General features: G+C 71.1%; 52 protein-coding genes and 3 pseudogenes (1 of these 55 cut by a window edge). 28 read left to right on the top strand and 27 right to left on the bottom strand.

Features of this window, described 5'->3' with window-relative positions; translation table 11 throughout:
- A pseudogene (locus ACZ55A_RS32865) lies at positions 1–490 on the top strand (hypothetical protein); the annotation flags it as partial.
- A 2-nt stretch (positions 491–492) separates the two neighbouring features.
- Here ACZ55A_RS32865 and ACZ55A_RS32870 read toward each other — a convergent pair.
- From ACZ55A_RS32870 to ACZ55A_RS32880, 3 genes are all read right to left on the bottom strand, one after another.
- The gene (locus tag ACZ55A_RS32870; RefSeq protein WP_468847971.1) at positions 493–2,001 is read right to left on the bottom strand and encodes an SDR family oxidoreductase; all 1,509 of its coding nucleotides are present in this window, start codon (positions 1,999–2,001) and stop codon (positions 493–495) included.
- A 149-nt stretch (positions 2,002–2,150) separates the two neighbouring features.
- On the bottom strand, positions 2,151–2,732 hold the full coding sequence (locus tag ACZ55A_RS32875) for a hypothetical protein (protein ID WP_468847975.1): 582 nt from the start codon (positions 2,730–2,732) through the stop codon (positions 2,151–2,153).
- 127 nt (positions 2,733–2,859) lie between these two features.
- Entirely contained in the window at positions 2,860–3,984 is a 1,125-nt protein-coding gene (locus ACZ55A_RS32880) for a LacI family DNA-binding transcriptional regulator (protein WP_468847978.1), read from the bottom strand.
- 406 nt (positions 3,985–4,390) lie between these two features.
- Between ACZ55A_RS32880 and ACZ55A_RS32885 the strand changes: the two genes are divergently transcribed.
- From ACZ55A_RS32885 to ACZ55A_RS32910, 6 genes are all read left to right on the top strand, one after another.
- Complete coding sequence (locus ACZ55A_RS32885; RefSeq protein WP_468847981.1) at positions 4,391–5,683, top strand: ABC transporter substrate-binding protein; 1,293 nt, start codon at positions 4,391–4,393, stop codon at positions 5,681–5,683.
- Between the two features lie 13 nt (positions 5,684–5,696).
- Positions 5,697–6,566 carry a carbohydrate ABC transporter permease gene (locus tag ACZ55A_RS32890; protein ID WP_468847983.1) on the top strand — a complete coding sequence of 290 codons (870 nt, stop codon included), beginning with the start codon at positions 5,697–5,699 and terminating at the stop codon, positions 6,564–6,566.
- A complete protein-coding gene (locus tag ACZ55A_RS32895) occupies positions 6,563–7,429 on the top strand; it encodes a carbohydrate ABC transporter permease (RefSeq protein ID WP_468847986.1) in 867 nt (288 codons plus the stop codon). Before ACZ55A_RS32890 ends, ACZ55A_RS32895 begins: the two co-directional genes overlap by 4 nt.
- A 62-nt stretch (positions 7,430–7,491) precedes the next feature.
- Entirely contained in the window at positions 7,492–8,808 is a 1,317-nt protein-coding gene (locus tag ACZ55A_RS32900; RefSeq protein WP_468847989.1) for a glycoside hydrolase 5 family protein, read from the top strand.
- Positions 8,805–10,898 carry an endo-beta-N-acetylglucosaminidase gene (locus ACZ55A_RS32905; RefSeq protein ID WP_468847992.1) on the top strand — a complete coding sequence of 698 codons (2,094 nt, stop codon included), beginning with the start codon at positions 8,805–8,807 and terminating at the stop codon, positions 10,896–10,898. The genes ACZ55A_RS32900 and ACZ55A_RS32905 overlap by 4 nt, the downstream gene beginning before the upstream one ends.
- Before the next feature lie 80 nt (positions 10,899–10,978).
- The gene (locus ACZ55A_RS32910; RefSeq protein ID WP_468847995.1) at positions 10,979–14,059 is read left to right on the top strand and encodes an alpha-mannosidase; all 3,081 of its coding nucleotides are present in this window, start codon (positions 10,979–10,981) and stop codon (positions 14,057–14,059) included.
- A 23-nt stretch (positions 14,060–14,082) separates the two neighbouring features.
- On the opposite strand, the gene ACZ55A_RS32915 is transcribed toward ACZ55A_RS32910, so the two are convergent.
- The gene (locus tag ACZ55A_RS32915) at positions 14,083–14,400 is read right to left on the bottom strand and encodes a hypothetical protein (protein ID WP_468847998.1); all 318 of its coding nucleotides are present in this window, start codon (positions 14,398–14,400) and stop codon (positions 14,083–14,085) included.
- A gap of 232 nt (positions 14,401–14,632) precedes the next feature.
- On the opposite strand from ACZ55A_RS32915, the gene ACZ55A_RS32920 reads away from it, so the two are divergent.
- From ACZ55A_RS32920 to ACZ55A_RS32930, 3 genes are all read left to right on the top strand, one after another.
- Positions 14,633–15,658: an alpha/beta hydrolase gene (locus ACZ55A_RS32920; RefSeq protein ID WP_468848001.1), complete on the top strand. Its 1,026-nt coding sequence runs from the start codon at positions 14,633–14,635 to the stop codon at positions 15,656–15,658.
- A 114-nt stretch (positions 15,659–15,772) separates the two neighbouring features.
- Positions 15,773–15,961, top strand: coding sequence for an antitoxin (locus ACZ55A_RS32925; RefSeq protein WP_468848004.1), 189 nt, complete (start codon positions 15,773–15,775; stop codon positions 15,959–15,961).
- Positions 15,962–16,031: 70 nt separating this feature from the next.
- Positions 16,032–16,631, top strand: coding sequence for a GNAT family N-acetyltransferase (locus ACZ55A_RS32930; protein WP_468848007.1), 600 nt, complete (start codon positions 16,032–16,034; stop codon positions 16,629–16,631).
- 82 nt (positions 16,632–16,713) lie between these two features.
- On the opposite strand, the gene ACZ55A_RS32935 is transcribed toward ACZ55A_RS32930, so the two are convergent.
- The 4 genes from ACZ55A_RS32935 to ACZ55A_RS32950 all read right to left on the bottom strand — a co-directional run bounded on the left by ACZ55A_RS32935 (position 16,714) and on the right by ACZ55A_RS32950 (position 20,367).
- Positions 16,714–16,917, bottom strand: a complete 204-nt coding sequence (locus ACZ55A_RS32935) for a cold-shock protein (protein WP_033269047.1) — start codon at positions 16,915–16,917, stop codon at positions 16,714–16,716.
- 324 nt (positions 16,918–17,241) lie between these two features.
- Positions 17,242–18,489, bottom strand: coding sequence for a D-alanyl-D-alanine carboxypeptidase family protein (locus tag ACZ55A_RS32940; protein WP_468848010.1), 1,248 nt, complete (start codon positions 18,487–18,489; stop codon positions 17,242–17,244).
- Between the two features lie 101 nt (positions 18,490–18,590).
- Complete coding sequence (locus ACZ55A_RS32945; protein ID WP_468848013.1) at positions 18,591–19,469, bottom strand: endonuclease I family protein; 879 nt, start codon at positions 19,467–19,469, stop codon at positions 18,591–18,593.
- Between the two features lie 265 nt (positions 19,470–19,734).
- The gene (locus ACZ55A_RS32950; protein ID WP_468848016.1) at positions 19,735–20,367 is read right to left on the bottom strand and encodes a class I SAM-dependent methyltransferase; all 633 of its coding nucleotides are present in this window, start codon (positions 20,365–20,367) and stop codon (positions 19,735–19,737) included.
- A 190-nt stretch (positions 20,368–20,557) separates the two neighbouring features.
- Here ACZ55A_RS32950 and ACZ55A_RS32955 point away from each other — a divergent pair, with 190 nt between their 5' ends.
- Positions 20,558–20,953, top strand: coding sequence for a hypothetical protein (locus ACZ55A_RS32955; RefSeq protein ID WP_468848019.1), 396 nt, complete (start codon positions 20,558–20,560; stop codon positions 20,951–20,953).
- Positions 20,954–20,971: 18 nt separating this feature from the next.
- Here ACZ55A_RS32955 and murJ read toward each other — a convergent pair whose 3' ends face one another.
- Both murJ and ligD read right to left on the bottom strand, forming a co-directional pair.
- A complete protein-coding gene (gene murJ / locus ACZ55A_RS32960) occupies positions 20,972–22,660 on the bottom strand; it encodes a murein biosynthesis integral membrane protein MurJ (RefSeq protein WP_468848022.1) in 1,689 nt (562 codons plus the stop codon).
- Between the two features lie 9 nt (positions 22,661–22,669).
- Positions 22,670–23,563 (bottom strand): non-homologous end-joining DNA ligase, encoded by an 894-nt coding sequence (gene ligD / locus ACZ55A_RS32965; RefSeq protein ID WP_468848024.1) that lies wholly within the window; start codon positions 23,561–23,563, stop codon positions 22,670–22,672.
- A gap of 30 nt (positions 23,564–23,593) precedes the next feature.
- Here ligD and ku point away from each other — a divergent pair, with 30 nt between their 5' ends.
- Together ku and ACZ55A_RS32975 are read left to right on the top strand one after the other, a co-directional pair.
- Positions 23,594–24,619 carry a non-homologous end joining protein Ku gene (ku, locus tag ACZ55A_RS32970; RefSeq protein ID WP_468848027.1) on the top strand — a complete coding sequence of 342 codons (1,026 nt, stop codon included), beginning with the start codon at positions 23,594–23,596 and terminating at the stop codon, positions 24,617–24,619.
- Positions 24,620–24,669: 50 nt separating this feature from the next.
- Positions 24,670–25,044, top strand: coding sequence for an RNA-binding S4 domain-containing protein (locus ACZ55A_RS32975; RefSeq protein ID WP_468848030.1), 375 nt, complete (start codon positions 24,670–24,672; stop codon positions 25,042–25,044).
- Between the two features lie 33 nt (positions 25,045–25,077).
- Here the strand turns inward: ACZ55A_RS32975 and ACZ55A_RS32980 are convergent, their stop codons facing one another.
- Complete coding sequence (locus tag ACZ55A_RS32980) at positions 25,078–25,530, bottom strand: YchJ family protein (RefSeq protein WP_468848033.1); 453 nt, start codon at positions 25,528–25,530, stop codon at positions 25,078–25,080.
- Between the two features lie 192 nt (positions 25,531–25,722).
- Here ACZ55A_RS32980 and ACZ55A_RS32985 point away from each other — a divergent pair, with 192 nt between their 5' ends.
- Both ACZ55A_RS32985 and ACZ55A_RS32990 read left to right on the top strand, forming a co-directional pair.
- Positions 25,723–25,917 carry a hypothetical protein gene (locus tag ACZ55A_RS32985; RefSeq protein WP_468848035.1) on the top strand — a complete coding sequence of 65 codons (195 nt, stop codon included), beginning with the start codon at positions 25,723–25,725 and terminating at the stop codon, positions 25,915–25,917.
- Between the two features lie 154 nt (positions 25,918–26,071).
- Positions 26,072–27,808 carry a hypothetical protein gene (locus ACZ55A_RS32990; protein WP_468848037.1) on the top strand — a complete coding sequence of 579 codons (1,737 nt, stop codon included), beginning with the start codon at positions 26,072–26,074 and terminating at the stop codon, positions 27,806–27,808.
- 102 nt (positions 27,809–27,910) lie between these two features.
- On the opposite strand, the gene ACZ55A_RS32995 is transcribed toward ACZ55A_RS32990, so the two are convergent.
- Positions 27,911–29,416, bottom strand: a complete 1,506-nt coding sequence (locus ACZ55A_RS32995; protein WP_468848040.1) for an SCO1417 family PLP biosynthesis transcription factor — start codon at positions 29,414–29,416, stop codon at positions 27,911–27,913.
- Between the two features lie 107 nt (positions 29,417–29,523).
- On the opposite strand from ACZ55A_RS32995, the gene yczE reads away from it, so the two are divergent.
- From yczE to ACZ55A_RS33015, 4 genes are all read left to right on the top strand, one after another.
- Positions 29,524–30,201 carry a membrane protein YczE gene (gene yczE, locus ACZ55A_RS33000; protein ID WP_468848043.1) on the top strand — a complete coding sequence of 226 codons (678 nt, stop codon included), beginning with the start codon at positions 29,524–29,526 and terminating at the stop codon, positions 30,199–30,201.
- Positions 30,198–30,998, top strand: a complete 801-nt coding sequence (locus tag ACZ55A_RS33005; protein WP_468848046.1) for a glycerophosphodiester phosphodiesterase — start codon at positions 30,198–30,200, stop codon at positions 30,996–30,998. The genes yczE and ACZ55A_RS33005 overlap by 4 nt, the downstream gene beginning before the upstream one ends.
- Positions 30,999–31,076: 78 nt before the next feature.
- A complete protein-coding gene (locus ACZ55A_RS33010) occupies positions 31,077–32,447 on the top strand; it encodes an MFS transporter (RefSeq protein WP_468848048.1) in 1,371 nt (456 codons plus the stop codon).
- Positions 32,448–32,705: 258 nt separating this feature from the next.
- Positions 32,706–33,083, top strand: coding sequence for an RNA polymerase-binding protein RbpA (locus tag ACZ55A_RS33015; protein WP_006601711.1), 378 nt, complete (start codon positions 32,706–32,708; stop codon positions 33,081–33,083).
- A gap of 76 nt (positions 33,084–33,159) precedes the next feature.
- On the opposite strand, the gene fxsA is transcribed toward ACZ55A_RS33015, so the two are convergent.
- From fxsA to ACZ55A_RS33040, 5 genes are all read right to left on the bottom strand, one after another.
- Positions 33,160–33,744, bottom strand: a complete 585-nt coding sequence (gene fxsA / locus ACZ55A_RS33020) for an FxsA family membrane protein (RefSeq protein ID WP_468848052.1) — start codon at positions 33,742–33,744, stop codon at positions 33,160–33,162.
- 80 nt (positions 33,745–33,824) lie between these two features.
- On the bottom strand, positions 33,825–34,580 hold the full coding sequence (locus ACZ55A_RS33025) for a polyprenol monophosphomannose synthase (protein ID WP_468848055.1): 756 nt from the start codon (positions 34,578–34,580) through the stop codon (positions 33,825–33,827).
- A complete protein-coding gene (gene lnt / locus ACZ55A_RS33030) occupies positions 34,577–36,250 on the bottom strand; it encodes an apolipoprotein N-acyltransferase (RefSeq protein ID WP_468848058.1) in 1,674 nt (557 codons plus the stop codon). Before lnt ends, ACZ55A_RS33025 begins: the two co-directional genes overlap by 4 nt.
- A gap of 564 nt (positions 36,251–36,814) precedes the next feature.
- Positions 36,815–38,479, bottom strand: a complete 1,665-nt coding sequence (locus ACZ55A_RS33035) for an amidohydrolase (RefSeq protein ID WP_468848061.1) — start codon at positions 38,477–38,479, stop codon at positions 36,815–36,817.
- 56 nt (positions 38,480–38,535) lie between these two features.
- Positions 38,536–38,976, bottom strand: a complete 441-nt coding sequence (locus ACZ55A_RS33040) for an Lrp/AsnC family transcriptional regulator (protein ID WP_026170119.1) — start codon at positions 38,974–38,976, stop codon at positions 38,536–38,538.
- A 209-nt stretch (positions 38,977–39,185) separates the two neighbouring features.
- On the opposite strand from ACZ55A_RS33040, the gene ACZ55A_RS33045 reads away from it, so the two are divergent.
- Positions 39,186–39,611 carry a hypothetical protein gene (locus ACZ55A_RS33045; RefSeq protein WP_468848064.1) on the top strand — a complete coding sequence of 142 codons (426 nt, stop codon included), beginning with the start codon at positions 39,186–39,188 and terminating at the stop codon, positions 39,609–39,611.
- A 37-nt stretch (positions 39,612–39,648) separates the two neighbouring features.
- On the opposite strand, the gene ACZ55A_RS33050 is transcribed toward ACZ55A_RS33045, so the two are convergent.
- The 3 genes from ACZ55A_RS33050 to ACZ55A_RS33060 all read right to left on the bottom strand — a co-directional run bounded on the left by ACZ55A_RS33050 (position 39,649) and on the right by ACZ55A_RS33060 (position 43,305).
- A complete protein-coding gene (locus ACZ55A_RS33050) occupies positions 39,649–40,743 on the bottom strand; it encodes a phosphotransferase family protein (protein WP_468848066.1) in 1,095 nt (364 codons plus the stop codon).
- Entirely contained in the window at positions 40,740–41,870 is a 1,131-nt protein-coding gene (locus ACZ55A_RS33055) for an Rv3169 family protein (RefSeq protein ID WP_468848069.1), read from the bottom strand. The genes ACZ55A_RS33050 and ACZ55A_RS33055 overlap by 4 nt, the downstream gene beginning before the upstream one ends.
- A gap of 262 nt (positions 41,871–42,132) precedes the next feature.
- Positions 42,133–43,305, bottom strand: coding sequence for an acyl-CoA dehydrogenase family protein (locus ACZ55A_RS33060; protein WP_468848071.1), 1,173 nt, complete (start codon positions 43,303–43,305; stop codon positions 42,133–42,135).
- Between the two features lie 377 nt (positions 43,306–43,682).
- Between ACZ55A_RS33060 and ACZ55A_RS33065 the strand changes: the two genes are divergently transcribed.
- From ACZ55A_RS33065 to adh, 3 genes are all read left to right on the top strand, one after another.
- Positions 43,683–44,954: a glycoside hydrolase family 18 protein gene (locus ACZ55A_RS33065; RefSeq protein WP_468848073.1), complete on the top strand. Its 1,272-nt coding sequence runs from the start codon at positions 43,683–43,685 to the stop codon at positions 44,952–44,954.
- Positions 44,955–45,131: 177 nt separating this feature from the next.
- Positions 45,132–46,445: a GAF domain-containing protein gene (locus tag ACZ55A_RS33070; protein ID WP_468848076.1), complete on the top strand. Its 1,314-nt coding sequence runs from the start codon at positions 45,132–45,134 to the stop codon at positions 46,443–46,445.
- Between the two features lie 67 nt (positions 46,446–46,512).
- Positions 46,513–48,036 (top strand): aldehyde dehydrogenase, encoded by a 1,524-nt coding sequence (adh, locus tag ACZ55A_RS33075; RefSeq protein ID WP_468848078.1) that lies wholly within the window; start codon positions 46,513–46,515, stop codon positions 48,034–48,036.
- Between the two features lie 247 nt (positions 48,037–48,283).
- On the opposite strand, the gene ACZ55A_RS33080 is transcribed toward adh, so the two are convergent.
- Positions 48,284–48,577: a hypothetical protein gene (locus ACZ55A_RS33080; protein ID WP_468848080.1), complete on the bottom strand. Its 294-nt coding sequence runs from the start codon at positions 48,575–48,577 to the stop codon at positions 48,284–48,286.
- A 48-nt stretch (positions 48,578–48,625) separates the two neighbouring features.
- Here ACZ55A_RS33080 and ACZ55A_RS33085 point away from each other — a divergent pair.
- Positions 48,626–48,965 (top strand): annotated as a pseudogene (locus ACZ55A_RS33085) (transposase); the annotation flags it as partial.
- Between the two features lie 104 nt (positions 48,966–49,069).
- On the opposite strand, the gene ACZ55A_RS33090 reads toward ACZ55A_RS33085, so the two are convergent.
- Positions 49,070–50,335, bottom strand: a complete 1,266-nt coding sequence (locus tag ACZ55A_RS33090) for a trans-sulfuration enzyme family protein (protein WP_468848082.1) — start codon at positions 50,333–50,335, stop codon at positions 49,070–49,072.
- Between the two features lie 60 nt (positions 50,336–50,395).
- Here ACZ55A_RS33090 and ACZ55A_RS33095 point away from each other — a divergent pair, with 60 nt between their 5' ends.
- The gene (locus tag ACZ55A_RS33095) at positions 50,396–50,932 is read left to right on the top strand and encodes an Lrp/AsnC family transcriptional regulator (RefSeq protein WP_468848085.1); all 537 of its coding nucleotides are present in this window, start codon (positions 50,396–50,398) and stop codon (positions 50,930–50,932) included.
- 118 nt (positions 50,933–51,050) lie between these two features.
- Here ACZ55A_RS33095 and ACZ55A_RS33100 read toward each other — a convergent pair whose 3' ends face one another.
- The gene (locus ACZ55A_RS33100) at positions 51,051–51,425 is read right to left on the bottom strand and encodes a transposase (RefSeq protein WP_468848087.1); all 375 of its coding nucleotides are present in this window, start codon (positions 51,423–51,425) and stop codon (positions 51,051–51,053) included.
- Positions 51,426–51,510: 85 nt separating this feature from the next.
- On the bottom strand, positions 51,511–52,425 hold the full coding sequence (locus ACZ55A_RS33105) for a 4-hydroxy-tetrahydrodipicolinate synthase family protein (RefSeq protein ID WP_468848090.1): 915 nt from the start codon (positions 52,423–52,425) through the stop codon (positions 51,511–51,513).
- A 71-nt stretch (positions 52,426–52,496) separates the two neighbouring features.
- Here ACZ55A_RS33105 and ACZ55A_RS33110 point away from each other — a divergent pair, with 71 nt between their 5' ends.
- Positions 52,497–53,492: a LysR substrate-binding domain-containing protein gene (locus ACZ55A_RS33110; RefSeq protein ID WP_468848092.1), complete on the top strand. Its 996-nt coding sequence runs from the start codon at positions 52,497–52,499 to the stop codon at positions 53,490–53,492.
- 301 nt (positions 53,493–53,793) lie between these two features.
- Complete coding sequence (locus ACZ55A_RS33115; RefSeq protein WP_468848095.1) at positions 53,794–54,273, top strand: urease accessory protein UreD; 480 nt, start codon at positions 53,794–53,796, stop codon at positions 54,271–54,273.
- A gap of 108 nt (positions 54,274–54,381) precedes the next feature.
- Here the strand turns inward: ACZ55A_RS33115 and ACZ55A_RS33120 are convergent, their stop codons facing one another.
- Positions 54,382–54,864 carry a hypothetical protein gene (locus ACZ55A_RS33120; protein ID WP_468848098.1) on the bottom strand — a complete coding sequence of 161 codons (483 nt, stop codon included), beginning with the start codon at positions 54,862–54,864 and terminating at the stop codon, positions 54,382–54,384.
- Positions 54,865–55,169: 305 nt separating this feature from the next.
- Here ACZ55A_RS33120 and ACZ55A_RS33125 point away from each other — a divergent pair, with 305 nt between their 5' ends.
- On the top strand, positions 55,170–55,754 hold the full coding sequence (locus ACZ55A_RS33125; protein WP_468848100.1) for a VOC family protein: 585 nt from the start codon (positions 55,170–55,172) through the stop codon (positions 55,752–55,754).
- On the opposite strand, the pseudogene ACZ55A_RS33130 reads toward ACZ55A_RS33125, so the two are convergent.
- Positions 55,676–56,029 (bottom strand): annotated as a pseudogene (locus ACZ55A_RS33130) (ATP-binding cassette domain-containing protein); the annotation flags it as partial. The gene ACZ55A_RS33125 and the pseudogene ACZ55A_RS33130 overlap by 79 nt on opposite strands.
- A gap of 204 nt (positions 56,030–56,233) precedes the next feature.
- On the bottom strand, positions 56,234–56,311 hold the final stretch of the coding sequence (locus ACZ55A_RS33135) for a response regulator (protein ID WP_468848103.1). Its footprint extends 621 nt past the window's final position; only the last 78 of its 699 coding nucleotides appear in the window; the start codon falls outside the window, past its right edge — the gene reads right to left on this strand; its stop codon occupies positions 56,234–56,236.

Here is a 56,311-nt window from a genome sequence, read left to right on the forward strand (position 1 = left end):
GAGCCGCGAGTTGACGAGACACCGGCTGGGATATGAGCATGCAAGATCAACGATCTTGGGGCCTGCGAAGCAACGCTTTGTTTCCGGACAGCTTCCCCGGGCCCGCTACCGGGACGGCGAGATCCTGGTCGTCGACGAGCCCACCGCGGCGCTGGACGCGGCGGCCGAGCAGGAGGTCTTCACCAAGATCCGTAATCTCGCCGCCGACGGACAGACGATCGTGCTGATCACGCACCGGCTCCACTCGGTCCGGCACGCCGACCTCATCTACCTCATGGAGCAAGGCCGTATCGTCGAGCGCGGCACCTTCCAGGAGTTGATGGCCCCTGCGGCACCGGGTGGCTTCCGCGCCCTGTACGAGCTCCAGCGCAGCCAGTTCCAGACGGAGACGGAAACGGGGGCGGACGGGAAGGCGGAGCCGGAGGCGGCGGGGAGGACCGGCCGGGCGGCGCTGCCCGCGCAGAACGGGCAGTCTGGACAAGGGAGTTGAGGCTAGGAAGCTGCGCGCTCAGCCGCGGCCGCGATGTTGCGGGCCATACCGCCGAAGACCACGGCGTGGAAGGGAGAGACGGACCACCAGTACGCATGGCCGGTCAGCCCGTGCGGATGGAACAGGGCCCGCTGGCGGTAGCACGTACGGCCCTGGGCATCGCGGCCGACCGTCATCTCCAGCCAGGCCAGACCGGGGAGCCGCATCTCGGCGCGCAACCGCAGCAGGCGCCCCGGCTCGACCTCCTCGACGCGCCAGAAGTCGAGCGCGTCACCGACCCGCAGCCGGCCGGCGTCCCGTCTGCCGCGGCGCAGACCCACGCCGCCGACCATCCGGTCCAGCCAGCCACGCACCGCCCAGGCGAGCGGGAAGGAGTACCAGCCGTTCGCCCCGCCGATCCCCTCCACCACCCGCCACAGGACCTCAGGCGGAGCGTCCACGGTCTGTTCCCGGCGGTCGGTGTAGAGGCTGCCGCCCGACCAGTCGGGGTCGGTGGGCAACGGGTCGCTCGGTGCGCCGGGCACCGCGGCGTTGGACCAGCGGGTGGTGACCTCGGCGTCCCTGACCCGGCGCAGCGCGAGGGCCAGGGCCTCGTCGAAGGCGAGGGGGTGGCCCGGTGGGTCCGGGTCGGGGAGGTAACGGGTGAGGTCGTGCTCGTGGCAGACCACCTCGTGCCGCAGCGACTCGGCAAGCGGCCTGGCGATAGCGGGCGGCACCGGAGTGACCAGTCCGATCCACAGGCTGGACAGGCGCGGGGTGAGCACCGGCACGGGCAGGATCAGCCGTTCGGGCAGCCCGGCGACGCGGGCGTAGCGCTGCATCATGTCGCGGTAGGTGAGGATGTCGGGTCCGCCGATGTCGAAGGTCCGGCTGACGTCGTCGGGGAGGCGGGCGCAGCCCACCAGGCAGCGCAGCACATCGCGGACCGCGATCGGCTGGATGCGGGTGCGGACCCAGCTGGGGGTGACCATCACCGGCAGCCGTTCGGTGAGGTAGCGCAGCATCTCGAACGAGGCCGAGCCGGAGCCGATGATGACGGCGGCGCGCAGCACGGCGGTGGGTACGCCGGACGCCAGCAGGATCCGTGCGACCTCGGCCCGGGAGCGCAGATGGGGCGACAGCTCCCGCTCGGGGACCCCCTGCGGGGTGAGTCCGCCGAGGTAGACGATCCGGCGCACCCCGGCGGCGCGGGCCTGGCGGGCGAAGATCTGCGCGGCCTTGCGGTCGGTCTCCTCGAACCGGCGGCCGCTGCCCAGGGCGTGTACGAGGTAGTACGCGACGTCGACGCCGGCCATCGCCGTACGGACCGAGTCGGCGTCCGTGACGTCACCGCGCAGGACCTCGGTGCGCGCCGCCCACGGGTGGTCGCGCAGTTTCTCCGGCGTCCTGGCCAGTGCGCGTACGGTGTAGCCGGCCGCGAGCAGTTCGGGGACCAGACGGCCGCCGAGGTAGCCGGTGGCGCCGGTGACCAGGGCGCGCGGCTGCGGCGCGGCCTCACCCTTGTCGGCCATGTACCGGGCCTCCTCCGGCAGCGGCAGGACACTCGGACCGCCCCTGCCAAGTCTGTCACCGGTCGCGGCGCGGGGCATGACGGCCGGTGGGCGGCACGGCTCAGGGCGCGGCCGAGGACGGCACGGCGCGGGTCAGGGAGGGAACGGGCTCAGGGCGCGTCCTGCCGGGGCGGGCGGCACAGGTCCAGCTGCCGCAGCGGACGGACCTTCTTCTCCTGGTCGAGTTGCCAGCCGTACCGCGCGGCGATCTCCAGCGCCCTGCGCGCCCCGATGCCCCGGTAGAAGTGGAAGCGGAGCAGGGCGTTGGTGGCGGTGGGCTTCTTGGCGGTCAGCAGCTTCTCGACCCGGGCGCGGTGGAAGTCCGGGTCGCCCTCGTGCCGTAGTTCGCTCCAGGTGACCCACCAACGGGGGCGGAACGGTATCGGATCGAGCACCTTGTCGAGCAGCCGGTCCAGGGTCTTCTCCTTGACCCAGAACAGCAGCACCTCCCCCACCAGGCCGAGGGCGTACAGCGCGGCGAAGAGGGCCAGGAACAGCGCCACATGGACCGGGAAGTAGAGGACGGTGCACATGTGGCGGGTGATCAGGCCGGCCCGGGAGCGGGGCGGAACCGGGTCCCATTCCGGGAAGCGGGTCAACTCGTACGGCGGCTGACCGTATGGAGACTGGACGCCGGAGTGTGGGTGTTGGGGCTGCTGGGGCTGCTGGGGCGAGGGTGACGTGGGGCGCACCGCCTCATCCCATCACTTCCGATCGGAACATGACAACGCGCGCCCGGCTGCCACGCAGGTCAGCGGGGCACCCAGGTCAGCGAGGCACGCACGTCAGCGGGGCGGGCAGGTCAGCGGGGCACGCACGTCAGCGGGGCGGGCACGGTCCCGTGCTCTCGCGGGCCTCCAAATGCGGCAGTTCGCCCTCCACGGTGCGCAGCGGCCCCCCGTCGAGAACGGCGAGGAGCTCCTGGGCGGCGAGCCGGCCGAAGCCAGGGGTGTCGCGGACGAGCGCGGTCAGCCGGGGGTGGGTGACCCGGCACAGCGCCGAGTCGTCCCAGGCCACGATCGACAGCGCGCCCGGTACGGGGATGCCCCGCTCCGCGGCCACCGAGGCACCGGCCACGGCCATCACATCGTTGTCGTAGATGATCGCCGTGGGCGGCTGTGCGGCGTCGAGGAGGCGGCGGGTGGCCTCGGCCCCCTCGGCGTCGGAGTAGTCGGTGGTCACCGAGCGGACCTGGTGTCCGTCGAGGCCGCGCCGGTCCGCTTCGGTACGCAGCGAGCGGATCCGGCGCTCGGTGTGGGCGAGCCCGGGCAGCCCCGCCACGTGCACGATGCGACGGTGGCCGAGGCCGTGGAGGTGGTCGAGGACCCGGGCCATGGCCTTGGCGTCGTCGGCCCAGACGGTGGAGAGGAGCGGGTACCCGGGGGCGGGGGACTCCGGGTCGGGGGTGACCGAACTCGGGGTGGCCGTGCCCGGGCCCGTGTTGGCCGGGCCGCCGACGAGGACCGCGGGCAGACCGAGTGCGGCGAGCAGTTCCGGCCGGGGGTCCTCGGTGCGCGGGTCGACCACCAGGACGCCGTCCACCCGGCGTTCGGCCCACCAGCGGCGGTAGAGCGCGCACTCGTCGTCAAGTTCCTCGACGACCTGGAAGAGCAGCGCGATCTTCCGTGCGGAGAGCACTTCCTGGATGCCGGAGACGAGTTGCAGGAAGAAGGACTCCACGCCCAGGGTCCGCGCGGGACGGGCGAGCACCAGGCCGAGGGCGCCGGAGCGTTCGCCGGACAGTGCGCGGGCGGCACTGTTGGCCTGCCAGCCCAGTTCCTCGGCGACGCGTCGTACCCGGGCGCGGGTGTCGTCGGAGACGCCCGGCCGGTCGTTGAGCGCAAAGGACACGGCGCTCTCCGAGACCCCGGCCCGGCGGGCGATGTCCTTGATCGTCGGGCGGCGCGCCGGCCTGCGGCGGGCGGCCTCACCGGGCGCTGTCATGGGCGGTCTCTCCTCGGACTTAACCGCATTAGTCCGGCCAGTCTGATCAGCAGCGGGTGGCCTGTCAAACGCCGGGCGATGGCCTGCGAAGGCGGCGGAAAACCGCTCAGGTCCGGGGTATTGACACCCACTAAAGCGCATTAGTAGCGTCTGCCGCATCGTCGCCCGAGGACTCGAAGAGAAAGCTCGACGGAGCAGCCGAAAGGGCCGTCATTCCCCTTTCGTCATCTTCCCCGCCGGCACATTCCGTCGCACCGTTCCGCCGCTCGTCGTTCCGCCGTTCGCAGTTCGCCGCTCGTCGTTTCGCTGTTCCGTCGTTCCGTCGTTCTGCCGCAAAGCAAGTCGTACCGCCTGTCCTGCGCGACATTTTCCCTGGTGTCCGGTCCGAGCGAAGGAGCCGCAAGCCATGCGTATTTCCCGTCGAGCAGCCGCCGTGGCCGCGGCGCTGTTCAGCTCGTCGCTTGCCCTGACCGCATGCGGGTCCGCAGGGGGATCCGGCGGGACGGACAGCGCGTCGGGGGAGGTCGAGGGGCAGGTCACGTTCCAGACCTGGAATCTCAAGGCGAATTTCAAGGACTATTTCGAGGGGATCATTGCAGATTTCGAGAGGAAGTACCCGGACGCGAAGGTGAAGTGGGTGGATCAGCCGGCCGAGGGGTATCCGGAGAAACTGAGTGCGGATGCGGCGGGCGGCACGCTGCCCGATGTGGTGAATGTTTCGCCGGATCTCGCCTATCCGCTGGCGAAGGCAGGCCTTGCGCTCGACCTGGAGAAGGCAGCGGGAAAGTATCGCGACGAATATCTTCCCGGGGCTTGGCGGAGCCATGAAATGCCGGGGCTCTCGGGGGTCTATGCCTTCCCCTGGTATCTGAACACCGGGCCGATGTTCTACAACAAGGAGCTCTTCAAGAAGGCCGGGCTCGATCCGGAGAAGCCGCCGGCGACCTACGACCAGCTCTTCGCGGACGCGGTGTCGATGGCCAGGCGCAGCGACCGGAAGATAGCGATGCTCGCCGGCACACCGTCGATCGAGGACTTCGGACGTTACGGCGTACGGCTGATGAATCCGCAGGGCACCGAGTTCACCTTCAACGAACCCAAGGGCGTCGAACTGCTCCGGCGCTACAAGGAGTTGTACGCGGCCGGGGCGCTGGACTCGCAGGCGCTCACGGCGCAGGCGGAGTCGTCGGGGCGGAAGTTCCAGCAGCAGTCGGTGGCCATGAATCCGGGCAGTGCGCACGATCTGGAGAACTTCAAGAAGGAGGCGCCGAGCCTCTACCGGCACATCGGCATCACGGACGCGGTCAACAACACCGGTAAGGCCAATATGTACGTCCAGGGCCTGATGGTGAATGCGCAGAGCAAGGTCAAGCCGGCGGCGGTGGCGTTCGCGCACTTCGTCACCGACCGGAAGAACCAGATGGCCTTCGCCAAGGAGGTCACGATCTTCCCCAGCACCAAGGGCTCGCTGGACGATCCGTACTTCACCAAGGAGGACGGCACCGATGCGACCCGGGTGCGGGTGGCCTCGGCCAAGTCGCTGAAGACCGCGGTGAATTACACCCCGGTTCTGCTCAGCGACCAGATGAAGACCGTACTGCGCAATGCGGTGGCCAAGGCCGTGCAGGGCAAGGAGCCGCCCAAGGCGGCGCTGGACGGTGCGGTCGCCGAGTGCAACCGGCTGCTGAAGACCGGCTGAGTCCGGAGCCGTTGTGAAGACGCATACGCGGTCCGGTCCTTGGCTGTTTCTCGCTCCCGGACTGCTGGTGGTCGCCGCCTTCAGTCTCTATCCGTTCCTGAGCACGGTGGCGCACTCCTTCACCGATGCGCGCACCCTCACCGCGGGACAGTTTGTCGGCGGCACCAATTACCGGGAGCTGGTGCAGGACGCCATGTTCTGGACGGGGCTGCGCAACAGCCTGGTGTATGTCCTCGGGGTCGTACCGCTGCTGGTGATACTGCCGCTGCTGCTGGCCCTGCTGGTGCAGCGGCAGATACCCGGAATCGCTTTCTTCCGGGCCGCGTTCTATACGCCGGTGGTCGCCTCCGTCGTCGTGGTCGGACTGATCTGGGTGTGGCTGCTGGACGACCGGGGGCTGATCAATGCGCTGCTCGAAGGGCTGGGCTTCGGCAAGGCCGGCTTTCTCAGCGATCCATGGCTGCTGCTGGCGAGTGCGATGGCGGTCACGGTCTGGAAGGGCCTCGGCTACTACATGATCATTTATCTGGCGGCGCTGGCGAATGTGCCCCGGGAGCTGCACGATGCCTGCGCGGTCGACGGTGCCGGAGCGGTACGCCGCTTTCTGACCGTCACGGTGCCCGCGGTGCGCTCCACGATGGTCCTGGTGGCCGCGCTCTCCGCGGTCAACGCCTTCAAGGTCTTCTCCGAGGTCTATCTGATGGCCGGTCCGACGGGCGGTCCGGGCGGTGAGGACACCACGCTGGTGATGCTCGTCCAGCAGGTCGGTACCGGTCTCAGCGGCCGGGTCGGCTACGCCTCCGCGCTGTCCGTCGTGGTCTTCGTGATCACCCTCGGGCTGATGCTGCTGGTACTCCGCGCCAACCGCAGGGAGGACGTATGAGCGCCACGGCAGCCGGGCGGCGGCGTACCCGGCAGCGGCGGCTGTACAAGTGGCAACTGCTGCTCCGCTATCTGCTGCTGCTCGCCGTGCTGGCCCTGACCATCGGCCCGTTCCTCTGGCAGCTGTCCACCTCGCTCAAGGGCCCCGGCGAGGACATCTACCGCTATCCGCCGAGCCTGGTTCCGCACCACCTCACGCTGGCCAACTACGGCGGCGTGGCAAAGATCATCCCGGTCTGGGACTTCGCGCTAAACTCGCTGAAGGTCGCCACCGCCAATGTGGTCACCAACTGCGCGGGCGCGGCGCTCGCCGGCTATGCGCTGGCCCGGCTGCGCTTCACGGGCCGTAAGGCGGCACTGGTCGTCTTCATCATGGCGATGCTGGTGCCGGTCGAGAGCATCATGATCGCCCAGTTTGTGACGATGCGTGAGCTACAGCTCAACAACACCCTGCTCGGTGTGGTGCTGCCCGGCTGTATCGGCGCGATGAATGTGCTGCTGATGCGGAACGCGTTCGCGGGTCTGCCGTACGAGGTCGAGGAGGCGGCGTTCGTCGACGGCGCCAACGCCTGGCAGCGGTTCGTACGGATCGCACTGCCCTCGGTCAAGGGCACCCTCGCGGTCGTGGCGATCTTCGCCTTCATGGGTGCCTGGGACGACTTCCTGTGGCCGCTGATCGTGCTGAGCGACCAGTCGAAGTTCACCCTGACCATCGGACTGAACTTTCTGCACGGCACCTTCGCGTACAACCAGCGGCTGGTCGCGGCCGGCACCGTCATCGCCGTCCTGCCGCTGATCGTGCTGTTCGCCTGTCTCCAGCGCTACTTCTTCCGCGGCGTCGGTGAGGGCGCCGTCAAGGGCTGAGCCCCCCCCGCACGCACCCGCACGCGCCCGTACGCCCCGCCCCCGTACCCCACAGGAGCCCCATGCGATTCGGCGCCAACTACACCCCCACCCAAGGCTGGTTCCACCACTGGCTGGACTTCGACCCGGACGCCGTGCGCGCCGACCTCGACTCGCTCGCCACGCTCGGCCTGGACCACATCAGGGTCTTCCCGCTCTGGCCGCTCTTCCAGCCCAACCGCACCCTGATCCGGCCGCGCGCGGTGGAAGCGCTGGTGCAGCTGGCGGACGTCGCGGCCGAGCGCGGACTCGACGTCTCTGTCGACGGACTACAGGGCCATCTGTCGAGCTTCGACTTCCTGCCCGCGTGGACCCGGACCTGGCACCGCCGCAGCCTCTTCACCGACCCCGAGGTGCTGGCCGGCCAGGAGGAGTATCTGCGGACGCTGGCGGCCGCGCTCGCCGACCGCCCCAACTTCCTCGGTATGACGCTCGGAAACGAGATCAACCAGTTCTCCGACGGCCCGCACCCGGACCCGGACCGGATCACCGAAGCCCAGGCCACCGCCTGGCTGGAGCGGATGCTGACGGCCTGCGAGCGGGGCGCGCCCGGGCGAATGCATCTGCATGCCGCATACGACGCGGCCTGGTACCGCGACGGCCACCCCTTCACCCCCGCGCAGGCCGCCCGGCTGGGTGCGGTCACCGCCGTGCACTCCTGGGTGTTCAACGGCACCGCGCAGCGGCACGGGCCCACGGGAATCGCCACCGAGCAGCACGCCGCCTATCTCATCGAGCTGTCCAAGGCCTGGGCCGAGGAGCCGCACCGCCCGGTGTGGCTCCAGGAGGTCGGCGCCCCGGCGCCGCACATCCCCGAGGAGGGCGCGGCCCGCTTCACCGAGGCCACCGTGGTCAACGCCCTGGACTGCCCGGACCTCTGGGGCGTCACGTGGTGGTGTTCCCATGATGTGTCACGGTCGCTGGCGGACTTCCCCGAGCTGGAGTACGGGCTGGGGCTGCTCACCAACGACCGTACGGTCAAGCCGGCGGGCCGGGCGCTCGCGGCGCTGGTCGAGCACTGGCGCGGCCGGGAGCACCGTCCGCCGGTACGCAGCACCGCGCTGGTCGTCGACGCCGGCGCCGCCGAGGCCGCGCCGCGCCGCTCGGTGTGCGCACCCGGCGGCCCGGTCTTCGAGGCCTGGGCCGAGCTTGCCGCCCAGGGCGTCCGTCCGTCTCTCGTACTGGCCGAACTCGCCACCGACGAACGTCATATGACGTCGCGTGGCATCACCGAGGTCTGCACACCTGAGGAGGTCCTTACCGGGCGCCACCGAGGGCCGGGCCCCGGAAGCCGGCGCGCCTCGTCGCCGTCCGTCCCCGACCGGAGGAGCACCGCATGAACGCGCAACCGTCGCCCGTCCCCCGCCGTCGTGTGCTGCTGGCCGGGGCAGGCGCCGCGGCCGCGCTGTGCGGGCCGTCCCTCGGTGCCGGCGCGGCGGTGGCCGCCGGTCACCACCGTGCCGGCACCGCGGACTCGTTGCAGCCGTACGCCTCGTACTGGTTCCCCGACTCGCTGCCGTCGGGCACGCCCGGGGACGGCATCACCTGGCGGAGCCTGCTGGCCTGGAGGCCGGAGACCGACCGGGATCTGGCGTTCAACAGGGCCTCGGTACCGTTGGCCACGCGCTTCACCCCGGTCCCGGCGAACGCCACGGCCCGCACCGGCCAGGCGCGGATCAGTGCGCTGGCGGCCTTCGACCACACCGCGGGCAACCCCTCGCAGGGCTCGGCGACCGCCGACCACTACACGCCGACCCACTGGGCGTACCTCGACGAGCTGGTGTTCTGGGGCGGTTCCTCCGGCGAGGGGCTGATCCTGGCGCCGAACGCCCCGGTGGTCGATGCCGCGCACCGCAACGGCGTACCCGTACTCGGCACCGTCTTCCTGCCACCGGTCGCCTACGGCGGGCAGCTGCGCTGGACCCGCGACCTGGTGCGGCAGGACGCGGCCGGGCGCTTCCCGCTCGCCGCGAAGCTGGTGCAGGTCGCGACCGTGTACGGCTTCGACGGCTGGTTCATCAATGCGGAGACCGGGGGCGGGGACGCCGCGCTGGCCGCCGATATGCAGGCGTTCCTGCGGGCGCTGCGCACCGCGGGCGCCGGGCACGGGCTGCGCATCACCTGGTACGACGCGATGAACACGACCGGGCAGGTCGGCTGGCAGGGCGCGCTGGACGAGCTGAATCAGTCGTTCTTCCAGGACGCTGCCGGGCCGGTCGCCGACTCGCTGTTCGTGGACTTCCGCTGGAGTGCCCGGTCGCTCGCGGACTCCGGGCGGCTCGCGGACCAACTGGGCCGTAGCCGCTATGAGTTGTGGGCCGGGGTCGATGTCGAATCGGCGGGCTGGGACAGCGACACCGACTGGGAGGCGATCCTGCCCAGCGGGCGGGACCATGTCGTCTCGTACGGCTTCTACCGGCCCGAGTGGACCCTCCGGCATCTGCCCGAGGGGCGCACTCCCGGCCAGTTCCACGCCGCGGACGACCGGTTCTGGTCCGGGGCGGGGCTTGATCCGACGCAGCCCGGCGGTCCGGGCGGCGGCTGGCGGGCACCGGCCACCGCGGTCGCGGACCGTTCGACGCTCACCGCGCTGCCGTTCGCCACCACCTTCAACACCGGCCATGGCCTGCGCTGGTACGAGGGCGGCACGGTCACGTCGGAGGCCCCCTGGAACCATCTCGGGCTCCAGGATCGGCTGCCGGCGCGGCGCTGGGTGGTCCGTACCGCTGGCCAACGCCCCGATGTTTCACTGGACTTCGCGGATGCCTGGCGGGGCGGCAGCAGTCTGCTGGTGCACGGCGCCCTCGACGCGCCCACGACGCTGGAGCTGTTCCCCACCCAGCTGCCCGCCGGCGCCGCCACCGTCCTCGACCTCACCCATCGGCTCGATCCGTCCTCCGGGCCGGTGACGGTCGAGGTGGCGGTCGCCCTGCGGGAGGCACCGGCGCCGGGCGAGCCCGCCCCGTACCGCTGTCTGCCGGCCGGAACCCTGGAGCCGGGCAGCGGCTGGCGCACCGACTCCGTACCGCTCGGCTCCCTGGGCGCCGGCCGCCTGTATGCGCTGGGCGTACGGCTGACGGGCCGTGGCGGGGCGGCGGTGGCGTGGCGGCTCGGGGCGCTCGCGGTCCACGACGCGGTGGGCTCCCCCTCCGCGCCCAGCCGGCTGAAGATCACCGATACCGCCCGCGCGGACGGGGCGGCCTCGGTGCGGCTGCTCTGGCGGCGCGCCGCCGGCCCGGTGCGCCACTACGAGCTGCACCGCCGGCTCCCGGACGGCACCCGGCGGTTCCTCGGCGGAACCTGTGGCACGGCGTACCACCTCCCGGGGCTGCGGCGCGCCGGGACGGAACCGGCCGCCCGGATCGAGGTGCGCGCCGTGCATGAACTGTTCACCGTCTCGGCGCCTGCCAAGGTGCAACTCCCCTGGTAATCACGGCTGTTGCCGCTCCTCCACCGCCCCCTGTACCGCCCCCTGCACCGCCCCCGACGCTATCTATGGAGCCCATTGCCATGCATGACGATCGCGCACTGACCGAAGCCCGCCTCAAGCGGGTCCTGGACGAGCGCATCCGACCCGCGCTGTATCCGGAGTCGGTTCCCCTGGAGGTCGCGGCCTGGGTCGCACCGGGAATGGGGGCCTCCCCTGCTCGAGCGGAGTCGAGAGCCTGGGGAACTGCCTCCGTGGCGGAGGGCCTGGCCGCCCGGCACACCCCGGTGGCGGTCGGTGACGCCTGGGGAGCGCCCTGGGGCACGACCTGGTTCAAGGTCCTCGGTGAGGTGCCGCAGGAATGGGCGGGCCGCACCGTCGAGGCGGTGCTGGACCTGGGCTTCGACGAGCGGATGCCGGGCTTCCAGTGCGAGGCGCTGGTGCATCTGCCCGACGGCACTCCGGTCAAGGCGATCAATCCGCGCAACCAGTGGGTGCGGGTGGGGGCGCCGGTGCGCGGCGGGGAGCGCGTCGAGTGGCATCTGGAGGCCGCGTCCAACCCCGTCATCCTCGACGTCCATCCGTTCCGGCCGACCCCTCTGGGCGACCGGGAGACGGCGGGCAGCGCACCGCAGTACCGGCTGGCGCGGATGGATCTTGCGGTGTTCGACACCGAGGTGTGGGAGCTGATCCTGGACCTGGAGGTGCTGGGCGAGCTGATGGCGGAGCTTCCGGAGGACAGCCCGCGCCGCTGGGAGGTGCTGCGGGCGGTCGGCCGGGCGCTGGACGCGGTGGATCTCCAGGACGTCAACGCCACGGCGCAGGCGGCGCGTTCGGAGCTGTGTGCGGTGCTGGCGGCCCCCGCGGGGGCCTCCGCGCACCGGATCAGCGCGGTGGGGCATGCGCATATCGACTCGGCGTGGCTGTGGCCGCTGCGCGAGACCGTACGGAAGGTGGCCCGCACCACATCGAACATGACGGCGCTGCTGGAGGACGAGCCGGAGTTCGTCTACGCCATGTCGCAGGCCCAGCAGTACGCCTGGCTCAAGGAGCACCGGCCCGAGGTGTACGCCAAGGTCAAGAAGGCGGTCGCGGAGGGACGGTTCGTACCGGCCGGCGGGATGTGGGTGGAGTCGGACACCAATATGCCCGGTTCGGAGGCGATGGCCCGGCAGTTCGTGCACGGCAAGCGGTTCTTCCTGGAGGAGTTCGGCGTCGAGAACGACGAGGCATGGCTGCCGGACACCTTCGGTTTCGCCGCCGGGCTGCCGCAGATCATCAAGGCGGCGGGCTCGAAGTGGCTGCTGACGCAGAAGATCTCCTGGAGCCGGATCAACGCCTTCCCGCACCACACCTTCCGCTGGGAGGGCATCGACGGCACCCGGATCTTCACCCACTTCCCGCCGGTGGACACCTACAACTGCCAGATGGCGGGCAGCGAAATCGCGCATGCGGCACGGAACTTCAAGGACAAGGGCGTGGCCCGGCACTCGCTGGCGCCGACCGGCTGGGGCGACGGCGGCGGGGGCACCACCCGCGAGATGATCGGCAAGGCCCGCCGGCTGCGCGATCTGGACGGCTCGGCCACGGTGCGGTGGGAGCGGCCCGCGGACTTCTTCGCCAAGGCGGAGGCCGAGTACCCCGATGCGCCGGTGTGGGTGGGCGAGCTCTATCTGGAGCTGCATCGCGCGACCCTTACCAGTCAGGCCCGGACCAAGCGCGGGAACCGGCGCAGCGAGCAGCTGCTGAGAGAGGCCGAACTATGGTCGGCGACAGCGGCGGTGATGACCCAACACCCCTACCCCTATACGGAGTTGGACCGACTCTGGAAGACCGTACTGCTCCATCAGTTCCATGACATCCTGCCCGGCTCGTCCATCGCCTGGGTGCACCGCGAGGCGGAGCGGACCAATGCGTCGGTCGCCGCCGAGCTGGAGGGGATCATCGCGGGCGCCCTGGCCGCGCTGGCCGGCCGCGGCGACGAGGAGCTGACGGTGAACTCGGCGCCGCACCCGCGCAGCGGCGTCCCGGCCGGTGCGATCGCACCCTCCGTGGCGCAGGGCCCTGACGTGTCCGCCACATCCCGGGACGGGGGCGGATTCACCCTGGCCAACGGCCTGTTGCGGATCGGGATCGACGCGCGCGGCCTGGTGGTGTCGGTGTACGACTGCCGCGCCGCACGCGAGGCCGTGGCACCCGGCGCGGCGGCCAACCTGCTACAGATCCACCCGGACTTCCCGAACATGTGGGACGCCTGGGACGTGGACTCCTTCTACCGCAATGTCGTCACCGATCTGACGGACGCGGACGAGGTCGCGCTCGCCGAGGTGACCGCTGACGCCGCGACGGTACGGGTCACCCGTACCTTCGGCGACTCCCGGGTGGTGCAGTCGCTGACGCTGTCCCGCGGGCAGCGGCGGCTGGACATCGACACCGAGGTCGACTGGCACGAGACCGAGAAGTTCCTCAAGGCCGCGTTCCCCCTGGATGTGCACGCCGAGCGCTACGCCGCGGAGACCCAGTTCGGGCATCTGTACCGCCCCACCCACACCAACACCAGCTGGGAGGCGGCCAAGTTCGAGGCGTGTGCGCACCGGTTCGTGCACCTGGAGGAGCCGGGCTGGGGCGCCGCACTGGTCAATGACGCCACCTACGGCCATGACGTCACCCGCACGGTGCGGGACGACGGCGACCGCGGTACCACCACGACCGTACGGCTCTCGCTGCTGCGCGCCCCCCGCTTCCCCGACCCGGAGACCGACCAGGGCCTGCACCGCTTCCGCTATGCGCTGGTCCCCGGCGCCTCCCTGGGCGATGCGGTGCGCGAGGGCCATCGCCTCAACCTGCCCGAGCGGCGGATCACCGGCGCCCGCGCGGTGGCCCCGCTGATCACGGTCGGCAATGACGCGACGGTGGTCACCGCGGTCAAGCTCGCCGACGACGCGAGCGGCGATGTCATCGTCCGTCTCCACGAGGCGCACGGCGGCCGGGCCGTCACCACCGTGACCGCCGGCTTCGAGGTGGCGGACGTGGTCACCACCGATCTGCTGGAACGGCCGACCGAGGACGGGCCGGCACTGGAGCGGGACGGCAACACGGTCCGGATGCGGCTGCGCCCGTTCCAGATCGTGACGCTACGGCTGAGCCGGACGGGCGACCGGTAGGGGCCTGGTCGCCCTGTGCCTGGCTACGGCCGGGGTCTGCCCGAGCGGGGCCGGGGCTCGCGGCAGGCGTCGGGGCGCAGCTCGTAGCGCCGTTCCCGGCCGCCGCCGCGCCCGGTCCGCCGGCCCCGGCCGGTCTCCGGTGTGCGGCCCGCCTCCGGGCCGCACACCGATTCCCGGCCCGGGTCACGGCTCGGATCCAGGCCCAGCATGTCCATCAGCAACGTCAGATCGTTCGCGTCCCGCGCACGGCCGGCCAGCGCCTTCCTGGCGAGCCGTCGTTCCTCGTCACACGGCACGGCGCGGGGCGCGGTGGCATCGGCACTGCGGTGTTCATCGCTCACCGCTGCATTCTCGGCCGGACCGCGACACCGTGCCCGTCGAGCGGACCGGAGAGCGCCGGGCGGAAACCGCAGCGGGTACCTTGCGCCATACGGGTGTGCCGGCGCCGTACGGGCTCCCCGCACGGCCGGGCAGGAACAGCGGACAACACCCGACGAAATCCAGGGAACCCCCGCGGGCCCTTTTCCCTCTTTATGGGCACTTGCACTTGATCCTCCTGCCGCGGAGTCACCGTTGAAAAACCCCTACGCCGTCGCGCTCGCGGGCGCCCTCCTCGTTTCCTCCACCCTGCTCACCGGATGCTCGGATTCCGGAGAACCGGTCGACTTCAACGCCGGTGCCAAGGACGGCGGTGGCAAGCAGGCCAAGCCCGTGGACAACGACACCCTCATGCCGACCGGCCCGAAGAGCGACCTCCGGATCACCCGGACCCTGGACGACGACTCCCAAATAGCGCGGACGACGCTGAAAGGCGCGAAATCCGGGGTCACCGGGAGCGTGTGGGTCTGGGTGCCGAAGGAGTACCGGGATACGAAGTACGCCAAGAGCGGGTTTCCGGTGCTGATAGCGCTGCCCGGCGGCCTGGGCAGCCCCAAGGAGCAGGGCGGTGTCACCAATTACTGGGTCGGCGGCGATATCGGGTTGCAGGAGAACATCGCCAAGTGGACGTCGGAGGGCAAGAGCCTGCCGTTCATCGTGGTGATGCCGATGCTCAACCCGGACACCCAGTACCACGACGGCAGCGATATCCCCGGTCAGCAGCGGATGGGCACCTGGCTGACGGAGGATGTGGTGAATATGACGAAGGCCAACTTCCGTACGTTCAAATCGCGCGACGGCTGGGCCTTCATGGGCTCGTCCTCGGGTGCATTCGCCGGTCTGAAGTCCGTACTCAAATATCCGGAGAAGTTCAAGGCGGCAATAGCCAGCGGTCCGGACATTGTGCCGGATTCCCCGCTGTGGGCGGGTCACCAGGCGGAGAAGGACGCGAACAACCCGGAAAAGCTGGCCCAGCGTCTGCTGCGGAAGGGCGGCCCGGACGTCTACCTCGCCTTCCAGGCCGGCAGCAGGGAGGCCCCCGCGGTCAGCGCCGCGATTCAGAAGTTCCGCCGCACATACGGCAAGGGCCCGATCCACACCTCCTTCCAGCTCATCCCCGGCGGCCGGCACAACGCCTGGGACTACCAGAAGGGCATGGCCGACGGCGCGATGAAGTTCATCAGCGACCAGCTGAAGGCCCCCGTCGCAAGCGGTTCGTGAACCGGGTCCCGGGAGGGCCGGTGCGGGCGGCCGGCCCTCCCGGCGCGCGGATGCAGATCCCCTGGCAGAGGGCGATGCTGGAGTCGAGGGGGACCGTGGTGAGGAGGATCAATCATGTCCATGATGGACAAGATCAAGAGCATGCTGAAGGGCCACGAATCCCAGACCGACAAGGGCGTCGAGAAGACCGGTGACACGGTCGACGAGAAGACCCAGGGCAAGTTCCAGGGCCAGGTCGACACCGGCCAGGAACGGCTCAGGGACGAGTTCGGCGGCGGCAAGGAACAGCCACCGCAGAGCTGAGCCCACGACCGGCCGGGCGGCGGTCCACGACCACCGCTCAACGGTCTGCCACCGCGCGTAGGCTGTTCGGATGATCTCCGCGTCGTCCGCCCGGCTCACGCCCGACGTACTGCTGCGCCCCGCGGCCCTGACGGACGCCGCCGGCCTCGCCCGGGCCTATCGGCGCAGCCGTGAGCATCTCCGGCGCTGGGAGCCGGTCCGGGACGAGGCCTTCTTCACCACCGGAGGGCAGACCGAGCGACTGACGGGCCTGCTGGAGGAACGCAACGCAGGGCGGGCGATGCCCTGGGTGCTGGTGCGCCGGCCCGACGGGGGCCCGGCGAAACCCGGTGCGGATGCGGCGGACCCCGATATCGTCGGTGCGATCACCCTCACCGGTATCGTGCTCGGGCCGTTGCGCAGCGCCAATGTCGGCTACTGGATCGATGTCGGCCAGCTGCGCCGCGGACTGGCCTCCGCCGCGCTGCGGGCGGTCTGTACGGCCGCCGACACGGAACTGCATCTGCACCGGCTCCAGGCCGGCACCCTCCTCGACAACACCGCCTCACAACGGGTGCTCACCGGCTGCGGCTTCACCCTCTTCGGCACCGCCGAGAACTACCTCCACATCAACGGCGCCTGGCGCACGCACCACCTCTTCCAGAAAATCCTCAACGACCGTCGGCCTTGAGGGCCCGATCGGGTGAGGGCGCCGGCCCGCGGCATGCGCCGGCGCCCGCCCCGAAACCGGGAGCGGGCGCCGGAACGGGGGCCTAGGCGGGCCGGATCTTCTCCGCCTGGGGGCCCTTGTGGCCCTGGGTGACCTCGAAGGTCACCTTCTGGCCCTCCTGAAGCTCACGGAAGCCGGTGGCGTCGATGTTGGAGTAGTGCGCGAAGACATCGGCACCGCCGCCGTCCTGGGCGATGAACCCGAAGCCTTTCTCCGAGTTGAACCACTTCACCGTGCCGGAAGCCATGTCCGTCTCCTTCGTTCAATGGGCTCGAATCGGCTTCCGCACGCTGCGGAACCCGGAGGTGATCGCCTGGCCCGGACACGCACCGCACAGCAAGAACGCCCGTGAATGCGACACGGGCGCCCGGTACTTCGGAACCACGACAGCTGATCAGGACGCTACACCGAGCAGCGCCCGGCAGACAGCACAACCGAGGCTGACGCGTCGTCCTTCACCGGGCAAGGCCAGTGACTGTCCTCCGTATCCCTGACCGATCGGACAGATGTCCGACGGTTGCTGGTACGGGTGGGTGAGCGCGGTCCGGGGACGTGCCCGGGCCGCGGCAGCTCACTCCGACTCCTCGGCAGCGTCCTCGCCCGGCTTCCGCCGACGCCACCACAGACCGGTGCCGAGCCCGGCCAGCGCGACGGCCCCCACGGCTCCGGCCGCCGACAGCAGCCAGCGCTGCCGCAGGTCGGCCTCGGCCTGCGCCCGCGCCGCGACCGGCGCCCTGTGCAGTGCGGTGCGCGAGTCCGGGGTGTGGGCGACATGCTCCGAGACGCCGGCCCGGCCACCGGGCCCAGGGGCGGGGAGCATAGCGACGGCCGCGGCCCGGGGAGCCGCGTCGAATCCCCAGTCCAGGAGGGCCCGGGTCTCCTCGTAGACCGCGTTCCGGCCGCCGGACTGCGGGTTCATGACGGTGACCAGCAGGGTGCGGCCGTCGCGCCGGGCGGCGGCGATCAGGGTGTTGCCGGCGTGTGAGGTGTAGCCGTTCTTCACCCCGATGAGGCCGTCGTAGGGGCGCACGCCGTGCGAGCCGACCAGCAGCCGGTTGGTGTTCTGGATGCCGAACGCGTCCGGACCGCCGTCCTCGGGCAGCTCCGCCTGCTTGGTCGAGGCGAACCGGGCGAAGTCGGGGTTGGTCAGACCGGCCTGCCCGAAGAGCGTCAGGTCGTACGCGGAGGAGAACTGCCCCGGTGTGTCGAAGCCGTCCGCGGACTCGACCCGGGTGTCGCGGGCGCCGAGCCGACGCGCCGTCTCCTGCATATCGTCGATGGTCTTGTACCAGCCGCCGTTCATGCCGGCCAGGGTGTGCACGGCATCGCTGCCCGACCTCAGGAAGACGCCGTGCCACAGGTCCGCGACGCGGTACGGCATCTCCTCCTTGAGGCCCGCGAGCGAACTGCCCGCCTCGATGCCGGTCAGGTCGTCGGTGGAGACGGTGTGCACCGTCCCCTGGGAGAACTTCGGCAGTACGGTCACCGCGAAGAGCGCCTTCAGCGTGCTGGCGGGGGGCAACGGCCGATGGGCGTCCTTGGCCGCCAGGATCTTGCCGCTCGTCAGGTCCGTGACCATCCACGACAGTGCGGAGACATCCGGTGGCTCGGGGACGTCCGGCCGGGGCTCGAACTGCACTCCGCGCCGGTCCAGCCGGCTGCCGGCGTCGGCCGGTCCGGCCGGCCGCGCACCGGCCCGCAGATCGTCGACGCCGTGCGGGCCGTCGGCGCGGACCGGTCCGGCGACGGCCAGCAGGCCCGCGGCGCAAAGGGTGGCCGCGGTAACGACTCTGACGGGGGCCCAACTCACGCTCGACATGAGGCCACGCTAAGAACGACCCCGGCCGCGCGCCGGTTGACGTACTCCATCTGATGCCCGGCCACCCCGGCGCGCGCACCGCCGGGGTGGCCGGACGCCCGTCACCAGATCTTGTTGACCCACTCGGGGTGGTCGATGAACGGGTTCCGGTTGTGCTGGTACTTGTCGAAGATCACCTGATTGCGATGCCGCTCGAAGGCGGACGGCGGATCCTGCCGACTCCACTGCTTCAGTACGGAGAGCCGGCCGAGGTACGGCCGGCTGCCGTTGCCGGCCTTGTCGTTGGGCTCCAGGTCGGGAAAGCCGTCGTCGCCGTCGTAGCGGACGGCCATATAGAGGATCATGCGGGCGACATCGCCCTTGTCCGCGTCGCGGGGCTCGAAGGAGTCGCCGTCGGTGTAATTGCCGGGCGCCTCGCCGACCTCCGTTCCGCCGTTGTCGAAGTCCTTGTTGCCCCGGGTGCTGTTGACGGAGACGTCCGCCGGGCGCAGATGGTGCAGATCGGTGCCGGGGCCGGTGGCGGTTCCGAAATTGCCGTGCGACTTCGCCCAGACGTGCTCGCGGTTCCAGTCGTCCGGGTCGCCGCCGTTGGCGTTCTTGCTCCGGGACGTGCCGGAGTACAGCAGAATGACGTTCGCGCTGTTGGCCGGGTCCTGGTCGGTGTACTTGAGGGCGCCCCAGACCTGTGAATAGGTCAGCTTTCCGGTCTGGGTGCGGCTGATGATTCCGTGCAGGGCCTTCTTGAGCGCCTGGCCGGTCTTGCCGATGGCGTCCTTGTAGTACGTGCGGGTGTCATCCGTGCCGTCATATGTGCCGGCGGATATGGATGAACGCTCGACGGCGGATATGACGCGGGATCCGTGGTGTGCGGCCGGGGTGGCCGTCGCACTGGACGGGATCTGCACGGCCATCGCCACCATGACCGTTCCGGTGGCGAGGGCCAGGGCGCGGCCGCGGCGGATTCTGTGGTTGTTGTCCACGAAGGGTGTCCTCTCCCCCAACTGTGGTGCCGGATCGCGAAATATGTGGGGCACGACCGGCACCGGCCGTCGTTCATACGGCCGGAGGCAGCTTTCCACCGCGGTCATCACCCAGGTGTGAACACCAGGGGAGAGTTATGTGTCCACCCGGTGGCAACCACCGCATTCCTCCCGGAATTGCAGCGTCCCTTCATCGAAAGCAGCGGTACGCCGCCCGACGGCCGCCAGACGACCGCGAAACGGAGGACTCCCTTCAACGTCGCGTTCAGGGAAGCGGTTTGTCCCACCGCAGCGAGTAACGCCACAGCAGATGGCGGCGGAAACGGCTGCCCGGCAGAGCGTGGCGGGCAGCCCGCCGGACCTCGCCCCAGGCCAGGTCCGGGTCGTCGACCGGCATCCCGGCCGGATCGTGCTTGCCCCCGTGACTCCGGGCGAGGATGCGGCTGGCGGGCACGCCCGCGGCGCTGACGATCCAGTCCAGCGGAGTCCGGTTGCGCGCGAGGCCGATGACGACGAGCCGGCCGCCGGGCGCAAGCAGACCGCCAAGCCGCCGGACCGCGGGGACGAAGCCCACGTGGTGCACGACGGCCACCGCGGAGATGAAGTCGTATCCACCGGGCAGCACACCGTCCGCCGCCATGAAGTCGGCCTCGACGAACGCGACGTTGGGGAGCAGGTCACCGCGCTCACGGGCCAGCTTGATCATCGCGGCCGAGCGGTCCACACCGGTCACCTCGCCCGCCTGCCCGGCCAGTTTGCCGGCCAGCAGACCGTCCCCGCAGCCGATGTCCAGCGCCCGCGCACAGCCGTCCGGCACCGCGTCCAGCACGAGCGGGTGGTAGTGCACATTGTGGTTCCAGTACGCGGGCGGGTGCGCGGGTCCGTCGGTGTGGGGCATCGGACGACAGTAACGCGGCCACCGGTGCCCATTGCACCGATCAGGTGAACTCGCCCCTCGGCCGCAACCGAAGACCCGGTGCATGGCTTCCCACGTGCTGAAACCTTCTGCATCGAAGCCCCGAAGCCCTGTTGGCCCTCCCCCCTCGCCCCTGGACTCCCCGACCCCCGACCCCGATATGGAGGCCCCGATGTCGCTGTACTGCCCCACTCCCCCGCCGTACGGCGCGACTCCGGACTATGTGCTGGCGCCCCCGCGTGCCGAGGACCGTCTGAACACCCTGGCGTTTCCGGTGGACGCGCTGCTCCCGCCGCCCCGCCCGGAGGACCGGCTGCCGTACGCGCACCCCGACGACCTGCCCGCGGCCCCTCGCCCCGAGGAGCGGGGGCCGGCTCCGGTGCCGCTGCCCGAGCGGCGCCGGCTGGACCTCCAGGCCGCACTCACCGCGGCCGGGGTGGCACCGGCCGACGGGGACCCGGCCGCCGTGGCGGAGCTCGCCGGACTGAGCGACGCCACGGTCCGGACCGTCATCGGCTGGATCGAGGCCGCCGCGCGCGCGTCCTGGGCGCGGCCGCACGCGATCTGAGCGGGCCGCCCGCCCGGGTCAGCGCAGCCCGGGCAGGCTGCGCAGCTCACCGATCCGCAGGACGCGGGCCAGGCCCAGGAAGAGCAGGGCCATGGTGAGGCCGCCGGCGGCCAGCGTCAGCGCCGGGGTCCAGCCCGCAGGGACGGGCACACCGGAGCAGGCCCGGGCCGCGAACCAGCCGACCGCTCCGGCCAGGGCGGCGGCCGCGGTCAGCTTGCCGTACGCACGGCACAGCCGTCGTCCGTCGAGGCGTCCGGCGAGCCGGCGGCGCAGCCGCAGCGCGGTGGCCAGCAGTCCGACGCCGTACGCGACGGCGTAGGCGGCGGCCATGCCGGTGACCGACCAGCGGACGGGCAGCAGCAGATAACACCCGGTGGCCAGGGCGACGTTGACCGCGCTGGTCCAGAAGGCCATCCAGAACGGCGTACGGGTGTCCTCGAAGGCGTAGAAGCCGCGCAGCAGCAGATACTGCGCGGAGGCCGGGATCAGGCCGAGACCGAAGGCCTGGAGCATATGTCCGATGGGCGCGGCGGAGGCGGAGTCCACGGTGCCGTGTGCGAACAGCAGTTGGACGGTCTGCGGGCCGAAGACGAGGAAGAAGAAGGCGGCCGGGACGATCAGCGCTCCGCTGACCCGCAGCGCGCGGGAGAGGTCGCCGCGCACGTCGTCCAGGCGGTGTTCGGCGACCGCACGGCTCATCCGTGGCAGCAGCGCGGTGACCAGCGAGACGGTGACGATCGACTGCGGCAGCATCCAGATGCCCTGGGCGTAGGTGTAGGCGGTATAGCCCACGCCGGCGGTGGGGAGCTGCTGGTCGACGGCGCTCGCGTAGTGCGTGACGACGATCATCGCGGCCAGGTTGGCGAGGACGAGCAGCAGGGTCCAGCGAGCGGCGGCGACGCTCTTGCGCAGACCGGTGCCGCGCCAGTCGAAGCGCGGCCGGAAGCGGAAGCCGGCGGCGCGCACGAAGGGGATCAGGGCCAGCCCCTGGAGGGCGATGCCGCCGGTGGTGACGATGCCCAGCAGGTCGATCTGGCCGGGGGTGATGTCCTCGATGCGGTCGGGTCCGGCCAGCAGGCCGAGGTAGACGCCGAACATGGCGATCAGCACGAGGTTGTTGAGGACCGGTGTCCACATCATCGCGCCGAACTTGCTGCGGGCGTTGAGGACTTGACCGAGGATGAAGAAGAGCCCGTAGAAGAAGATCTGCGGCAGCAGGAATCGGGCGAAGACCACGGTGAGTTCGAAGGCGGCGTGGGTCCGGGGCGTGTCGGGGGTGTAGACGGCGATGATCTGCGGTGCGGCCCAGACCGAGAGGAGCGTGCCGACCGCCAGCACGCTCAGCACGAGGGTGACCAGGCGCTGTTCGTAGGCCCGGCCGCCGTCCGCATGGGTGGCTCTGGCGCGTACCAGCTGCGGCACCAGGACCGAGTTCAGTGCGCCGCCGATGAGCAGGGTGTAGATGCTCATCGGGACGACGTTGGCGGTGTTGTACGTGGTCGCGAGCAGACCGGTGCCGAGGGCGGCGGCCTGGAGTACGTTGCGGATGAGCCCGGTCGCGCGGGAGACCATGGTGCCCGCGGCCATCAGCAGCGAGGAGCGGGCCACGCCCGCTGCGGGTTCACTCCCCCGGTCCTCGTGGCCCCCGGATATCTGCCGCCCCGGCACCCTTAACTGCATGGTGTCCTCTGGTGTCCCCTCGATCATGGGGACAATCTACGCGGCGTGCGGCAGCGGACGGGCCCGCCCGGGGTCGAGCAGCGGGGCGTGCAGATCGCCGTAGGCCGCGCAGCGGGGCGCGATCTCGCCGAAGGGGAAGGTGAGTTGTTGCGGTTCGGTGCAGTCGGCGATCTCGTCCCAGGTGACGGGGGCGGAGACGGTGGGGGCCGGGCGGGCGCGCAGGGTGTAGGCGACGGCGGTGGTCTTCGCGGCGGCGTTCTGGGAGAAGTCGATGAAGACCTTGCCGGGGCGCAGCGCCTTGGTCATCTTGTGCACGACCAGGTCCGGCAGGGCCTTCGCGGCCTCGACGGCGAGGGTCCTGGCGTAGGCGGTGGCCCGCTCGGAGGGGGTGGGCTCGATCGGCACGATCAGATGCAGGCCCTTGGAGCCGCTGGTCTTGGCGTAGACCTCCAGGCCGTCGGCGGCCATCCGCTCGTGCAGCCACTGTGCCGCGGTGCAGCACTCCACAATGGTGGCCGGGTCGCCGGGGTCCAGATCGAGGACGAGGCGGTCGGCGATGCCCGGAGCCTGGTACCTCCACTGCGGGGTGTGCAGTTCGACGACCAGGTTCGCGGCCCACACCAGAGAGGGCAGGTCCTGCAACAGGACCTGCCGGGTGGGGCCGGACGTCGAATGGGGGACGTCGCAGGTCTGCACCCAGGAGGGGGTGCCGGGCGGCACGTTCTTGGTGAAGAAGCGCTGGCCGTCCGGCCCGTCGGGGTAGCGCAGGAACGAGAGCGGCCGGTCGTGGAGGTGCGCGAGGAGCGGCTCCGCGGTGGTGGTGCAGTAGTGCAGCACCTCACCCTTCGTGGTGCCGGTCCCGGGATAGAGGACCTTGTCGAGGTTGGTCAGCGAGAGGCGTCGCCCCTCCACGATGGTGATCGGCGGCATACCATGAGAATCCCACACAAGGGATGAAATATGCGTTCTATTTGGAATGGGTCGATATCGTTCGGGCTGGTCACCATCCCCGTGAAGACCTACAGCGCGACCGACCGGACCTCGTCGGTCTCCTTCGTGCGCATTCACGAGAAGGACAGCGCACCCGTCCAGTACCGGAAGATCTGTGAGCTGGACGGCGAGGAGGTTCCGAACGAGGAGGTCGGCAAGGGCTATCAGGCCCCGGGCGATGACACCGTCGTGCCGATCACCGACGACGATCTGGCCCGGCTGCCGATGCCGACCGCCAAGACGCTGACCATCCTGTCGTTCGTCGACCCCTCCGAGATCGACCCGCTCCAGATGGACAAGGCCTACTACCTGGGACCCAACGGGGCGGCCGCCGCCAAGCCGTATGCGCTGCTGCGGGAGGCGCTGGAGCACCACGGGAAGGTCGCGATCGGCAAGGTGGCGATGCGCGGCCGGGAGTCGCTGGCGATGCTCCGGGCGTACAACGGGGCGATCGTGATGCACCAGCTGCTGTGGCCCGATCAGATCCGGCCCGCCACGGAGGTCGTACCGGGCGACGTCAAGGTCCGCGAGAACGAGCTGACGCTGGCCGAGACGCTGATGGACTCCCTGGGCGAGCTGGATCCGGCCGAACTCCACGACGACTACCGGGAGGCCGTGGAGGAGCTGGTGGCCGCCAAGCTGGAGGGCGAGGAGCCGGTCGCCCCCGCTCCGGCCCCCGGCGCCCAGGTGATCGATCTGACCGCGGCCCTGGAGAAGAGCGTACGGGCGGCCCGGACAGGCCACGCGGAAGGCGCGGAGTCGGCCTCGGTGACGCACCTACGGGGGCGGACGACGAAGGAAAAGACCACGAAGAAGACCGCGGCGGCGAAGACCACCGCGGGCGGGAAGAGCACGGCCGGCGGCCCGGCGAAGAAGACGGCGGCGAAGAGCACCGCGAAGAAGGCAGCGGCGAAGACGGCCGGAAAGGCCGCCCAGAAGAAGACCACGGCCAAGAAGTCCGCCACCGGAAAGTCCACCGCCAAGAAGTCCGGCTGAGCGTCCGCCACCGGGGCTCAGCCCTCCCCCGACCGTTCTAGAGTCTTGGTATGGCTTCAGACGAGGGGACCACCCGCATCGACAGCTGGATCTGGTCGGTACGGCTCACCAAGACCCGTTCACTGGCCGCGGCGGCCTGCCGCGCGGGGCATGTGCGGGTCAACGGTGAGCGGGTGAAGCCGGCCCATGCCGTGCACACCGGCGACGAGGTGCGGCTGCGGCACGCCGGGCGGGAGCGGATCGTGGTGGTCTCCCGGCTGGTGCGCAAGCGGGTGGGCGCGGCCATCGCCGCCGAGTGCTTCGTCGACAACAGTCCGCCGGTCCCGCCGCGCGAGGAGGTTCCGGTGATCGCACACCGCGACCGCGGCGCCGGGCGGCCCACCAAGCGCGAGCGCCGCGAGATCGACCAGCTGCGAGGCCGCTGAGCCGGACGACCCTCAGGGTCGGCGGCCGCGCGGCTAGTCGGAGGGCAGTGCGTCCAGGTAGACCCAGGCGCCGTTCTCGCGGACGAAGCGGCTGTGCTCGTACTGGCTGTCGGCGAGGCCGTGCAGGCTGTAGTGCGCGCGGAATTCCACCGTGCCTTCGGAGTGGAAGGCGGTGCCGCCGGTCGTGGCGAGGACGTCCAGGCCGGTCCAGCGCTGAGCCGGTTCGAGGTCGAGGGCGGCGGGGCGCGTGGTCGGGTGCCAGGTGCGCAGCAGATAGCCGGTGTCGCCGACGACGAAGGCGCTGTAGCGCGAGCGCATCAGCCGCTCGGCCGTGGGGGCGGCGGAGCGCCCCTCGTGGAAGGCGGCGCAGCAGTCGCGGTAGGTCTCGGGGCGCCCGCAGGGGCAGGGTGCGGCGGGGGCGACGGCGGACGGGCGGCGCGTCCCCCTCGACGGCTTCGTCGGCGGCTTCTTCTTCGACTTCGACACCCCACGATTGTGCCGGTCGGCTGGGGTGGGGGACGACACGCCGGGGACACACCGGGGCGACAATCCGAGCAGATGCGCCCATATAGGGAATTCCCACGACAAATCACCCGTTTGCAGCTTTTTCCGGCTTGATACCTGCTGTGAGGCTGGAAGAACTCATGGTGACCGTCCCCACCACCCAGGAGAGAACCCATGATTCTGTCCATTTCCGGCGTCGTCCTGCTCGGTGTCATCGTCTTCCTCTTCTTCCGCAAAGACGGCCTCAAGTTGTCGCACGCGCTGATCTCCGCGCTCTTCGGGTTCTATCTCGCAAGCTCCGCCATCGCCCCGAGCATCAAGGCCGGCGGGGCCAGCCTGGCGAGCCTCCTCGGGGGGATCAAGATCTAGGGCGGGCCCGCAAGGTCCTGCGCCGACGCACCGCCACGGGTCCCGCCCGTACGGCCGCACCAGGTCCCGTCCGGGCGGCTCCGTGTGCCGCCCGTCCCGGCTCGCCGCCCACGCCGAGCCGCCCCGCCCCACCGCACGAGCAACAGGAGAAGATGTGGCCCGGCGCCCTCTGCCCCGCATCCTGACCGACAGCGCACCGCTCGCCCGTATGGCCAACTTCGCGTCGCTGGCCCGTAGTCGCGAGCTCGCCCGCACCGCCGCCGACAGCGCCTCCGACGTGCTCCATCCGCTGATCACCATCGGCCGGGGGCTGCGCCGGCTGGCGGTGGCCGCCCGGGGACGGTGGGCCGAGACGCCCAAGGAGAGCCGCGGTCCGCTGCTGTTCTTCGTCGGCGCGTGTGTGCTGGTGACGGCCCTGCTGCCGTACGGGCCGCTGCTCGCCCTGATCGCGGTGATGGCGGCGGGGGCCTGGGCGGGGCGGGAGCGCACCCCCGTGGTCACCGGCCCCAGCGAGGCGGAGACCGAGCGGCTGCGGGCCCTGTACGAGGCGCTGGTGCCGTACCTCTGCGCCGAGGGCGACCCCAGCCCCCTGTATGCGCACGGCGGCGACTGGGCGCGGGCCTTCGGCGACCACGCCTTCGACGACGGCGGGCGGCTGGAGCGGCTCCAGCTGAAGTACCCGGCGTACTTCACCGACGGTGAGGACCGGTCCCGGGCCCGCATCGAGCAGGTGCTGTACGCCAAGGCCGGCCGCGACCGGGAGTACCACTTCGCCTGGGACGAGCTGGCCAACCAGCTCACCGTGACCGTCCTGGCGGCGCTGCCCGCCGATATCACCGTTCAGCGGTTCGTCACCTCGCCGGGCGAGACGGTGCTCGGCTTCACCGACCCGGAATCGGTCCAGCGGACGCTGCCGGTCACGGCCGGGGAGGAGAGCCGGGACGCGCCGCCGGTGGTCTGGCGTACCGGGCCGCGCTCCACCGAGCCGCATCTGCTCGCCCTGGGGCAGTCGGGGGCCGGCACCACGACGCTGCTGCGCTCGATCGCGCTCCAGGCGCTGGAGCACGGCGATGTGCTGGTCGTCGACGGCGCCGCCACCGGCGAGTTCGGGTGTCTGGTCGGGCGTCGTGGCGTGCTCGGGGTCGAGAGCGGGCTGGCGGGGGCGCTGGCGTCGCTGGAGTGGGCGTCGCAGGAGACCGAGCGCCGGCTGGTGGTGGCGAACCGGGCGCGGCAGTCCGGCCGGCCCGCGCCGGAGGACACCCGGCGGCCGCTGTGGCTCATCGCGGACCGGCCGACGGCGCTGGCCCATATCGCGGCGGCGGAGGGCCGGGACGATCCGCAGCGATGGCTCCAGGTGCCACTGCGGCACGGGCGGGCGGCCCATGTGACCGTGGTCGTGGCCGACCAGTTCGACAGCGCCGATCTGCTGAGCGACCCGGTGCGGGCGCACACCAAGGCGCGGGTGGTGCTCGGTCCGGCCACCGCGGAGGAGGTGCGGACGGTGCTCGGGGCGCCGCCGCACACCACGCCGACCGCGACCGTGCCGCCGGGGCGCGGCTATGCGCGGCTGGGCAGCGCTCCCGTCATGCGGCTCCAGGTGCCGGCCGCCCCCGATCCGTTCGACGACGCGACGAGCGAGGCGCAGCGGCAGGCCGTCCTGGCGCTGTTGCCGGAGCGTACGGTTCCGGCCGACACCGAGACGCTCGCCACGGTGGGTGGTGAGGCGGCGGACGGGCCGACCCGGCCGGCCGGTCCGGCGAAGAAGGCCGAGGCGGGCGGGTCCGCCGCCGAACCGGTGGGCGCGGCGGCGGGCGTCTCGATCGTCAAGGGCGGCGAACCCCGTACGGGCAAGGGCAGCGGCTCGGTGGAGGCCCTGCGCGCGGAGGGCTGAGGCGGCCGCCGGCCGCTGCGGGCACGCCGACGCCGGGGGCCCGCCCCCGTCGGGCCGGCCCGCCCGCCGTGGAGGATCCGTCCACCAAATCCTGACGGCCCGTCAGGCCACGAAGCTGTGCCGCGACTCTGCCTCCACCGGCGCCCCGGTGGCGACCAGCCGCGCGGCACCGGCCAGCCGAACCGCGGCCTCATCGGCGACCGCCCCGTTGACCGTGAAGGGCAGTCGGACGAAGCCCTCGAAGGCACCGTCGACGCCGAAGCGCGGCCCCGAGGGCACCCGCACCCCGAGCCGCTCCCCCGCCTCGGCGATCCGGGAGCCGGAGAGCCCTCCGGTCCGCGCCCAGAGCGTGAGACCACCGCGCGGCACACTGAACTCCCAGTCGGGCAGGTGCCGTCGGAGCGCATCGACGATCGCATCGCGGTTCTCGCGGGCCTGGTCGCGGCGGATCTCGACGGCCTGCTCCCAGCCGCCGCCCTCCAGCAGCGAGGCGATGGCGAGCTGTTCGAGGACCGGCGAGCCCAGATCGGAGTAGGCGCGGGCGGCGACCAGACTGCGGATGATGTCGGGCGCGGCGCGCACCCAGCCGATCCGCATGCCGGCCCAGAACGCCTTGCTGGCCGAGCCGACGGTGATCACCGCGCTGCCGGCCGGGTCGAAGGCACAGACCGGGCGGGGCGGTGCGCTGTCCTCGTCCAGCTGGAGCTCGGTCATGGTCTCGTCGACGACGAGCAGCGTGCCGGCCGAGCGCGCGGCATCGACGAGCCGGCGGCGCTGGTCCTCGGTGGCGAGGGTGCCGGTGGGGTTGTGGAAGTCGGCGACGACATACGCCATCCGGGGCGCGGCATCGCGCATCACCTGGCGCCAGGCCGGGATGTCCCAGCCGGCCAGCCGCTCCCCCAGGGCGACCGGCACCAGCCGGGCGCCGGCGTCCCGCATCAGCTGGAGGATGTTGGCGTACGAGGGCGAATCGACGGCGACCCGCTCGCCGGGGCCGGTACAGAGCCGGCAGATCGCGGCGACCGCACCCATCGCGCCGGTGGTCACCATGATCTGTTCGGGCATGGTGGGTATCCCGCGGGCGGTGTAGCGGTCGGCGAGGGCCTGGCGCAGTACGGGCAGGCCGGCCGGGTAGTCGCCGTGGGTGTGGGCGTAGAGCGGGAGGTCGGCCATCGCGGCCTGGACGGCGCGGGTGAGCCAGGGCTCGGGCGCCGGGAGGGCGGCGCAGCCGAGGTCGATCATCGAGCCGGCGGCCTCCGGCGGCAGCGGTTCGAGTCCGCGGGTGGGCAGCGGATTGCCGGCCGGGACGGCGGTCCAGCTGCCGGAGCCGCGCCGGGACTCCAGGAACCCCTCGGCGCGCAGCGCTTCGTAGGCGGCGGCGACGGTGGTGCGGCTGACACCGAAGGCGGCGGCGAGCTCGCGCTCGGCGGGCAGCCGGGCGGCGACCGGTATCCGTCCTTCGAGGACGAGGAGGCGTACGCCGTCGGCGAGGCTGCGGTAGGCGGGCAACCGGCGCCCGGCGGCGGTGAGTTGGGCATCGCGGGGGTCCTGCGACCGGAGCAGCCGGGCGAGTTGGGGTGCGCCGACCGCCGAAGTCCACTGAGCCATGAAGATCAGTCCACCTTCCCGGAATTGGCTCTACTTCCCGAGCCCCGACACGCCACATGGTGTCATGCGTCGGTCCAATCCTGCCAGGAGGGGGAATTTTCGTGTCCATGATCAGGGCAGCCGGCCCGGGGAGGGGCCTGCTGACGCGCCGGCTGTTGCAGCTCTATACGGGACTGACGCTGTACGGCGTGAGCATGGGTCTGATGGTCCGCGCCGACCTGGGGCTGGAGCCCTGGAGCGTACTGAACCAGGGCATATCCCGGCATACCGGCCTGTCGATCGGCACCGTCACCATCGTGTCCGGCGCGCTGATCCTGCTGCTGTGGATCCCGCTGCGCCAGCGCCCCGGTCTGGGGACGGTCTCGAACGTGGTGATCCTCGGGCTGGTGATGGACGCAACCCTGGCCTGGGTGCCCGAGCTGCACCCGCTCGGCGCCCGGATCCCGCTGCTGGCGTTCGCCGTCGTCCTCAACGGTGCCGCGACCGGCCTGTACATCTCCGCCCGCTTCGGCCCGGGCCCGCGCGACGGGCTGATGACCGGCCTGCACCAGCGGACCGGCCGCCCGGTGCGGCTGGTGCGCACCTGCATCGAGGTCACCGTGCTCGCGGTGGGCTTTCTGCTCGGCGGCTCCGTCGGGGCGGGAACGGTGGTCTACGCACTGGCCATCGGGCCGCTGGCGCAGCTCTCCCTCCGGCTCTTCTCGATCAAGGGCCTGGCCGAAGGGCCGTCGCGGGTGGTGGCCCGCGGCGAGGGTTCACCTGAGCGCGCAATACTGCCGGAGTGACCCGAGCGATACGCATCCGCCACCCCTATCTCGACCATCCCGCGCCGCTCCCCTTCGCCCACCGGGGCGGGGCCGCGGAGGGCCTGGAGAACACGGCCACCGCCTTCCGCCGCGCGGTCGGCCTCGGCTACCGCTATCTGGAGACCGATGTGCACGCCACCTCGGACGGAAAGCTGGTGGCCTTCCACGACGCGACGCTCGACCGCGTCACCGACACCAGGGGCGCGATCGAGCGCCTTCCCTGGAGCGCCGTGCGCCGGGCCCGGGTCGCCGGGCGGGAGCCGCTGCCGCTGTTCGAGGAGCTGCTGGAGGAGTTCCCCGAGGCGCGCTGGAACGTGGACCTCAAGGCGGAGGCCGCCCTGGAGCCGCTGCTGGACCTGGTCCGCCGCGCGGGCGCCTGGGACCGGGTGTGCATCGGCTCCTTCTCGGAGGCCCGGGTGGCGCGGGCCCAGCGGCTGGCCGGCGGCCGGATGGCGAGCTCGCTCGGCACCCGTGGCGTGGCCGGACTGCGGCTGCGCTCGTACGGCAGGGGCGCGGTGCCGCTCGACCGTCTGCTGGGGGCGGCGGTGCGGCGCAGCGCGGTCTGCGTCCAGGTCCCCGAACGGCAGACCGGCCTCCCGGTCGTCGATCCGCTCTTCCTGCGCGCCGCGCACGCCCTGGGCATGCAGGTCCACGTCTGGACGGTCAATGACCCGGACCGGATGACGGCACTGCTGGATCTCGGCGTGGATGGCATCATGACCGACCACATAGAGACGCTGCGCACGGTGCTGACCGAGCGGGGGTGCTGGGTCTAGGGCGTGCGTCGTGCCCTCGGCAACCGCCCCCTACGCCCGTCCGCCGCGGTGAACGGGGACGGGAAGACGGGGGTGGGCGTGCAGAGCACGGAGACCGGGGCCGGGGTCGTCGACGAGACGGCCGACCGGCGCCGCGAGCAACGCGGCTGGTACTGGTACGACTGGGCGAACAGCGTCTACTCGACGAGCGTGCTGACGGTGTTCCTCGGCCCGTATCTGACGTCGGTGGCCAGGGCGGCGGCGGATGCGGACGGTTTTGTGCACCCGCTGGGCATCCCGGTGCGCGCGGGCTCCTTCTACGCCTACGCGGTGTCGGCCTCGCTGGTGCTGTCCGTACTGGCGATGCCGCTCGCCGGGGCGCTGGCCGACCGTACCGGCCGCAAGAAGCCGCTGCTGGGCGTCTGCGCGTACACCGGCGCCGCGGCGACGGCCGGGATGTTCTTCCTGGGCGGGGAGCGCTATCTGCTGGGCGGGGCGCTGCTGATCACCGCGAATGTGGCGTTCGTGGTGTCGACGATGCTCTACAACTCCTTCCTGCCGCAGATCGCCGGGCCCGATGAACGCGACGCGGTCTCGTCGCGGGGCTGGGCCTTCGGCTACGCGGCCGGGGCGCTGGTGCTCCTCGCCGACCTGGCGCTCTACGGCGCCCACGACTCCTTCGGTGTCTCCGAGGGAACCGCGGTGCGCATCTGCCTGGCGTCGGCGGGCCTGTGGTGGGGCGCGTTCTCGTTGATACCGCTGCGCCGGCTGCGCGACCGGCGCAGGGCGGCCATCGGGACTCCCGGTGAGACCGGCGGCGTCTCGCTCGGCCAGGGGTGGCGGCAACTGCGGAGAACCCTGCGCGATATGCGCCGGCACCCGCTCACCCTCTCCTTCCTCCTCGCCTACCTCGTCTACAACGACGGCGTGCAGACGGTCATCACCCAGGCGTCCGTCTACGGTTCCGAGGAGCTGAAGCTGGACCAGACGACGCTGATCGTCGCGATCCTGCTGGTACAGGTGCTGGCCGCGGCGGGCGCGCTGCTGATGGGGCGGCTCGCGCGGCGCTACGGCGCGCAGCGCACCATCCTGGGGTCGCTGGCGGCCTGGGCGCTGACGGTCACGGCCGGCTGCTTCCTGCCCGCGAAGGCGCCGGTGTGGTTCTTCGCCCTGGCCGCCGGCATCGGCCTGGTGCTCGGCGGCAGCCAGGCGCTGTCACGTTCGCTGTTCTCGCATCTGGTGCCGCAGGGCAAGGAGGCGGAGTACTTCTCCGCGTACGAGATGAGCGACCGGGGCGTGAGCTGGCTGGGGCCGCTGGTGTTCGGGGTCGCGTACCAGCTGACCGGGAGCTACCGGGACGCGATCGTGTCCCTGGTGGCGTTCTTCTTGGTCGGTTTTGTGCTGCTGGCGAGGGTCCCGGTGGGGCGGGCGATCGCGGCGGCCGGAAATCCCGTACCTGACCGGATTTAGTCTCGGGGCGTGCGGGGCGGTAGTGTACGCCTTTGGCTCACCAGGCGGACCGTTACTGCGCGCTCAAGCATGGAAGGCGCTGGGTGACATCTGCTGCCAGATGTGACAAACCGGGCGTCGGTGGGTACAACAAGGGGCGGCACGACGGGCGACGCACATGTCCCGATTACGGGAATCTTCACCGCCGACCGGACGTTGACCGGATGACGACGACAGCGACACCTGTCCTGTGGGCGACAAGCCCGGGAGGCACGATTCATGAGTGAGCGAGCTCTCCGCGGCACGCGACTCGTGGTGACCAGCTACGAGACCGACCGCGGCATCGACCTGGCCCCGCGCCAGGCGGTGGAGTACGCATGCCAGAACGGACATCGATTCGAGATGCCGTTCTCGGTTGAGGCCGAGATTCCGCCGGAGTGGGAGTGCAAGGTTTGTGGTGCGCCCTCGCTTCTGGTGGATGGCGATGGTCCTGAGGAAAAGAAGGGCAAGCCCGCGCGTACGCACTGGGACATGCTCATGGAGCGACGCACCCGCGAGGAGCTCGAGGAAGTGCTGGCCGAACGGCTGGCGGTCCTGCGCTCCGGCACCATGAACATTGCCGTGCATCCACGCGACACCAATCGCAAGTCCGCCTGACGGCGGGATCTGCACCGAGCGCACAAGGGCCGGGGCCGCTGCACTTCGCAGTGGTCCCGGCCCCTGTGCGTTCTGCTCAGCCGGTCAGCGGCGGATCCTGACGGCGCGGCGCCGGCGGCTCCTGATCATGGATGACCTCGCCCGGTACGACCTTGCCGTCCGGCCGGTGCATCCGTGCCTGCGCGAACGCCTCACCGAACGAACCGGGCGCGTACGACGTCCGCCTGGACAGCAGCTTCTCGGCACGGCGGTGGATCAGCTTCCCGGTCGGCGGGAAGAGGCAGAGCAGCCCGACCACATCGGACACCAGCCCCGGCAGCATCAGCAGCAGTCCCCCGGCCATCGACAGCGTATGGCCGCCGGCCCTGTCGTTGCCGGACGGGGCGGGCTTGGGCGGAGCCATCGGGTCGGTGCCGGACTGGAAGCTCTCGGTGAGGTTCTGCCAGGCGCGGCGGCCGGCCCGCTTGATCACATAGCCGCCGGCGAGCACGCCCGCGACCAGCAGCAGGAAGACGGTCAGACCATTGGTGGCCCCGGCGACCACGGTCAGCAGCCAGATCTCCAGCACCATCCAGCCGGCGATGCCCAACGGGACGAACCGTCGGGCACGCGAGCGCTGGGGCGGGCGGGGACTCGGCGGGGGCGTGGCTCCGAACGTCATGCCTCAAGTGTGCCTGGCACGCCACCCGGCACCCTCGGAGGGTGACGGGATCGCTCACATACGGGACGGGCCCGGCTACGTCAGCGTCCGCGGAGCTTGTCCACTCGGGAGCCGACGCCCCATGCGGTGACCCGCCACAGCGCCTCCACGACGATGTCCCGGCTCATCTTGCTGTCGCCGTACTCCCGCTCGACGAAGGTGATCGGGACCTCGACGACGTGGTAGCCGGCCTGCACGGCACGGCGGGCGAGATCGACCTGGAAGCAGTAGCCCTGGGAGGACACCTCGTCCAGGCCAAGGCCCTTGAGGGTCTCCGCGCGGAAGGCCCGGAAGCCACCGGTGATGTCGCGCAGCGGAAGGTCCAGGACCAGCCGGGAGTAGGTGCTGCCGCCGCGGGAGATGAACTGGCGGTACTTGGGCCAGTTGACGGTGCGGCCGCCGGGCACCCAGCGCGAGCCGAGGACCAGATCGGCGCCCTTGAGTGCGGTGAGCAGCCGCGGCAGCTCCTCGGGCTGGTGCGAGCCGTCGGCGTCCATCTCGACCAGCACGCCGTAGCCGTTGTCGATGCCCCAGCGGAAGCCGGCGAGGTACGCGGCGCCGAGGCCTTCCTTGCCCTTGCGGTGCAGGACGTGGACCTGCTCGTCCTCGGCGGCCAGTTCGTCGGCGAGCTTGCCGGTGCCGTCGGGACTGTTGTCGTCCGCGACGAGGACATGGGCCTCGGGGACGGCGGACCGCACCCGCGAGACGACGGGCTTGATGTTCTCCGCCTCGTTGTACGTCGGGATGATCACCAAGGTGGTGCCGAGCGGACCGTACTGCCGCTGACCGTCTGTCACTGCTGCCCCTTCTCGTCCTTCGTACGCCCACGCCGGCCGCCGATCACCGCGGCGGCGCAGGACAGAAGGCCCACGATAGCGAGCACCCACTCAGGTGCGGCACCGACGCGGTCGGCGAGCGTCGTTTCGTCCCGCAGCGGGATCCGTGCGGACACCACGCCCTGGGTGAACTCCGGGATCCGGTGGGTGATTCTGCCGTCCGGGGCGACGACCGCGCTGATCCCGCTGGTGGCCGCGGTGACCACGGCACGGCCGTGCTCGATGGCGCGCAGCTTGGACATCGCCAGCTGCTGTTCGGGCTGGCCGGTGCGGCCGTAGGTGGCGTTGTTGGTCTGGATTACCAGCGCGCGGGCGCCCGCTTCGACGGTGTCGTGGACGATCTCGTCGTAGGCGACCTCGAAGCAGATGACGTCGCCCAGCCTGGCGGGGCCGACGTGCAGCACGCCGGTGTGGTCGCCGGGGTAGAAGTCGCGGGGTACCCGCTGGAAGCGCGTGATGATCTTGCTGAGCTGGTCCCTGAACGGTACGTACTCGCCGAACGGCACCGGATGCTGCTTGGTGTACGAGGCGCCCGGTCCCTTCTTCGGGTCCCAGACGATGCCCTCGTTGAAGACGTAGCCCTTCTTGGTGGGGTGATCGACCAGTGCGCCCACGAGGACGGGCACGCCGATCGCCTTCACGGCCTCGTCGATCCGGTCGTAGGCCTGCGGGTACTGGAACGGGTCGAGGTCGGAGGAGTTCTCTGGCCAGATGACCAGATCCGGCTTTCTGGCCCGGCCTGCCTTGATGTCGGCGGCCAGTTTCTCGGTGGCCGTGGCGTGGTTGTCGAGGATCTTCATGGGGCGGCCCAGGAAGTCCATACCGGCCTGCTGGACGTTGCCCTGGACCACGGCGATGTCGACGGTGTCGTCGGCCTTGGTGGGGACCGGGACGAGCAGGCCGGCCACGGCCACCGCGGCGGCCAGCCCGAACGCCTCCAGGGCCGGGACCGCGCGGCGCAGCGAGCCGTTGGCACGCAGCCCCCACACGGTGGCGGCGCAGGCGGCCAGCAGCGTGCCGGACAGCGCGACGGCGAAGGTCACCAGCGGGGCGCCGCCCAGGGCGGCGAGCGGGGTGAACGGCGAGCCGGTGTGGGCGAACGCCAGCCGCCCCCACGGGAAGCCGCCGAACGGGAGCCGGTCGCGGGCCCACTCCTCGGCGACCCACAGGCAGGCGGCCCACAGCGGCCAGAGCGGGAGCCGGGAGGTGACCGCGAGCGCCGCGCCCAGCAGCGTCAGAAAGAGCGCCTCGGCGACCGAGAGGCCCACCACCGCGTCCCAGCCGACGACGTGCAGCCACTTCAGCAGGATCAGAAAGAACGGCAGCCCGAAGACGAAGCCGGTCCAGGCGCCCTGACGGGCGGTCCGGCCCCGGGTCAGCAGCGCCAGCGCGGCCACCGCCACCAGGGACAGCGGCCACAGGTCGTACGGCGGGAAGGCCAGGCCGAGTGCGATGCCGGAGACCACCGCGAGGCCGGAGCGCGCCGCCTCACGGCGCGCCAGCGCGGCGAACCGGCGGGCACGCCCGGCGCGCGCGGGCGCGCCCGGGGAGCCCGTGCCGGCAGCCGGCACCGGGCCGTCGGACGCGGTGGCGCCGGCGGCTTCTTCGGTGGTGTCGGAACCCGATGCCACGGTTGCGCGGCCTTCCTGCAGGTCGGATGGGGGCCCTCCATGGCTCCTGCGGAGCCCGGGGAGGTCTGAGCTGACCGTACATCGGGAAGGCCGCCGTGCGGATGCGGGGTGCACAAAAGGTGAAGGCGCCCGCAGAAGGTGCGGGCGGCCGCGGCGGTGTGCGGTTAGGGGCCCGGGCGCCCTTCGGGCCGACCTGGGACCCGCTGGCTGCGGGTCGACCGAGAGCCGTTGTCTACTGAGCGTCCGGGCCCCACCCGGGTCGCACCTGCCGACCAGGCGAGACGTTCCGTCGCCCCGTGCCGCTGGTGCTGGACCTGGCTCCCAGTGGCGGTGTGCCGGTGTGGCGCACCGCCCCATGGCCCAGCTGCGTTCGACGACTGCGCGGAGGTCTCCCGGTCGGACGTCCTGTGGTGGACTCGGCCGAACCTACCGGCCGTCGACCGCCTGCTGTCAACAGGTGCTCCGCCTGCGTCGTTTTCGCGTCGCCCCAGGTCAGCCGCGGGCGCCCCTTGGTGGGGCGAGTAGCGGCAAGCACAGGCCGCAACGGTACGTGCCCGCGTGATGTCACTCGTTCGGCCGCCGGAAGACCGTCCGACCGCCGACGACCGTGCGCAGGCACACCGGGAGGTCGCCGCCGGGGGTGAGATCGGGCAGGCCGGGGGTGCCGGAGCGGGGGTCGGTGGACCAGCGTTCCACCCGCTCGTCGGGCGCCTGGACGATCAGTTCGCCGGTGCGCCAGACCGCGTAGTCGGCGGGTGCACCGGGCACCAGGACGCCCGCGTCGTCCCGGCCGATGGCCCGCCAGCCGCCACGGGTGTGCGCGGTGAACGCGGCGCGGGCGGAGATGCCGTGGGCGCGGGTGCGGTGGAAGACCGCGGCGCGCACGGTGCCCCAGGGGTCGAGTGGGGTGACCGGGCTGTCGGAGCCCAGGGCGAGCGGCACACCGGCCTTGAGCAGCGCGGCGTACGGATTGAGGCCCTGGGCCCGTTCGGCGCCCAGGCGGGCGGCGTACATCCCGTCCGGGCCGCCCCAGGCCGCGTCGAAGGCCGGCTGGACGGAGGCGGTCAGGGCCAGGTCGGCGAAGCCGGTGATGGTGGCTTCGGTGAGCATCTCGGCGTGCTCGACGCGGTGCCGGGCGGCCCGGATCCTGGCCGTGCCCAGGCGCTCGGCGGCGGCCCGTACGCCCTCCACGACGCTGGTGAGCGCGGCGTCGCCGATGGCGTGGAAGCCGGCCTGGAGACCGGCCTCGGTGCAGGCGGTGACATGGGCGGCCACCGCGTCCGCGTCGAGGAAGCCGGTGCCGGTGTGGCCGGCGTCGGCGTACGGGTGGTGCAGATGGGCGGTGTGCGAACCGAGCGAGCCGTCGACGAAGAGATCGCCCGCGGCGCCGATCGCCCCGAGTTCACGGATCCGCTCGGCGTCCTTTGCGGTGGCGACCGGCTCGGCCCAGTAGCCGACCACCCGCGGGCCGTTGCCTTCCCGGGCCAGGGCGAGCAGCGCCGTGAGGTCGTCCTCGCCGGAGATGTCCGGGCCGGCGCACTCGTGGACGCTGCCGATGCCGAGGGAGGCGGCACGGGCGAGCGCGGCCGCCTGGGCCTCGGCGCGCTGGGCGGGGGTGAGGGTGGCGTAGGCGACCTTGCGCACGGCGTGGTGCGCATCGCCGGTCAGCGGGGCGTCGGCGTGGAAGCCGGACCGCTCGCGGACGCCGGGGACCAGGTCGAGCAGCGCCGTGGTGACGGCAGCGGAGTGCACATCGACCCGGTTGAGGTAGAGCGGGCGGCCACCGGTGGCCGCGTCCAGTTCCGCGCGGGACGGCGGCTGTCCCTCCGGCCAGGCGCTGGTGTCCCAGCCGTGTCCGAGCAGGACCTGGTCCGACGGGCGGGCGTCGGCGTACGCGCGGATCCGGGCCAGTGCGTCGGCGAGCGAGCGGGCGCCGGCCAGATCGAGGCCGGTGAGCGCGAGGCCGGTCGCCGTGGTGTGCACATGTGCGTCCGTGAAGGCCGGGGTGACGAGCGCACCGTCGAGGTGGACCACCTCGTCCACGCCGTCGGCGAAGGAGTCGGCCGCGCCCTCCTCGCCGACCCAGGCGATGCGGTCGCCCTCCACGACCATGGCGGTGGCGAAGGGGTCCGCGGGGCTGTGCACCTCACCGCCGCGCAGCAGGACGGTGCGGGGTCGGGCCGGGCGGGAGAGATGCTGCGGGGCCGGATCGGGGATGCGCTCGCTCATACCGGACAGTTTCGCCCCTGTGCGCCGGACGACCGCGCGCAGGGGGCGCTTGCCGGTCAAATACGGGGCGGACGGGCCTCGTACGGGGTGGACAGCACGACCGTGGTGCGGGTCGAGACCCCGGCCAGGGTGCGGATGCGGGTGAGCAGGTGCTCCAGTTCCAGCGGGGTGGCGACCCGGACCTTGAGGATGTAGTTCTCGTCGCCGGCGACGCTGTGGCAGGCCTCCAGCTCGGGGACCTCGGCGAGGCGGTCGGCGATGTCGTCCGGTGCGCTGGGGTCGAAGGGTTTGACGGAGATGAAGGCGGTGAGCGGCAGGCCCACGGCTTCGGGGTCCACGATGGCCGCATAGCCCCGGATGACACCGCGCTGCTCCAGGCGGCGCACCCGCTGGTGCACCGCCGAGGTGGACAGGCCGGTGGCCTTGCCCAGGTCGGTGTAGCTCATCCGCCCGTCCTTGACGAGCAGATCCACGATTTGTCGGTCCAACTCCTCCACCCGTTCAACCTACTGCGCGCGGGCGCATGTGCGCACCGCGCGCCGGCTCGTGAACACCCTCGCGCCGGGTTGTGTGACCAATGCCACATGGGTGATCCGGTGTCCGGGGAGCGGCTGCGATTATGCGCGCGGCATGAAGGGAATTGCTGGTGGTGGCCGGGACCGCCCGTCACAGGAAGTCCGCGGTCCGACCGGCCCACCCGAGGGGGATGGACATCATGCGACGCCTTAAGCAGGACTCCGCTGCCGAGAACTTCAGCGCCCAGGAGGGCGACAGTCCCGGCCTCTCCGGCGACGACGGTGCGTACGACCCGTTCGAGACCTTTGAGATCTACCGCGTGACCTGCCCCGACTGCCGGCAGCCGATCGCGCTGCTGGCGGACGAGGACACGCTTCCTGAGCACGCGCTGTGCGCGACTCCCTGGAACCCGTTCGGCCTGACGGTGTGCCAGGGCTCCGGCCGCCCGGTGTCCGAGGCACCGGAGACCGACGACACCCTGGACGCCCAGGAGCAGGATCCGGCCATGCTGCTGACGCTGCCGGAGAGCCTGGACTGGCGCCGTCAGCCGTTCTCGCACATCGGCGGGCCCGGCACCCGGCCGATCCGGGTGCCGCAGATGCGGCGCAGCGCCTGAGCGCGCCCGCGGGCCCGTACGACGGCCGCGGTGGCATTCACCAGTAGCGGCCCTCGGTCATCGCCTCCAGAGTGTCCCGGTGGAGGATCAGCGCATCGGCGTCGGCCGGTATCGGCACCTCCCCGAAGTGGACCTGGCGGTAGGCCACCCGCAGCATGACGATGGCGTGCCGCAGGGCCGCGTAGAGGGTGTGGAACTCCATGTCGCGGGGCGGGTGCCCGGTGAGCCGGGCATAGCGGCTCTCGACGGCCTCGCGGCCCAGGAAGCCGGGCAGCCCCGGCCGGCCGCTGCCCTCCGTGAGGTCCTGGAAGAAGCGGTGGAGGTAGATCATCCATCCCAGGTCGAGTTCGCGGGGGCCCAGCGCGGCCATCTCCCAGTCGAGCACGGCGGCCGGTTCGAAGCCGTCGTAGACGATATTGCCGATCCGGGCGTCGCCCCAGGTGAGTACGGTCTCACCGGGGTCCTTCGGCCAGTGGTCGGCGAGCCAGGCGAAGCCGCGCTCGATGAGCGGTGAGCGCGGCCGTCCGTCAACCACCCAGGCGTAGTAGGCACGTTGGGACTCGACGTGCCGGTGCAAGGCGCTGCCCGGTCCCACGGTGGCCAGGAAGTCGGCGGCAGCGGCGGGGACTTGGCCGTGCAGACGGGCGAGCACCGCGACACTGGCGGCTTCCAGGTGCGCCCGTTCGGCATCGGTGGCGTCGTACAGCCAATTCCCCTCGTACGTATAGGGCATGACGTCCGGCGGGACGCGGCCGGCGGCACGCTCCATCACGAAGAACGGGGCACCGAGGTGCGCCGGGTCCTCCTCCAGCCAGAGGGTGCGCGGTACGGGCAGGTCGGTGTGCTCGGCGACCAGCCGCATGGTGCGGAACTGCCGCGCCATGTCGTAGCGGGGGAAGACGGTGTACGCGGCGGGGTCGGCGGCGAGGCGCAGCGCGCAGGGAAGGCGGGACGGCGGGCGCGGCTGGTCGAGGTCGAAGAGCAGGGTCTCGCTGGACATGCCGTTGGAGTCGGGGACGGTGGCGCCGGTGGCCCGGGCGCCGGGGAGCCGGGTGCCGAGCCAGGCGGTGAGCCGGCGGGTGAGCTCTTCGGGGTCGCGGGTGGTGGTACGCGGGCGGGGCCGGGGTTTCACCGCGCCTCCCGGGCCACCGAGTCGTAGCCGGTGAAGCCGCTCGGGTCGTGCCGGCCGAAGCTGCCGTGCTCGAAGATGCCGTGGCCGGTGCGGCCGTCGAGGGTGAAGCGGGCGGCGTGGTCGCTGACTCCGTAGGCGGCATGGGGGTGTGCGGCGGGGTCGGAGAGGTCGTAGCTGCGGCGGTCGGTCCAGCCGCGGTCGCGCCAGGTGCCGTGCTGCCAGTCGGGGGCGGGGGGATAGCCGGCGCCGACCGCGAGGGGTGAGGAGGTGAGGATCTCGGCGGTGAGCTCGAGGGGTGTGCGGGACGGGCCGGTGAGGTGGATGACCGCGCGTTCGGGGTGGCGGGTGCCGGGGCGGTAGCCGATGTCGGTGTGCGGCCAGCCAAGTTGGACGTCGGGGGCGCCGTTGCGGACCAGCAGCGCCTCGTTCAGGGTGCGGTGGCCGTCGGCGTCCTCCTGGACGATGACCATCACGAACCGGTCGTCGAAGCGCACCGGGCACCACAGCCAGTGGAATCCCTCGGGCCGCAGTTCCTCCCCGGCCCGTCCGGGGTCCTCGCCGGGGATCGGGCGGACACCCCAGCTGCGGTCGCGGGTGCCGGTCCACTCCCCCGCCGTGACGGTGAGCTCCTGGCCCGCCACGCGGATGGTGCCGGTGCAGGTGCCCGCCTGGACGAACCGCCGTCCTTCGAGGGTCAGCCGGTCGCCGCGGTACTGGGTGTGGTGCGGCTCCCAGGTGGCGGGGAACGCACCGGTCCAGGTCAGGTCGTACGCCAGTCCGTCGGGGTCGTCGGGGTCCGCGGCGCAGGTCAGCCTCAGGCGGGCGAGCGGCTTCTCGACGGTGATGCGCAGCGGGCCGACGCTGAGCGCGAGGCGGTCATCGGTGAGCGCGTCGGAGGCCCGTACGGCGTGCAGCCGGTCCCCGAGACGGAGGGTGGCGTAGGCGTCGATGACACCGGTGTTGGGGTAGACGCCGAGGCCGGCGATCAGCAGGGCCCGCCCCGCGTGGTCCATGACGTGGAAGATGCAGCGGTCATAGGCGTTGCGGTCGCCGGTGGCGACGTGCCGCATGGAGAGCGGGACCTGGTGGATCGGGTACTCGTCGAGTGCGATCGGGCGGTCGGGCACGTCTCCTCCTGGGCGCGCGGTCGGCAGGGCGCCGCCCAGCGGGCGGCTACGCAGCGGGAGTTGACGGTACGTCAGCTAGCGACCGGACGGCCAGACCCCTGCCGGCCGGAGCTACAAAGGGCCGGAGCGACAAAGGGGAGGCACGGCTCTGCTGACAGGGACCGGCCGGCTGAGTTAGGCGACGGAGTCCGGCGCCGTGCGCGCCGGGGCGGGGCCGGGGCGGGGAGAGCGGCCCCCTCCCCTCCCCCGCCCCGGCTCCCGCTCAGCGCGTTTCGGGGCCCGCGAGGTGGCGGGCGATGACCATGCGCTGGATCTGGTTGGTGCCCTCGACGATCTGGAGGACCTTGGCCTCGCGCATATAGCGCTCGGCCGGGAAGTCGAGGGTGTAGCCGTAGCCGCCGAGGAGCTGGACGGCGTCGGTGGTGACCCGCATCGCGGTGTCCGTGCAGAAGAGCTTGGACATCGCCGCCTCCTTGGAGAACGGCAGGCCGGCGTCGCGCAGCCGGGCGGCGGTGAGGTAGAGCGCGCGGCCGGCCTCGATCTGGGTGGCCATGTCGGCGAGCATGAAGCGCAGGCCCTGGAAGTCGGCGATCGGCCGGCCGAACTGCTGCCGCTCGGCGGTGTACGCCAGCGCCTCGTCCAGCGCCGCCTGGGCGACGCCCATGGCGCAGGCCGCGATGCCCAGGCGCCCGGAGTCGAGGGCGGAGAGGGCGATGGCGAAGCCCTGGCCCTCCTCGCCGATGCGTCGGGAGTCGGGGATGCGCACGCCGTCGAAGTGCAGCTGGGCCGTCGGGGAGCCCTTCATGCCCATCTTGCGTTCGGGCGCCGCGGCGCTCAGACCCTCGGCATCGCCGGGGACCAGGAAGGCGGTGATGCCATGGGCGCCCCTGCCGCCGGTGCGGGCCAGGACGGTGTAGAAGTCGGCCACCCCGCCGTGGGTGGTCCAGGCCTTGGTGCCGTCCAGGGTCCAGGTCTCGCCCTCGCGGGTGGCGCGGGTGGTCAGGGAGGCCGCGTCGGAGCCGGCGGAGGGCTCGGAGAGGCAGTAGGCACCGAGGAGCCCACCGCCGAGCATGGCGGGGAGGTGTTCGGCGCGCTGCTCCTTGGTGCCGAATCCGGCGAGCGCGTGGCAGGCGAGCGTATGGACGCTGACGCCGAGGCCGACCGTCAGCCGTGCGGCCGCGAGCTCCTCCACGACCTGGAGGTAGACCTCGTAGGGCTGGCCGCCGCCACCGAATTCCTCGTCGTAGGGCAGGGAGAGCAGGCCGGCCTCGGACAGCAGGGCGAAGGTCTCGCGGGGGAAGCGGCCGGCCTCTTCCTCCTCGGCTGCCGTGGGCCTGATCTCGCGCTCGGCGAGCTCGCGTACGAGGGTCAACAGATCGCGGGCTTCCTCCGTGGGCAACCTGCGGTCCACCGGCCGGGGGCCGTACTCGTTCATGGCGGCGCTCTCCTCCCTGTCGGGCGCTGCGGCGACGCGCGCGCGGGGTGGGCGGCGGCGCCGGTTTCGTGGTGCCAGGCCGATGATCGCTTTCCGGGTCTCGGTGGGCGATGACCTGCGGCTGTGGCGCTAGGAGTATGCCCGATCGGAGCCCCCGCGTCACGGGTTGATCATCATCGGCTCAGGGATCCGGCCCTCTGCCCGGCCGCCCCGGGAATCCGCTGCCCCGCACCGATGAAATTGGTCCGAACCATTGACTCACTGGTCTAGTCCTTCTACCTTCTCCTTCAACGTTCAACGCGTTCATGCCAATTCGGAACGCAGGTCAGGCTCAACGGGTCCAGACGCCCTCCCTCGCCCCCCTCCGAGGAGACGACATGCTCAGACCGCACCGGATACGCGCACCACGCAGGGTGATCGCCGCCGCCACCGCGCTGTGTACCGCGGCGCTGGCCGGCACCCTGCTCGCCGGCCAGGCCACCGCCCACCCGGCCGGCACCCCCACGAAGCCGGGCACCGCAACCACCTCCGCACCCGCCACGGCGGGCGGCAAGGTCGTCGGATACTTCACCAACTGGGGTGTCTACGACCGCAATTACCACGTCAAGAACATCGAGACGTCCGGTTCGGCGGGCAAGCTGACGCACATCAACTACGCCTTCGGCAACGTCCAGGGCGGCAAGTGCGCCATCGGCGACTCCTACGCCGACTACGACAAGGCCTACACCGCCGACCAGAGCGTCGACGGCCAGGCGGACACCTGGGACAACGGCGCACTGCGCGGCAACTTCAACCAGCTCAGAAAGCTCAAGAAGCTGCACCCTGACCTCAAGGTGATCTGGTCGTTCGGCGGCTGGACCTGGTCGGGCGGCTTCGGCGAGGCCGCCAAGACCCCGGCCGCCTTCGCCCAGTCCTGCTACGACCTGGTCGAGGACAAGCGCTGGGCGGACGTCTTCGACGGTATCGACATCGACTGGGAGTACCCCAACGCCTGTGGTCTGACCTGCGACACCAGCGGCAAGGACGCGTTCACAGGCGTCATGAAGGCGCTGCGGGAGAAGTTCGGCGGGAACAATCTGGTGACCGCGGCGATCACCGCGGACGCCTCGGCCGGCGGCAAGATCGACGCAGCGGACTATGCGGGAGCGGCCAAGTACGTCGACTGGTACAACCCGATGACGTACGACTACTTCGGCGCCTGGGACGCCAAGGGACCGACGGCGCCCCACTCCCCGCTCTCGTCGTACAACGGCATCCCGAAGGCCGGCTTCAACACCACCGACACCGTCGCCAAGCTCAAGGGCCTCGGCATTCCCGCGGAGAAGCTGCTGCTGGGCATCGGCTTCTACGGCCGCGGCTGGTCGGGCGTCACCCAGGACGCACCGGGCGGTAGCGCGACCGGCGCGGCACCGGGCAAGTACGAGGCCGGGATCGACGACTACAAGGTGCTCAAGACCCGCTGCCCGGCCACCGGCAAGGTGGGCGGCACCGCCTACGCCAAGTGCGGTGACCAGTGGTGGAGTTATGACACCCCGGAGACCATCGGCACGAAGATGGCCTTCAAGGACGCGCAGGGCCTGGGCGGCACGTTCTTCTGGGAGCTGAGCGGTGACACCACCGGCGGTGAGCTGATCAAGGCGATCACATAGCCGCGCAGGTACTGGAACCGGGCGGGCGGGAGGTGGCGGCCTCCCGCCCGCCCGCATGTCCGGGCGGCCCCGCGGCGCCCCCGGCGCACCGCAGCGCACCATGCGGACTTTACGGCTCCGCCCCCGTACGAGCACCATCGCCGTACGAGGGCAGAAGCTGTAATGAAGAGGTGACGCGTGGTCAACCCTTGGCTCGCGATGGAGGCCGGTGCCGACCCGGTGGAACGCGCCCGTACGGTGCGCCGGGCCCATGCGGCGTTCCTGACCGACGGGACCGTGGCGCCGCCGGTCCGTCAGGTGGTCGCCGACTCCTGGCGCCGCTCGGCCGACGCCCGTGCCGCCTCGGACGGGGCCGCCCCCATCGAGCTGGACGAGGCCGCGCTGCGCGCCTACCGCGAGGCACACCCGCTGGCCCGCGCGATGCCCGTCTTCCGGGAGCTGCTGGGCAGCTTCGCGCAGGACGGGGCGCATCTGCTGGCCGTCTGCGATCCCCAGGGGCGGCTGCTGTGGGTGGAGGGGCACCCCGGGGTGCGGCGCAGCGCGGAGCGGATGAACTTCGTCGTCGGCGCCCGGTGGGACGAGCGGCACGCCGGTACCAATGCGCCGGGCACCGCGCTCGCCGCCGATCACGCCGTACAGATCTTCGCGGCCGAGCACTACAACCGGCAGGTGCAGCGCTGGACGTGCGCCGCGGCACCGCTGCACGATCCGCGGACCGGACGGCTGCTGGGCGCGGTGGACATCACCGGCGGCGACCATCTGGCGAGCCCGCACAGCCTGGCACTGGTGCAGGCCACGGCCCGCGCCGCCGAGGCCCATCTCGCCTCCCGGATGCCGGAGTTGGGGGTCTTCCTGTCGGCGCTCGGCCGGGACGAGGCACTGCTGGTCGTGGACGGCGAACGGTTGCGGCTCGGGCGCCGGCACAGCGAGATCATGCTGCTGCTGGCCCGGCACCCGGACGGCCTGACGGGCGATCAGCTCTCCCTGCTGCTGTACGGGGAGCGCGAGGTGCGCCCGGTGACGCTGCGGGCCGAGCTGTCCCGGCTGCGGCAGCTGGTGGGCGCGCTGCTGCACTCGCGTCCGTACCGGCTCAGCCGCCCCGTCGAGACCGATCTGACCACGGTCGAGGAGCAGTTGGCGGCCGGGGACCCACGCGCCGCGCTGGGCACCTACCGCGGTCCGCTGCTGCCACTGTCCGAGGCACCCGGCGTACGGCGGCTGCGCGAGGCGCTGGCGGACCGGATGCGGTGCACACTGCTGGCCGCGCGCGACCCCGAACTGCTGCGCGAGTGGTCCCGAACGCCCTGGGGCGAGCACGACCTGGAGATCTTCGAGACCCTGGTGGACGCCCTGCCGCCGCGCTCCCCGGCCCGTACCTCCCCGAGCGCCACCGCCGACCGGCTGCGCGCCGCGTACGGCCTGACCGGCGGGGCGACGAGGACACCGGCCGCCGCGCGCGTCGCAACGTCGGCGCAACCTCGGCGCGCCTAGCCTGCGCACAGCGCCCGTCGCACGGGAGTGGCGGGCACCGCGCCGAGAGCGATTGGGAGGCCGCCCCATGGCCCGTTACGCCAGCCCGGGTTCCGCCGATGCCGTCATGAGCTATCTGCCGCGCTACGACCACTGGATCGGCGGTGAGTTCGTGGCACCCGCACAGGGCCGGTACTTCGAGAACCCGACACCGGTCAACGGACAGCCCTTCTGCGAGGTGGCGCGCGGCACTGCCGAGGACGTCGAGCGCGCGCTGGACGCCGCGCACGCCGCCGCCCCCGGCTGGGCCCGCACCCCGGCCGCCGAGCGCGCCGCCGTCCTCAACAAGATCGCCGACCGGATGGAGCACCACCTGGAGGCGCTGGCGGTCGCCGAGAGCTGGGAGAACGGCAAGCCCGTACGGGAGACCCTGGCGGCCGACATCCCCCTCGCCATCGACCACTTCCGCTACTTCGCGGGCGCCATCCGCGCCCAGGAAGGCTCCCTGTCGGAGATCGACGAGGACACCGTCGCCTACCACTTCCACGAGCCGCTGGGCGTGGTCGCCCAGATCATCCCCTGGAACTTCCCCGTCCTGATGGCCACTTGGAAGCTCGCCCCGGCACTGGCCGCCGGCAACGCGGTGGTCCTGAAACCGGCCGAACAGACCCCCGCGTCGGTCCACTTCTGGATGAGCCTGATCGCGGATCTGCTGCCGCCGGGCGTGGTCAACATCGTCAACGGGTTCGGCGTCGAGGCCGGCAAACCGCTCGCCTCCAGCCCCCGGGTCGCCAAGGTCGCCTTCACCGGCGAGACCACAACCGGCCGCCTGATCATGCAGTACGCGTCCGAGCATCTGCGCCCGGTAACGCTCGAACTGGGCGGCAAGAGCCCCAACATCTTCTTCGACGACGTCTCGTCCACGATGGACGACTTCCACGACAAGGCCCTGGAAGGCTTCACCATGTTCGCCCTCAACCAGGGCGAAGTCTGCACCTGCCCCTCCCGCGCCCTGATCCAACGCGGGCACTACGACGACTTCCTGGCAGCCGGGGTGGCCCGTACCGAGAAGATCGTCCAGGGCCATCCGCTGGACACCGACACCATGATCGGCGCGCAGGCCTCCAACGACCAGCTGGAGAAGATCCTCTCCTACCTCGACATCGGTCAGAAGGAGGGCGCCCGCATCCTGACCGGCGGCACCCGGGCCGAACTCGGCGGCGAACTGGAGGGCGGCTACTACGTCCGCCCCACCATCTTCGAAGGCAACAACTCCATGCGGGTCTTCCAGGAGGAGATCTTCGGCCCGGTCGTCGTGGTCGCCCCCTTCAACGACTTCGACGACGCGATGGACCTCGCCAACGACACCCTCTACGGCCTGGGCGCCGGCGTCTGGACCCGCGACGGCTCCACCGCCTACCGCGCCGGCCGCGCCATCCAGGCCGGCCGCGTATGGACCAACTGCTACCACGCCTACCCCGCCCACGCAGCCTTCGGCGGCTACAAGCAGTCCGGCATCGGCCGGGAGACCCACAAGATGATGCTGGACCACTACCAGCAGACGAAAAACCTGCTGGTCTCCTACTCACCGAAGAAGCTCGGCTTCTTCTAGACGCAAAGAAAGGGCGCCTGACCAGGGAAGATGCCCGGCAGGCGCCTTGTGTCGCACTCGTCCCACTGCTGGCCTCGAAGGCATCGAACCGCCGCGGACACCAGCCCCTGCCGAAGTCGAACCCATGGACTTGATGGCCGCGCTGGAGGAGAGCGTACGGGCCGCGCGGTCACGCCGCGGGGCGATCACGCAGGACCCCGGCGAACCGCACAGGCCCGAGCGGGACAGCTAGGCCCTGTCCGGCGGATCACGCTTCGAGTTCGAGGGGGCGGAGGTCGTAGAGGTAGGACCGGTCGCCCTTGAAGCTGCGCCAGACGGTGGCGGGGGGTTCGAGTTCGTTACCGTCGCTGTTCAGGGGATGTGCGGTGACAAGGCCGTCGGCGATCTCGCAGTGCCAGCCGTCGTCCGGTCCCCAGACACACCACACTTGCCCGTCCGTTCGGCGGTAGGCAGGTCGATCGTGGCGCTCGCCGTCGCGTTCGAAGCGGTAGCGAAGCCCGTCGACGTGGCGCACGAAGGCGAAGGATTCAAGAGCCGTCATGCCTTCGGCACTGTATGGGCCAAGACTGTCCGTGGCGAAGGTGTTTTGGGCCGCACCCTGGTCGGCCGGGCCCTGTATCTGCCGAAGTCCTGGGCCGAGGACCGGCCGCGGTGCCGGGCCGCAGGCATAGGTGATGAGGTCGAGTTCGCGACGGAACGGCAGATGGCCGAGGCCATGGTGGACTGGCGACCATGGCGCCTCCGATGCGCATCTACGACGGGGCCCACCGAGGTCAGTCCCTGGCACCGTCCGGACCGCCGGCACTGGGTCCTGGCCCGCCGCAGCCTCACGCCCCGCACGAGATCGCCTACTACATCGCCTACGCCCCGCCGATGCCACACTCGATGACCTCATCGCCGTCGCCGGCACCTGCTGGGCCATCGAGGAACGACGAGGCCATAGCCATAGAACTACCGCCTCGTCGCCTCAAACGCAGTTGCAGTACCAGGTCCCGACCGCACACGACGACCGGCCCGGTCGTCGTCTGCGGTTCTACCTGTTCGCGACCGCCGCTTCCCGGAGGCCCCTGCCCGACCCCGGCGCCGTCCCCAACGCCCGGTCGAGGTCGGCCCACAGATCCTCCACGTCCTCCAACCCCACCGAGAGCCGCAGCAGCCGGTCGCTGACTCCCGCGCCGCGGCGGTCGTCGGCGTCCACGATGCGGTGGCTGATGGACGCGGGGTGCTGGATGAGGGTGTCGACGCTGCCGAGGCTCACGGCCGGGGTGATCAGTCGGACGCCCGCGATGACGTCGTGGGGGTCGCCGGCTACCTCGAAGGCGACCATGGCGCCTCCGATGCGCGGGTAGTGGACGCGGGTGACGCGTGGGTCGGCGGCGAGCCGACCGGCCAGCTCCGCCGCGTTCGAGGACGCGGCTCGGACCCGTACGGGCAGCGTCGACAGACCACGGAGCAGCAGGTAGCCCGCGAGCGGATGCAGCACTCCGCCCGTGGCGAACCGCACCTGGCGCAGCCGTCCGGCGAACTCCTCGTCGCAGGCCACCACGCCGCCCATGACGTCTCCGTGGCCGCCCAGGTACTTGGTGGCGCTGTGCAGGACGAGACGGGCTCCCTGCTCGACGGGGCGTTGCAGCACGGGGGTGGCGAAGGTGTTGTCGGCGAGCAGCGGGACGGAACCGCAAGCGTGCGCGACGGCTCTCAGATCGAGTTCGGCGAGGGTCGGGTTGGCCGGGCTTTCGACCATCACCAGGCCGGTGTCGGGGCGCAGCGCGTCCGCGATGCCTGCGGGGTCGACCCAGGTCACCTCGGAGCCCAGCAGCCCTGCGGTGAGCAGGTGATCGCTGCATCCGTACAGCGGTCGTACGGCGACGACATGGCGCAGGCCCATCGCGTTGCGTACGAGCAGCACGGCGCTCAGCGCGGCCATCCCGGTGGCGAACGCGACCGCGCTCTCGGTGCCCTCAAGACGCGCGAGGGCGGTCTCGAAGCGGGCGACGGTCGGGTTGCCGAGGCGGCCGTAGACGGGCGGGCCCTCCGGTTCGGCACCGTCGGCCGCGAAGGCGTCTATCCGGGCGGCCTCGCCCCGGCTGTCGTACGAGGGGTAGGTCGTGGACAGGTCGATCGGCGGAGCGTGCACCCCCTGTCGCGCGAGGTCGTCCCGCCCGGCGTGCACCGCCTCGGTGGCGATCGCCCGGGGTGCGGGCACGCCTGGGACACGACGACCGGTGCCGTCGGGATCATGGCCGGTTCCCTGCGGGTCGGCCGGTACGTCGTATGCGTCAAAGCTGCCGGAGTCCATGGTCAGGAGTCTGAACACCGAGCGGGGTCCGAGCGCCGGATCCCGTGTTACGTTCGATATATGGCCGATTCTGTCGTACTGGATCCGGTGGATCTCCATCTGCTGCGGCTGCTGCAGAACGACGCACGGATGACGTACCGCGATCTCGCCGCGCAGGTCGGTGTCGCGCCTTCGACCTGTCTGGACCGGGTAACCAGGCTGCGCCGCTCAGGAGTGATTCTCGGCCATCAGCTGCGGCTGGACCCGGCGAAGCTGGGCCGGGGCCTGGAGGCACTGCTGTCCGTGCAGGTCAGGCCGCATCGGCGGGAGTTGGTGGGGCCGTTCGTGGAGCGGATCCGGGCGCTGCCGGAGTCCATTACGGTCTTCCATCTGACCGGGCCCGACGACTATCTCGTCCATGTCGCGGTCGCGGACATGTCGGATCTTCAGCGGCTCGTCCTCGACGGGTTCACCTCACGGCCCGAAGTGGCGCGCGTCGAGACCCGGTTGATCTTCCAGCAGTGGGACTGCGGCCCGCTGCTGCCGCCCTCGCCCGACGGCGCTCCCGCCCCCACGACCACCGTCGACCATCAGGCCCCCGGGAACCCCGGGGCCTGATGCGTATACCGGCCCAAGCCGGAGCCACGGCACGAGACCGCCTACTGGGGCCGGTCTGGGGTGGTGACCATGTGGGCGGGGAAAAGGGCTGGAGGGACGATGATCGTTCCGATAGCTTTCAGTCGACCGTGACACCGCCCGAGGAGGTGAGACCCATGAACGCTGTATCCATGTGGGTGCTCCCCCTTGCCGTCACGGCCGGCGACCGCCCCTTTTCCTGGGCCACGGCCTCTTCCAGCGCCGCGAGGACCTCCGGTTCCACCACCATCCGGGCCGCGTCGTGAGGGGCGCAAGCCACCGTGGAGTCCACGCTGATCAGGGACACGTCCGCCTGGCCGCGCCGGGCTGCCTCGGCGATCACCCCGTCCATCAGCGCGGCGAACACGCTGACGTCGCGCCACTGGGTGAAGCGGCCGTAGACCGTCTGCCAGGCCCCGAACTCCTCGGGCATCTCTCGCCATTGACTGCCAGTGCGGAACCGCCACAACCCCAAACGGCCCCTAAATCGCCTACGCCCCCGACGAGCGGCTGGAGTGACCCGTCAGGCTGACCAGCCGCACACGCTCCTTCGCTCGAAGTCAGGCTGGGACCGCGTGGTGTGCACGGCTGCTGGCCAGGAGCGCCGCTCGGCGGACCGTACTGGTGGAGGCGGCCAGCAACGGCATCCGGACGGCCGGGCTGGGAATGCGTTCCTGAGCGTGCAGTACTCCCTTGATCACTGTCGGGTTCGGTTCGGCGAAGAGGGCAGCGGACAACCGGGCCAGCTCGGCTCCGAGCCTGCGGGCGGGTACACCGGAGCCGCGACGCCACAACGAGATCAGTTCGACGTAGTCGGCGGTGCGCACATTGGCCGATGCGACGATTCCGCCGTGGGCGCCCGCCGCGACCAGCGGTGACAGGACGACGTCGTCGCCGCCGAGCACGGCGAAGCCGGGCGGGGGGCTGCCGAGCAACTCCACCGTGGTCGCGTCGATCGCGCCGGTCGCGTGCTTGATTCCGACGACCCCTGGCAGGCGGCTGAGTTCTGCGATCGTGCCGACGCCGAGAGTCTGTCCCGTGCGGTAGGGGATGTCGTACACGATCAGCGGGATGCCGCCGTGCTCGGCAAGCGCGGTGAAGTGCGCGAGTGTCCCCGCTTCACCAGGCCGGATGTAGGGCGGCGCGGGAACCAGCGCCGCAGCTACGTCGCCGGTGGCCGCTAGCTCGCGCAGCGAGGTGATGGCGGCGGCGGTGTCATTGGTGCCGACCCCGACGATCAACGGAGCGCCGTGTGCCCGGCAGGCGGCCGAGCAGATGCGCACCACAGTCCGCTTCTCCTCCGCGGTCAACGTGGCCGATTCCGCGGTGGTGCCGAGGGCAACGAGTCCGGAGGCGTCTGCCGACAGCGCCTCGTCGGCGAGTCGGGCCAGCGCATCGGGGGCCAAGCGCAGGTCGTTGGTGAACGGAGTCACCAAGGGGACATACAGGCCATTGAAGATGGGATTGGGCTTCATGGTCCAACCCTGGCTCACACTGACCAGGTAGATCCATTTCTGATTTCTACCTTTATACCTAAGCTGAACTTATGCTTGATGTTCGTCGTCTCCACCTGCTTCGCGAGCTGGACCGGCGGGGCACGATCGCCGCCGTGGCCGAAGCGCTGACCTTCACCGCATCCGCCGTCTCCCAGCAGCTGGGTGTGCTGGAACGCGAGGCAGGCGTGGCCTTGCTGGAACGCAGCGGCAGGCGTGTGATCCTCACGCCCGCAGGCCGGTCCCTCGTCGCACATGCCGATGCCGTGCTGGAACGCCTCGAGCTGGCGGTTGCCGAGCTGGCCGGCGCGCGGGACGGCATCGGCGGGCCGCTACGTATCGGTACCTTCCCCTCCGGCGGCCACACCATCGTGCCCGCCACGCTGGCCGAGCTGACCCAACGGCATCCCGCACTGGAACCGATGGTGCAAGAGATCGACTCTGCCCGCGTCTCCGACGGCCTGCGAGCCGGCGAACTCGACGTGGCCCTTGTCCACGACTACGACTTCGTACCCGCGTCACCGGACACCACAGTGGACGAGGTGCCCCTGCTGGAAGAGCCGATGTACCTCGTCAGCAGTACCGCGACCAAGAACACCGGCCGCAGCGACACGCTGGCAGAGCTGCTCGGACCCTATGCCGAGGCCCCGTGGATAACCGCACGGGACGGCACGACCGGTCACGCGATGGCCGTACGCGCCTGCCAGGCGGCCGGGTTCCAGCCGAGAATTCGCCACCAGGTCAACGATTTCCGCACAGTGCTGGCCCTGGCCGCCACCGGGCAAGGGGCCGGATTTGTGCCGGAGATGGCCACTGCGCAAAGCCCCTCAGGCGTGGTGTTGACCAAGTTGCCGTTGTTCCGTCGATCAAAGGTCGCCTTCCGGGCGGGCGGCGGTACCCATCCGGCGATCGCCGCTTTCGTGACCGCGGCAAGAACGGCAGTGAGCTCCATGATTGGTTCAGGACTGGATGAGAAGACCGCGATGCGCCACGCGGACTCTGCACGGGCGTTGCTGGAGCAGGGCGCCGAGGCCGAGCCAGCGAGTTGACTGCGAACCCCAGATCCGCGAACGGCTGGATGCCGCCGAGCCGCACTCGCCCAGCAGCCGAGCCGCCCGAGGACCAACCCCTGGAACCAGGCCACCGCCGCCCGGCCGAACGCATACCCATCGTCCTCGACCGCGATGACGACTCAGCCGCGCAGGCTCATCTCGCCGCCTTCGACGAAGCCCTGGATCCTGCCAACTCGTGGCGAAGGCGCGGGCACCGTGCACGTCGGGGTCGGCCAGGAGCCACTGTGCCCAGTCTTCCAGGCTGTTACCGAGGATGGTGCGTTCGGCGGTTTCCGGGTTGAAGCGCACCACGTGCCCCTGGTTGTCGAGGGCGAACTGGACGCCGAAGGGGTTCTGGGCGAAGCACCAGACCTACACCGCCAACCTCGCCGCGACCTCGCGACTGCTGCTGTGCGAGGAGCAAATCCTGGGCAGAGCCAACGAGAAGCCGGGCCACCTCGTCAGCCGCATCCGGGTCCACCACGCCGGCCGCCCGCTGCTCGACCAGCACACCGCCTACGGAGACCCAGCGCCCGGCTGGGACGGCCCCGCGGTCCTGGACGGACACCGCGCCGTCGGCCAACTCCTCGTCGTGGACCCAGAGCTGGACGTCAGGCGTGCCGCCCCCATCCTGCTCCGTGAAGAGGCCAAGGACGGCTGTGCGGTCCTCGCGCCGTTGGCCAGCGGCCCGGCATTGCTCGCCACCGCCGTCGCACCGACCTCCTCGGCCCTGCGAGAGCTACTCGACGAAGCACTCAGACACGCCCTCGGCGAGTAGTGCAGCTCACCCCCCTCAAATAGGGCGCGAAGACGGGAGAACCGAACGCCCAATCAGGACTACTCGCAGCAGGAGCCTGAAGCCGACTTAAAGCGACCGGCAAATGGATCACCTGGGCTCGACTGCGCGGCTGTGCCACTGCTCGCGGTCTTCCGGGGTGAGGAAGAAGAACCAGCCTGGCGTGACATGGTAGGCACCTTCGCAGGTGGCGATGTTCGCGCCGCTGTTCACCGCCGCGCGGTAGGCGATGCCGCTTCCGAGGTAGTCCACGCTGTCCGCTCCCACCAGGAGAATGAGTGCCACGGCCAGGTGAAGCATCGGACGCAGGGGACGGCGTGAGGGTCTTCTGACGGCCCTGACCGTTCCGGTGACAGACACGGCCGCGGCAGTGACGATGAACAGGACCGAAGCCAAGGAGAGCGCCTTCAGGGATCCTGGGGTTCCACACAGGATGTAGAACTGGGGCGACGGAACCGCAGCGGGCGCGCGCTCGTGGAGAGCGAGCCAGACGGCTGCCATCCCTGATGCGGGGATGACAAGCCACAACCGGTAGTTCGACCAGCGCCGTCCGACTATTGGTTCGCCCTGCATGCATCTTCCTCATTCGGTATCCGGACCAGTCGGCGCCGACCTTCGTCCAGTGCTCGGTAGCACTGTGATCGCGTCAGCTTACGACCGACTGGCAAACGCATCACTGGAGGCGGCGGATGGCGGGCCGGCCGTCCCAGCGCAAGCGCTCACTGATCGTTTCAGAATGAGTTGAACTGCTGGTCTTGTGCTGGGCAATGGTCGGCAGGGTGTCCGGGACGCGTGCTCCCGACCTGGGCCCCAGCGCTGACACCGACAGCGGCGGCCACAATGAGCAGGCGACAGTTTCAGGGCTTGGGGGGAATGGGATGCTGACTGGGATCGTGATCGACGCGCTGGATGTCGCGCGTATGGACCGCTTCTGGTCGGAGGCGACGCGGGGCCAGACGGGTGGCCTGCAACTGCGGTTCGTGCCGACCGCGAAGCCGAAGACGGCGCACAAGAACCGACTCCACCTCGACCTGGCCGGCGGGCCGGACTGGGAGGCCGAGGTGGCGCGCTTGCTCACACTCGGTGCGACGCGGGTCGACATCGGCCAGGGGGACATCCCGTGGGACGTGCTGGCCGATCCGGAGGGCAACGAGTTCTGTGTGCTGCGTCCCGGTCACCCCGGCGTGCTTGCCGACTCCGGCCTCGTCGCGATCTGCCTCGACGTCGCGGAGGAAGATCGCTACGCACAGTCGGCCTTCTGGCGGCCCCAGGCGGACTGGCACGCGGTCGAATCCCACGACTGGGGTGTCCGGCTGCGCCGGAGGTCCGCCAGTACGGTCTCGCTGGTGATGGGACCGCCTGCGGCGGCGAAGGGGGCACGGAACAGGGCATCCAGCGTGGGCAGCAGATTGAACGCCTGGAAGACGAAGCCGATCTTCTCCCGGCGGAGCCTGGTGAGCTGACGGTCGCTCAGGCGCGACAGCTCGGTGTCACCGATCATGGCCGATCCCCCGGAGATGGTGTCGAGCCCGGCCATGCAGTGCATCAGTGTCGACTTGCCGGAACCGGACGGCCCCATGATCGCGGTGAACCTGCCGCGCCCGAACTCCACGGTCACCGAATCGAGGGCGACGACGCGGGTCTCGCCCTCGCCATAGACCTTGGTCAGCCCCGTCGCGCAGGCGGCAACGCCGGAGGGGGACTTGAGGCCGAGGGCGAGGGTGGCGGCCTGCGACATGGGAACTCCTGGAAGGGGTGCGAACTCCCGCCCATCGTGGCCGCGCCACACCCCCGAATCCGTCGCCCTCAGGTCGCGAATCCGCCGCCTGCCGACAGGCGGACCCACCGCTGCCGCGTCGCCCCCACGGACCACGGCCCTCTACCGATGGACAGAGCCGACAGCTCTACCCGGAGACAGAGCAGGCGGCCTCAGCCAGGTGCTTCAGCCCATGAGCCCGGCCTGGTGCGCCAGCAGCCCCGCCTGCACCCGGCTGCCGCACCCCGTCTTCTCCAGAATCGA

Source organism: Streptomyces sp. NPDC034111 (genome assembly GCF_055575375.1).

Bases quoted from the DNA above. Each gene is read 5' to 3' on its own strand.
- fxsA (WP_468848052.1), bottom strand. From the start codon at position 33,744: ATGACGTTCGGAGCCACGCCCCCGCCGAGTCCCCGCCCGCCCCAGCGC.
- ACZ55A_RS33110 (WP_468848092.1), top strand. From the start codon at position 52,497: ATGCTTGATGTTCGTCGTCTCCACCTGCTTCGCGAGCTGGACCGGCGG.
- ACZ55A_RS32985 (WP_468848035.1), top strand. From the start codon at position 25,723: ATGATTCTGTCCATTTCCGGCGTCGTCCTGCTCGGTGTCATCGTCTTC.
- ACZ55A_RS32975 (WP_468848030.1), top strand. From the start codon at position 24,670: ATGGCTTCAGACGAGGGGACCACCCGCATCGACAGCTGGATCTGGTCG.
- ACZ55A_RS32895 (WP_468847986.1), top strand. From the start codon at position 6,563: ATGAGCGCCACGGCAGCCGGGCGGCGGCGTACCCGGCAGCGGCGGCTG.
- ACZ55A_RS33125 (WP_468848100.1), top strand. From the start codon at position 55,170: ATGCTGACTGGGATCGTGATCGACGCGCTGGATGTCGCGCGTATGGAC.
- ku (WP_468848027.1), top strand. From the start codon at position 23,594: ATGCGTTCTATTTGGAATGGGTCGATATCGTTCGGGCTGGTCACCATC.
- ligD (WP_468848024.1), bottom strand. From the start codon at position 23,563: ATGCCGCCGATCACCATCGTGGAGGGGCGACGCCTCTCGCTGACCAAC.
- ACZ55A_RS32910 (WP_468847995.1), top strand. From the start codon at position 10,979: ATGCATGACGATCGCGCACTGACCGAAGCCCGCCTCAAGCGGGTCCTG.
- ACZ55A_RS32950 (WP_468848016.1), bottom strand. From the start codon at position 20,367: ATGCCCCACACCGACGGACCCGCGCACCCGCCCGCGTACTGGAACCAC.
- ACZ55A_RS33015 (WP_006601711.1), top strand. From the start codon at position 32,706: ATGAGTGAGCGAGCTCTCCGCGGCACGCGACTCGTGGTGACCAGCTAC.
- ACZ55A_RS32995 (WP_468848040.1), bottom strand. From the start codon at position 29,416: ATGGCTCAGTGGACTTCGGCGGTCGGCGCACCCCAACTCGCCCGGCTG.
- ACZ55A_RS33095 (WP_468848085.1), top strand. From the start codon at position 50,396: ATGGCCGATTCTGTCGTACTGGATCCGGTGGATCTCCATCTGCTGCGG.
- adh (WP_468848078.1), top strand. From the start codon at position 46,513: ATGGCCCGTTACGCCAGCCCGGGTTCCGCCGATGCCGTCATGAGCTAT.
- ACZ55A_RS33090 (WP_468848082.1), bottom strand. From the start codon at position 50,335: ATGGACTCCGGCAGCTTTGACGCATACGACGTACCGGCCGACCCGCAG.
- ACZ55A_RS32885 (WP_468847981.1), top strand. From the start codon at position 4,391: ATGCGTATTTCCCGTCGAGCAGCCGCCGTGGCCGCGGCGCTGTTCAGC.
- ACZ55A_RS33035 (WP_468848061.1), bottom strand. From the start codon at position 38,479: ATGAGCGAGCGCATCCCCGATCCGGCCCCGCAGCATCTCTCCCGCCCG.
- ACZ55A_RS32935 (WP_033269047.1), bottom strand. From the start codon at position 16,917: ATGGCTTCCGGCACGGTGAAGTGGTTCAACTCGGAGAAAGGCTTCGGG.
- ACZ55A_RS32880 (WP_468847978.1), bottom strand. From the start codon at position 3,984: ATGACAGCGCCCGGTGAGGCCGCCCGCCGCAGGCCGGCGCGCCGCCCG.
- ACZ55A_RS32925 (WP_468848004.1), top strand. From the start codon at position 15,773: ATGTCCATGATGGACAAGATCAAGAGCATGCTGAAGGGCCACGAATCC.
- ACZ55A_RS32955 (WP_468848019.1), top strand. From the start codon at position 20,558: ATGTCGCTGTACTGCCCCACTCCCCCGCCGTACGGCGCGACTCCGGAC.
- ACZ55A_RS33045 (WP_468848064.1), top strand. From the start codon at position 39,186: ATGGACATCATGCGACGCCTTAAGCAGGACTCCGCTGCCGAGAACTTC.
- yczE (WP_468848043.1), top strand. From the start codon at position 29,524: ATGATCAGGGCAGCCGGCCCGGGGAGGGGCCTGCTGACGCGCCGGCTG.
- ACZ55A_RS33065 (WP_468848073.1), top strand. From the start codon at position 43,683: ATGCTCAGACCGCACCGGATACGCGCACCACGCAGGGTGATCGCCGCC.
- ACZ55A_RS32905 (WP_468847992.1), top strand. From the start codon at position 8,805: ATGAACGCGCAACCGTCGCCCGTCCCCCGCCGTCGTGTGCTGCTGGCC.
- ACZ55A_RS33120 (WP_468848098.1), bottom strand. From the start codon at position 54,864: ATGCAGGGCGAACCAATAGTCGGACGGCGCTGGTCGAACTACCGGTTG.
- ACZ55A_RS32900 (WP_468847989.1), top strand. From the start codon at position 7,492: ATGCGATTCGGCGCCAACTACACCCCCACCCAAGGCTGGTTCCACCAC.
- ACZ55A_RS32870 (WP_468847971.1), bottom strand. From the start codon at position 2,001: ATGGCCGACAAGGGTGAGGCCGCGCCGCAGCCGCGCGCCCTGGTCACC.
- ACZ55A_RS33105 (WP_468848090.1), bottom strand. From the start codon at position 52,425: ATGAAGCCCAATCCCATCTTCAATGGCCTGTATGTCCCCTTGGTGACT.
- ACZ55A_RS33060 (WP_468848071.1), bottom strand. From the start codon at position 43,305: ATGAACGAGTACGGCCCCCGGCCGGTGGACCGCAGGTTGCCCACGGAG.
- ACZ55A_RS33080 (WP_468848080.1), bottom strand. From the start codon at position 48,577: ATGACGGCTCTTGAATCCTTCGCCTTCGTGCGCCACGTCGACGGGCTT.
- ACZ55A_RS32940 (WP_468848010.1), bottom strand. From the start codon at position 18,489: ATGTCGAGCGTGAGTTGGGCCCCCGTCAGAGTCGTTACCGCGGCCACC.
- murJ (WP_468848022.1), bottom strand. From the start codon at position 22,660: ATGATCGAGGGGACACCAGAGGACACCATGCAGTTAAGGGTGCCGGGG.
- ACZ55A_RS32930 (WP_468848007.1), top strand. From the start codon at position 16,032: ATGATCTCCGCGTCGTCCGCCCGGCTCACGCCCGACGTACTGCTGCGC.